52 protein-coding genes and 1 tRNA gene (1 of these 53 only partly in view) are annotated in these 55,899 nt (G+C 65.1%); 28 read left to right on the top strand and 25 right to left on the bottom strand.

Annotated features, from left to right (window positions below; genetic code table 11):
- Positions 1-937, top strand: partial view of a 5-guanidino-2-oxopentanoate decarboxylase gene (locus N7422_RS17275; RefSeq protein WP_279807673.1) — the 3' portion only. The gene continues 701 nt to the left of window position 1, outside the view; only the last 937 of its 1,638 coding nucleotides appear in the window; its start codon lies off the left edge, out of view; its stop codon occupies positions 935-937.
- Between the two features lie 47 nt (positions 938-984).
- Here N7422_RS17275 and N7422_RS17270 read toward each other — a convergent pair whose 3' ends face one another.
- Positions 985-1,905, bottom strand: coding sequence for an AraC family transcriptional regulator (locus tag N7422_RS17270; RefSeq protein WP_279807672.1), 921 nt, complete (start codon positions 1,903-1,905; stop codon positions 985-987).
- A gap of 202 nt (positions 1,906-2,107) precedes the next feature.
- On the opposite strand from N7422_RS17270, the gene N7422_RS17265 reads away from it, so the two are divergent.
- Both N7422_RS17265 and N7422_RS17260 read left to right on the top strand, forming a co-directional pair.
- On the top strand, positions 2,108-2,401 hold the full coding sequence (locus N7422_RS17265; protein ID WP_279807671.1) for an antibiotic biosynthesis monooxygenase: 294 nt from the start codon (positions 2,108-2,110) through the stop codon (positions 2,399-2,401).
- A 42-nt stretch (positions 2,402-2,443) separates the two neighbouring features.
- Positions 2,444-2,677, top strand: coding sequence for a hypothetical protein (locus N7422_RS17260; RefSeq protein ID WP_279807670.1), 234 nt, complete (start codon positions 2,444-2,446; stop codon positions 2,675-2,677).
- Here N7422_RS17260 and N7422_RS17255 read toward each other — a convergent pair whose 3' ends face one another.
- From N7422_RS17255 to bglX, 6 genes are all read right to left on the bottom strand, one after another.
- Positions 2,678-3,283, bottom strand: coding sequence for a flavin reductase family protein (locus tag N7422_RS17255; RefSeq protein ID WP_279807669.1), 606 nt, complete (start codon positions 3,281-3,283; stop codon positions 2,678-2,680). It abuts the gene before it with no gap.
- A gap of 118 nt (positions 3,284-3,401) precedes the next feature.
- Positions 3,402-3,728: a hypothetical protein gene (locus tag N7422_RS17250; protein ID WP_279807668.1), complete on the bottom strand. Its 327-nt coding sequence runs from the start codon at positions 3,726-3,728 to the stop codon at positions 3,402-3,404.
- A gap of 359 nt (positions 3,729-4,087) precedes the next feature.
- Positions 4,088-5,407 carry an MFS transporter gene (locus N7422_RS17245; RefSeq protein ID WP_279807667.1) on the bottom strand — a complete coding sequence of 440 codons (1,320 nt, stop codon included), beginning with the start codon at positions 5,405-5,407 and terminating at the stop codon, positions 4,088-4,090.
- 279 nt (positions 5,408-5,686) lie between these two features.
- On the bottom strand, positions 5,687-7,021 hold the full coding sequence (locus tag N7422_RS17240) for a sigma-54 dependent transcriptional regulator (protein ID WP_279807666.1): 1,335 nt from the start codon (positions 7,019-7,021) through the stop codon (positions 5,687-5,689).
- Complete coding sequence (locus tag N7422_RS17235; RefSeq protein WP_279807665.1) at positions 7,015-8,772, bottom strand: ATP-binding protein; 1,758 nt, start codon at positions 8,770-8,772, stop codon at positions 7,015-7,017. The genes N7422_RS17240 and N7422_RS17235 overlap by 7 nt, the downstream gene beginning before the upstream one ends.
- A 118-nt stretch (positions 8,773-8,890) precedes the next feature.
- Positions 8,891-11,182, bottom strand: coding sequence for a beta-glucosidase BglX (bglX, locus tag N7422_RS17230; protein WP_279807664.1), 2,292 nt, complete (start codon positions 11,180-11,182; stop codon positions 8,891-8,893).
- A gap of 201 nt (positions 11,183-11,383) precedes the next feature.
- On the opposite strand from bglX, the gene N7422_RS17225 reads away from it, so the two are divergent.
- The 4 genes from N7422_RS17225 (at position 11,384) to N7422_RS17210 (ending at position 14,304) form a co-directional block, all read left to right on the top strand.
- A complete protein-coding gene (locus tag N7422_RS17225) occupies positions 11,384-11,992 on the top strand; it encodes a TPM domain-containing protein (protein WP_279807663.1) in 609 nt (202 codons plus the stop codon).
- Positions 11,993-12,162: 170 nt separating this feature from the next.
- Complete coding sequence (locus tag N7422_RS17220) at positions 12,163-13,383, top strand: SAM-dependent methyltransferase (protein WP_279807662.1); 1,221 nt, start codon at positions 12,163-12,165, stop codon at positions 13,381-13,383.
- Positions 13,384-13,537: 154 nt separating this feature from the next.
- Positions 13,538-13,810, top strand: a complete 273-nt coding sequence (locus N7422_RS17215) for a hypothetical protein (RefSeq protein ID WP_279807661.1) — start codon at positions 13,538-13,540, stop codon at positions 13,808-13,810.
- A complete protein-coding gene (locus tag N7422_RS17210) occupies positions 13,810-14,304 on the top strand; it encodes a DNA-binding protein (protein ID WP_279807660.1) in 495 nt (164 codons plus the stop codon). The genes N7422_RS17215 and N7422_RS17210 overlap by 1 nt, the downstream gene beginning before the upstream one ends.
- 33 nt (positions 14,305-14,337) lie before the next feature.
- On the opposite strand, the gene N7422_RS17205 is transcribed toward N7422_RS17210, so the two are convergent.
- From N7422_RS17205 to N7422_RS17190, 4 genes are all read right to left on the bottom strand, one after another.
- Positions 14,338-16,890 carry a TonB-dependent hemoglobin/transferrin/lactoferrin family receptor gene (locus N7422_RS17205; protein WP_279807659.1) on the bottom strand — a complete coding sequence of 851 codons (2,553 nt, stop codon included), beginning with the start codon at positions 16,888-16,890 and terminating at the stop codon, positions 14,338-14,340.
- A 112-nt stretch (positions 16,891-17,002) separates the two neighbouring features.
- Positions 17,003-17,956 (bottom strand): FecR domain-containing protein, encoded by a 954-nt coding sequence (locus tag N7422_RS17200; RefSeq protein ID WP_279807658.1) that lies wholly within the window; start codon positions 17,954-17,956, stop codon positions 17,003-17,005.
- On the bottom strand, positions 17,953-18,486 hold the full coding sequence (locus N7422_RS17195) for an RNA polymerase sigma factor (protein ID WP_279807657.1): 534 nt from the start codon (positions 18,484-18,486) through the stop codon (positions 17,953-17,955). Before N7422_RS17195 ends, N7422_RS17200 begins: the two co-directional genes overlap by 4 nt.
- Positions 18,487-18,562: 76 nt before the next feature.
- A complete protein-coding gene (locus tag N7422_RS17190; protein WP_279807656.1) occupies positions 18,563-19,579 on the bottom strand; it encodes a DUF4917 family protein in 1,017 nt (338 codons plus the stop codon).
- Positions 19,580-19,730: 151 nt separating this feature from the next.
- On the opposite strand from N7422_RS17190, the gene N7422_RS17185 reads away from it, so the two are divergent.
- The 5 genes from N7422_RS17185 (at position 19,731) to N7422_RS17165 (ending at position 26,393) form a co-directional block, all read left to right on the top strand.
- The gene (locus N7422_RS17185; RefSeq protein ID WP_279807739.1) at positions 19,731-20,783 is read left to right on the top strand and encodes a glycerophosphodiester phosphodiesterase family protein; all 1,053 of its coding nucleotides are present in this window, start codon (positions 19,731-19,733) and stop codon (positions 20,781-20,783) included.
- 84 nt (positions 20,784-20,867) lie between these two features.
- Entirely contained in the window at positions 20,868-21,404 is a 537-nt protein-coding gene (locus N7422_RS17180) for an RNA polymerase sigma factor (protein WP_279807655.1), read from the top strand.
- The gene (locus tag N7422_RS17175; RefSeq protein ID WP_279807654.1) at positions 21,397-22,377 is read left to right on the top strand and encodes a FecR domain-containing protein; all 981 of its coding nucleotides are present in this window, start codon (positions 21,397-21,399) and stop codon (positions 22,375-22,377) included. The genes N7422_RS17180 and N7422_RS17175 overlap by 8 nt, the downstream gene beginning before the upstream one ends.
- 52 nt (positions 22,378-22,429) lie before the next feature.
- Complete coding sequence (locus N7422_RS17170; protein ID WP_279807653.1) at positions 22,430-24,793, top strand: TonB-dependent receptor; 2,364 nt, start codon at positions 22,430-22,432, stop codon at positions 24,791-24,793.
- A 34-nt stretch (positions 24,794-24,827) separates the two neighbouring features.
- Positions 24,828-26,393, top strand: a complete 1,566-nt coding sequence (locus tag N7422_RS17165; protein WP_279807652.1) for an alpha/beta hydrolase-fold protein — start codon at positions 24,828-24,830, stop codon at positions 26,391-26,393.
- 98 nt (positions 26,394-26,491) lie between these two features.
- Here the strand turns inward: N7422_RS17165 and N7422_RS17160 are convergent, their stop codons facing one another.
- From N7422_RS17160 to N7422_RS17140, 5 genes are all read right to left on the bottom strand, one after another.
- Positions 26,492-28,192: a SulP family inorganic anion transporter gene (locus tag N7422_RS17160; RefSeq protein ID WP_279807651.1), complete on the bottom strand. Its 1,701-nt coding sequence runs from the start codon at positions 28,190-28,192 to the stop codon at positions 26,492-26,494.
- Between the two features lie 209 nt (positions 28,193-28,401).
- Positions 28,402-28,475, bottom strand: a tRNA-Gly gene (locus tag N7422_RS17155).
- A 116-nt stretch (positions 28,476-28,591) separates the two neighbouring features.
- Positions 28,592-29,476 (bottom strand): alpha/beta hydrolase, encoded by an 885-nt coding sequence (locus tag N7422_RS17150; protein WP_279807650.1) that lies wholly within the window; start codon positions 29,474-29,476, stop codon positions 28,592-28,594.
- A gap of 468 nt (positions 29,477-29,944) precedes the next feature.
- A complete protein-coding gene (locus N7422_RS17145; RefSeq protein ID WP_279807649.1) occupies positions 29,945-30,637 on the bottom strand; it encodes a pseudouridine synthase in 693 nt (230 codons plus the stop codon).
- Positions 30,638-30,668: 31 nt separating this feature from the next.
- The gene (locus tag N7422_RS17140; protein WP_279807648.1) at positions 30,669-30,890 is read right to left on the bottom strand and encodes a cysteine-rich CWC family protein; all 222 of its coding nucleotides are present in this window, start codon (positions 30,888-30,890) and stop codon (positions 30,669-30,671) included.
- 219 nt (positions 30,891-31,109) lie between these two features.
- On the opposite strand from N7422_RS17140, the gene N7422_RS17135 reads away from it, so the two are divergent.
- Positions 31,110-31,547, top strand: coding sequence for a hypothetical protein (locus N7422_RS17135; RefSeq protein ID WP_279807646.1), 438 nt, complete (start codon positions 31,110-31,112; stop codon positions 31,545-31,547).
- An 11-nt stretch (positions 31,548-31,558) separates the two neighbouring features.
- Here N7422_RS17135 and N7422_RS17130 read toward each other — a convergent pair whose 3' ends face one another.
- A complete protein-coding gene (locus tag N7422_RS17130; protein WP_279807645.1) occupies positions 31,559-32,665 on the bottom strand; it encodes an enoyl-CoA hydratase/isomerase family protein in 1,107 nt (368 codons plus the stop codon).
- Between the two features lie 127 nt (positions 32,666-32,792).
- Here N7422_RS17130 and ung point away from each other — a divergent pair, with 127 nt between their 5' ends.
- On the top strand, positions 32,793-33,485 hold the full coding sequence (gene ung, locus N7422_RS17125) for a uracil-DNA glycosylase (protein ID WP_279807644.1): 693 nt from the start codon (positions 32,793-32,795) through the stop codon (positions 33,483-33,485).
- Positions 33,486-33,520: 35 nt separating this feature from the next.
- Here ung and N7422_RS17120 read toward each other — a convergent pair whose 3' ends face one another.
- The 5 genes from N7422_RS17120 to N7422_RS17100 form a co-directional block, all read right to left on the bottom strand.
- A complete protein-coding gene (locus N7422_RS17120; RefSeq protein ID WP_279807643.1) occupies positions 33,521-34,546 on the bottom strand; it encodes an AbrB family transcriptional regulator in 1,026 nt (341 codons plus the stop codon).
- The gene (locus N7422_RS17115; RefSeq protein WP_279807642.1) at positions 34,539-36,053 is read right to left on the bottom strand and encodes a tripartite tricarboxylate transporter permease; all 1,515 of its coding nucleotides are present in this window, start codon (positions 36,051-36,053) and stop codon (positions 34,539-34,541) included. Before N7422_RS17115 ends, N7422_RS17120 begins: the two co-directional genes overlap by 8 nt.
- A gap of 3 nt (positions 36,054-36,056) precedes the next feature.
- The gene (locus N7422_RS17110; RefSeq protein ID WP_279807640.1) at positions 36,057-36,515 is read right to left on the bottom strand and encodes a tripartite tricarboxylate transporter TctB family protein; all 459 of its coding nucleotides are present in this window, start codon (positions 36,513-36,515) and stop codon (positions 36,057-36,059) included.
- 171 nt (positions 36,516-36,686) lie between these two features.
- Positions 36,687-37,667: a tripartite tricarboxylate transporter substrate binding protein gene (locus N7422_RS17105; protein ID WP_279807639.1), complete on the bottom strand. Its 981-nt coding sequence runs from the start codon at positions 37,665-37,667 to the stop codon at positions 36,687-36,689.
- 31 nt (positions 37,668-37,698) lie between these two features.
- Positions 37,699-38,988 carry an OprD family porin gene (locus N7422_RS17100; RefSeq protein ID WP_279807638.1) on the bottom strand — a complete coding sequence of 430 codons (1,290 nt, stop codon included), beginning with the start codon at positions 38,986-38,988 and terminating at the stop codon, positions 37,699-37,701.
- 201 nt (positions 38,989-39,189) lie between these two features.
- Here N7422_RS17100 and N7422_RS17095 point away from each other — a divergent pair, with 201 nt between their 5' ends.
- Positions 39,190-39,861 (top strand): response regulator, encoded by a 672-nt coding sequence (locus N7422_RS17095; protein ID WP_279807637.1) that lies wholly within the window; start codon positions 39,190-39,192, stop codon positions 39,859-39,861.
- Positions 39,854-41,233 (top strand): sensor histidine kinase, encoded by a 1,380-nt coding sequence (locus N7422_RS17090; RefSeq protein WP_279807636.1) that lies wholly within the window; start codon positions 39,854-39,856, stop codon positions 41,231-41,233. Before N7422_RS17095 ends, N7422_RS17090 begins: the two co-directional genes overlap by 8 nt.
- Positions 41,234-41,263: 30 nt before the next feature.
- Here N7422_RS17090 and N7422_RS17085 read toward each other — a convergent pair whose 3' ends face one another.
- Both N7422_RS17085 and N7422_RS17080 read right to left on the bottom strand, forming a co-directional pair.
- A complete protein-coding gene (locus tag N7422_RS17085; protein ID WP_279807635.1) occupies positions 41,264-42,070 on the bottom strand; it encodes an HDOD domain-containing protein in 807 nt (268 codons plus the stop codon).
- A 52-nt stretch (positions 42,071-42,122) separates the two neighbouring features.
- Positions 42,123-43,064 (bottom strand): folate-binding protein YgfZ, encoded by a 942-nt coding sequence (locus N7422_RS17080; RefSeq protein WP_279807634.1) that lies wholly within the window; start codon positions 43,062-43,064, stop codon positions 42,123-42,125.
- A gap of 133 nt (positions 43,065-43,197) precedes the next feature.
- Between N7422_RS17080 and N7422_RS17075 the strand changes: the two genes are divergently transcribed.
- Together N7422_RS17075 and N7422_RS17070 are read left to right on the top strand one after the other, a co-directional pair.
- On the top strand, positions 43,198-43,452 hold the full coding sequence (locus tag N7422_RS17075; RefSeq protein ID WP_023631750.1) for a succinate dehydrogenase assembly factor 2: 255 nt from the start codon (positions 43,198-43,200) through the stop codon (positions 43,450-43,452).
- Positions 43,436-43,888: a protein YgfX gene (locus N7422_RS17070; protein WP_279807633.1), complete on the top strand. Its 453-nt coding sequence runs from the start codon at positions 43,436-43,438 to the stop codon at positions 43,886-43,888. Before N7422_RS17075 ends, N7422_RS17070 begins: the two co-directional genes overlap by 17 nt.
- Here the strand turns inward: N7422_RS17070 and nadB are convergent.
- Complete coding sequence (nadB, locus tag N7422_RS17065) at positions 43,857-45,473, bottom strand: L-aspartate oxidase (RefSeq protein WP_279807632.1); 1,617 nt, start codon at positions 45,471-45,473, stop codon at positions 43,857-43,859. The genes N7422_RS17070 and nadB overlap by 32 nt on opposite strands.
- 436 nt (positions 45,474-45,909) lie before the next feature.
- Between nadB and rpoE the strand changes: the two genes are divergently transcribed.
- The 10 genes from rpoE to pdxJ form a co-directional block, all read left to right on the top strand.
- Positions 45,910-46,491, top strand: coding sequence for an RNA polymerase sigma factor RpoE (gene rpoE, locus N7422_RS17060; protein ID WP_003252049.1), 582 nt, complete (start codon positions 45,910-45,912; stop codon positions 46,489-46,491).
- 31 nt (positions 46,492-46,522) lie between these two features.
- The gene (locus N7422_RS17055; protein WP_279807631.1) at positions 46,523-47,116 is read left to right on the top strand and encodes an RseA family anti-sigma factor; all 594 of its coding nucleotides are present in this window, start codon (positions 46,523-46,525) and stop codon (positions 47,114-47,116) included.
- Positions 47,117-47,124: 8 nt separating this feature from the next.
- Positions 47,125-48,090 (top strand): MucB/RseB C-terminal domain-containing protein, encoded by a 966-nt coding sequence (locus N7422_RS17050; RefSeq protein WP_279807630.1) that lies wholly within the window; start codon positions 47,125-47,127, stop codon positions 48,088-48,090.
- A gap of 170 nt (positions 48,091-48,260) precedes the next feature.
- Complete coding sequence (locus N7422_RS17045; RefSeq protein ID WP_279807629.1) at positions 48,261-49,694, top strand: DegQ family serine endoprotease; 1,434 nt, start codon at positions 48,261-48,263, stop codon at positions 49,692-49,694.
- 241 nt (positions 49,695-49,935) lie between these two features.
- Positions 49,936-51,735: a translation elongation factor 4 gene (gene lepA, locus N7422_RS17040; RefSeq protein WP_279807628.1), complete on the top strand. Its 1,800-nt coding sequence runs from the start codon at positions 49,936-49,938 to the stop codon at positions 51,733-51,735.
- Positions 51,736-51,740: 5 nt separating this feature from the next.
- On the top strand, positions 51,741-52,595 hold the full coding sequence (gene lepB / locus N7422_RS17035; RefSeq protein WP_279807627.1) for a signal peptidase I: 855 nt from the start codon (positions 51,741-51,743) through the stop codon (positions 52,593-52,595).
- Positions 52,596-52,756: 161 nt separating this feature from the next.
- Positions 52,757-53,446 (top strand): ribonuclease III, encoded by a 690-nt coding sequence (rnc, locus tag N7422_RS17030; protein WP_279807626.1) that lies wholly within the window; start codon positions 52,757-52,759, stop codon positions 53,444-53,446.
- On the top strand, positions 53,439-54,341 hold the full coding sequence (era, locus tag N7422_RS17025; RefSeq protein ID WP_166884506.1) for a GTPase Era: 903 nt from the start codon (positions 53,439-53,441) through the stop codon (positions 54,339-54,341). The genes rnc and era overlap by 8 nt, the downstream gene beginning before the upstream one ends.
- A 125-nt stretch (positions 54,342-54,466) precedes the next feature.
- Positions 54,467-55,150 carry a DNA repair protein RecO gene (gene recO / locus N7422_RS17020; protein WP_279807625.1) on the top strand — a complete coding sequence of 228 codons (684 nt, stop codon included), beginning with the start codon at positions 54,467-54,469 and terminating at the stop codon, positions 55,148-55,150.
- A gap of 44 nt (positions 55,151-55,194) precedes the next feature.
- Positions 55,195-55,899 (top strand): pyridoxine 5'-phosphate synthase (pdxJ, locus tag N7422_RS17015; protein WP_279807624.1); only part of this gene is annotated, 705 nt, incomplete at its 3' end.

Raw genomic sequence — 55,899 nt, 5'->3', positions numbered from 1 at the left:
CAACGCCAAAGGCCTGTTGCCTGCGCGCCATCCCCTGCAGATCGGTTCGACCCAGACCCTGCCGGCCACCCGTGCCTTGGTGGCCGAGGCCGATGTAGTGCTGGCCGTCGGCACAGAGCTGGCCGAGACCGACTATGACGTGACGTTCAAAGGTGGTTTCGAGATCCCCGGGAGCCTGCTGCGGATCGACATCGACCCGGACCAGACCGTGCGCAATTACCTGCCGGAACTGGCGCTGGTCGCCGATGCGGAGCAGGCGAGCGAAGCGTTGCTGGTGGCGCTGCAACTGCAGCCGCAACCACGGCGCGACGCCAGCTGGGGGGCTGCCCGCGCCGCGCGCTTGCGCGTGGACAACGCCGCCACCTGGGATCAGCCGACCTTGAGCCAGACGCGTCTGCTGACCGGCATTCTGGAAACATTGCCCAACGCCATCCTGGTGGGCGACTCGACCCAGCCGGTGTACACCGGCAACCTGACCCTGGACATGGCCCAGCCGCGTCGTTGGTTCAACGCCTCAACCGGTTACGGCACGCTGGGCTACGCCTTGCCGGCGGCGATGGGCGCCTGGCTGGGCAGCGCCGAAGTACCTGCGCAGCGCGCGCCGGCGGTGTGCCTGATCGGCGATGGCGGCCTGCAGTTCACCTTGCCGGAGCTGGCCAGCGCGGTGGAAGCCCAGGTGCCGCTGATCGTGCTGCTGTGGAACAACCAGGGGTACGAGGAAATCAAGAAGTACATGGTCAACCGGGCCATCGAGCCGGTGGGCGTGGATATCCATACCCCGGACTTCATCGGCGTGGCGCGGGCGCTGGGGGCCGACGCCGAGGACGTCGGCGATCTCGTCCAATTGCAGGCGGCGCTGGCACGGGCGGTGGAGCGCAAGGGGCCGACCTTGATCCAGGTGGATCAAGGGCAGTGGCAGCAGGCGGTGCAAGGCTGAAGTGCGCGCGAGGGCTATGCCCTCGGTTCGCGGGCACCGCGGGTTGTTCAGCTGGCGCTCGCACGTAGGCGTGCCACGTCGCGTATCGGTGGCGCGCCGTACAACCGGCTGTATTCGCGGCTGAATTGCGATGGGCTTTCATAACCCACCCGATACCCCGCCACCGCTGCCTCCAACCCGTCGTTGAGCATCAATCGCCGGGCTTCCTGCAGGCGCAGTTGCTTCTGGTACTGCAACGGGCTCATGGAGGTCACCGCCTTGAAACGGTGATGCAGGGTCGACGTACTGAGGTTGACCTCGCGCGCCAGGTCCTCGATCCGCAACGGTTCCTGATAATGCTTGTTGAGCCAGGCGATGGCCTGGCAGACCCGGTGGGTCTGGCTGTTGGACAGGGCGATCTCGTACAGGCGCCAGCCTTGCGGGCTGCGCAGCACGCGATACATCAGTTCGCGCCGCACCAGCGGGGCGAGCACGGCGATGTCGCGGGGCGTATCGAGCAGGCGCAACAGGCGCAACAGGGTATCGAGCAACTGCGCATCGCTCCTTTCCACGAACAGCCCACGGCCGGCGGACTGGCTGGGCACCAGCATCGGCCCGCTTTCGGCGATCAGCTGACTGATCTGCGCCGGGTCGATGTCCAGGCGTACACCCAGGCACGGGTTCTCGGGGCTGGCTTCGAGCAGGGCGCCGGTAATGGGCAAGGTTACCGAGACCACCATGTAGTGCAGCGGGTCGTAGGTATACCGTTCGTCGCCGAGGAACAGCGTCTTGCTGCCCTGGGCGAGGATGCACAAGGCCGGTTGCGCCAGTGCGGGAATGCCGCGCACATCTTCCTCGTAGCGGGTCAGGTACAGGTCGTCGATGGCCGACACCGGCCCGTATGGGCCATGGCCATGGCGTTGGATCAGGCCGGCCAGCTCCTGGCGTTGCTGTTCCAGGATCGGGTCGAGGGGGATGGATGGCGTCATGGCGGGTTTCCTCTGCTGACCGGGGCAGCATAGGTTTGGGCAATGACCGGCGCTAGTCGAAAGCTGCAGATCGATTGCCTGATCCTGCCGCACGGCAGGATCAGGCAATCGGTCGGCAGTAATGGCCTAACGTCGCGCGTGGGCGAGCCCCTAACCTTGGCAGCCTGGTTTTCCCGTCCGTAGCGCTTCAAGGAGATCGTTCATGACCCAGCAGCAACCGGTCACACACCTGGCTTTCATCCGCGCCAGCAACGGTCGTTCCGCGGAACTCGGCGTGCGCCTGCGCGACCTGCTCGAGCCGTCGCTGCAAACGCCGGGCTGCCTGAGTTTCAGCGTGCAGCGCTCGCAGGTCGATACCGACCTGTGGCTGCTCAGTGGCAGCTGGCGCGACCAGCAGGCGATGAGCGGCTACTTTGCCTCGCCCACGCTGGCGGTGTTCGGCGAACTGGTGCAGGAACAGGTGGTCAGCAGCCTGGACCTGCATACCTTCGCCTAGCGTGTAGAATGCCGCCCCTCGATCACACAGGCGGAGTGCAGCATGGCACGTAGAGAGTTCCCCCACTTCGAAGCGGTTTCGGCGATGGTCCCGGTGGAAGGCGGCGGCTACAGCGCGGCGATCGCCGTGAAGGCCCTGGGCATGGGCGGCGCGCCGCGATTTCACAAGGTGCTCGACGGGCAGGTGTTCAAGTCGGCGATCGCGGCCGACGAGGCCGCCTGCGCCGAGCTCGAACGCCTGCAGGGCGTGGGCGAGGAAGGCGAGCTGGTCTTCTGATCAGGCCTGCGGGCGGGCCATCTTGAACAGTTCGCCCAGGGCGAAGTAGGCGGCCGGGCCGCCGCCACGCAAGATCGGCTCGGCGGCCGCAGTGTCATAGAGGCCATCCTTGAGCAGGTGTTCGGCAATGTGCACTGCCACCACCTCGCCCAGGATCAGCCAGCTGGGAACCAGCGCCTGGTCGGCGCGCTTGAGCTGGACGATCTGGCTCACCTTGCACTCGAAGCTCACCGGGCTTTCGCCTACCCGCGGCACCTTCACCACGTTCGAGGCGGTGGGGGTGAGGCCGCTCAGCACGAACTCATCGACATCCGCCGCCACGGCGGCGCAGCTCTGGTTCATCTGTTCCGCCAAGGGGCGGGTAGCCAGGTTCCAGACGAATTCACCGGTCTGTTCGATATTGTTCAGGCTGTCTTTGCGCCCGACGCTGCAGAAGCCGACGATCGGCGGAATGTAGTTGAAGGCGTTGAAGAAGCTGTAGGGCGCCAGGTTCAGGCGGCCTTCAAGGTCGTGGCTGGAGATCCAGCCGATGGGGCGCGGGCCGACGATGGCGTTGAACGGGTCATGGGGCAGGCCGTGGCCTTTGGCGGGTTCGTAGTAGTACATCTGCGCAAGGCCGCGAGGCCCTTCCTGGTTGGGAACGAGGCGCCTAGTGTGCCAAGGCTTTGCCCGGCTGCAAATGATCAAGCCCGGCCGAGGCCGGGCTGGTTGCGCGCATCGGTGATCAGCCGATGCGGTGGCCGTTGGTGCGATCGAAACCGTCTTCGGCGAAGCGCTGGGCGCCGGTGCGATCGAAACCATCTTCGGCGAAGCGCTGGGCACCGGTGCGGTCGAAGCCATCTTCGGCGAACCGCTGGCCGCCGGTGCGATCGAATCCGTCTTCGGCGAAGCGTTGGGCGCCGGTGCGATCAAAACCATCTTCCGCGTAGTTGGCCGATTGGCGCTCTACGGCTGCGAAGGTGTGGGCGTTGGTGCGGTCGAAGCCGTCTTCGGCGAAAGCGCCGGTAGCCAGTACCGAGAGGGCGAGAGTGAGGATCAGTTTGTTTTTCATGGTCGTTGCTCCGGGGGGTTGCCGAGGTTGTTGTTTCCTATGGCTCTAATGCTACGCCAATGAATTCGATTAAAAAGCGCAAAAATAAGCGCATAAAAATCCAATTAATCGATATATGTGCGTGCGGTAATCGTTCAGCTGGCGCCCCGCTCGCCGACAGGCTGACGCTCCTGGTTCCTGCATTGGAGGTCGCCTATCGGCGAGGAGGCCATTACAGGGTGTCGGTAGGCAATTAATAGGAAGTTAAGGGGGAGCGACCGTTCGTCCTAAGCACGGCTCTGGAATCCGCTGATGATTTCCCCCAAAAAAAAGGGCGCCCCGCATGCGGGGCGCCCTTTTGCCTGTCAGCGACAGGTGGATCAGTCAGTGGTGATCCGCGAGTGCTGCTTGGTGTCCTTCATGGTCGCGTAGACCAGCAGCGAGCAGGCGATACAGCCGGTGACGTACCAGTAGAAGCCGGTTTCCATGCCGATGCTCTTGAACCACAGGGCCACGTATTCGGCGGTGCCGCCGAAGATCGACACGGTCAGCGCGTATGGCAGGCCGACGCCCAGGGCGCGGATCTCGGTAGGGAACAGCTCGGCCTTGACCACGGCGTTGATCGAGGTATAGCCGCTGACGATGATCAGCGCGGCCATGATCAGGAAGAACGCGCCCCACCAGCTCTGGATGGTGTGCAGGGTGCTGAGGATCGGTACGGTGAACAGCGTACCGAGCACGCCGAAGGCGATCAGGATCGGACGCCGGCCGATCTTGTCGGACAGGCCGCCGATCACCGGCTGCAGGCACATGAACAGGAACAGCGTTGCCGCCGAGATGGTGGTCGAGTCGCTGATGCTCATGCCCACGGTGTTGACCAGGTACTTCTGCATGTAGGTGGTGTAGGTGTAGAAGGCCAGGGTGCCGCCCATGGTCAGGCCGACCACGGTCAGCAGTTCCTTGGGGTGGCGCATCAGGGTGCGCATCAGGCTTTCCTTGGACTTTTCCTTCTTGGTGAAGGAGGCGGTCTCTTCCATGCCGCGGCGCAGGTACAGCGCAACCACCGCGCACAGTGCGCCGATGACGAACGGCACGCGCCAGCCCCAGGCATACAGCTCTTCGGTGGTCAGCACGTTCTGCAGGATGATCAGCACCGCCAGGGCGATGAGCTGGCCGGAGATCAGGGTCACGTACTGGAAGCTGGAGAAGAAGCCACGGCGTTCCTTGCTGGCCATCTCGCTCAGGTAGGTGGCCGAGGTGCCGTATTCACCACCTACCGAAAGGCCCTGCATCAGGCGGGCGATCACCAGCAGGATCGGCGCGGCGACGCCGATGGTCTCGTAGCCTGGGGTCAGGGCGATGACCAGCGAGCCTGCGCACATCAGCAGTACCGAGGCCATCAGCGCGGCCTTGCGGCCCTTGCGGTCGGCGTACAGGCCCATCAGCCAGCCACCGATCGGGCGCATGAGGAAGCCCACGGCGAAGATCGCGGCGGTGTTGAGCAGTTGCGCGGTGGTGTCGCCGGCAGGGAAGAAGGCCTTGGCGAAGTACAGCGAGAACGCGGCGTAGACATACCAGTCGTACCATTCGACCATGTTGCCGATGGAACCACTGAAGATCGATTTGAGGCGGGAGGCGGTGGACTTTTCCGCGGCGGGTGCAACGGCCGCCCCGGTGGGCAGAGTGCTGGCGTTATCCATCAGGGATACCTTCTCGTTGTTTTTGTGGAGCGCGCTCGGGGCGCAGCTTGAGAAGGGTTTTGCAGGAGGTGTGCCAAATGGGTGCCGGGTGATCCATTTGGGGGCGTCTTGCGCCCATCGCTGGCAAGCCAGCTATCACCCAGGCCGTGTCCTGGCTGGGTGGCGAATAAACCTGGGGGCGCTGGCGTGCCAGCGATGGGCTGCAAGGCAGCCCCTTGGATCGAGGGGCGAATGAGCAATCTTCCGCTCATTTGCTTGAATCGATAGGCGGATATCCGCTCATTGGTTTTCGAGAAAATCCTCGCGCGCCAACCCGTGCCGCTGCATTTTTTCGTTCAGGGTGCGCCGCGGCAGCTGCAGCGCCTCCATCACCCCTTTGATCTCGCCCTTGTGCTGGCGCAAGGCAGCGCGCAGACACTGGGCCTCGAAGGCTTCCATCTGCTCGCTCAGGGACTGTGCATCCGGCAGGGTTTCCAACGCCGGGGAGCCCAACCCCAACGCATGGCGCTCGGCGGCATTGGCCAGTTCGCGCACGTTGCCCGGCCAGTCGTGGGCCAATAGCCGGGCAAGCTGCGCACCGCTCACCGGCGGGGCAGTGCGGCCCAGGCGTTCGGCGGCGGCACGGGAAAAGTGCTCGAACAGCAGGGGAATGTCCTCCCGCCGTTCGCGCAGGGGCGCCAGATGCAGTTCGGCAACGTTCAGACGGTAGGCCAGGTCCTCGCGGAAGCGCCCGGCACGGGCCTCCTCCAGCAGGTCGGGCTTGGTCGCGGCGATGATCCGCAGGTCGATGGCGATGCTCTGGTTGGCGCCCAGGCGCTCCAGTTTCTGCTCCTGGATCACCCGCAACAGCTTGGCTTGCTGAGCCAAGGGCATGCTTTCGATCTCGTCGAGGAACACGGTGCCGCCGTTGGCGTACTCCAGCTTGCCGATGCGCTTGCCCTGGGCGCCGGTGAAGGCGCCGCTTTCATGGCCGAACAGCTCGGCTTCGAACAGCGCTTCGGGAATGGCGGCGCAGTTGAGCGCGACGAACGGCTTGTCGGCGCGCGGGCCGAAATCGTGCAGGCAGCGGGCCACGCGCTCCTTGCCGCTGCCGGTTTCGCCCCGGATCAGCACGTTGACCGGCAGGCCCGCCAGGTCGAGCACCTGGCGGCGCAGCTGCTGCAGCCCCTGGGACATGCCCAGCAGGGTGCCTTCCAGTTGCGCCTTGAGATCGGCCTGCTCGTGCAGGCGGCGGTTCTCCAGCACCAGCTGGCGTTTTTCCAGGGCACGGCCGAGGCTGCCCATCAGGTGCTGTGGGGTGAAGGGCTTTTCCAGGAAATCGTAGGCGCCGTTGCGCATCGCTTCGACCGCCATGGGCACATCGCCATGCCCGGTAAGCAGGATCACCGGCAGGTCGGGATCGTCCCGCTGCACGCGCTCGAGCAGTTGCAGGCCGGACAACCCGGGCATGCGTACGTCACTGACGATCACCCCGGGGAAGTTGCGCGGCAACTGGGCCAGGCATTCGTCGGCGCGGGCGAACAGCTGCACGCTGAACCCCGACAGGCTCAGCCACTGTTGCACCGCGGTACGGATGCTGGCTTCGTCATCGACGACGATCACTGAATTCAACATGGGGACTCCAGGTCGCGGGGCAGGGTGAGGCTGAAACGCGCACCGCCCGGCAGGTTCTCGACCTGCAGGCGGCCACCGGCATCGCTGACGATGCCATAGGAGATCGCCAGTCCCAAGCCCAGTCCCTCGCCCACCGGCTTGGTGGTGAAGAACGGGTCGAAGACCTTGGACAGATCGCTTTCCTGGATGCCGCCGCCGGAGTCCAGCACGCTCAGTCGCCATTGTCCGTCATCGGCCTCGATGCGGATCTCCAGGCGTTTGTAGCGCTTGTCGGCCATGGCGTCGAGGGCGTTGCGCAGCAGGTTGATCAGCACCTGCTCGAGGCGGATCGCATCGCCGCGCACCCACGCCGGCCGTGCCAGGTACAGCGCCACTTCCACCTCCTCGGCGCGGATGCGGGCATCGAGCAGGTGCAGGGCCTGGTCGACCACCAGGGCCAGGTCGAGGCGCTCGCGCAAGCCGCCGGGGCTGTTGCGGGCGAAAGTCTTCAGGTGGCCGGTGAGCGCGGCCATGCGTGTGAGCATCTGCTCCAGCGGCTCCAGGGCCTGGCGTGCCTGTTCGTGGCGACCCTGGTCAAGCAGCAGGCGCAGGGTTTCCAGTTGCATGCGCTGGGTGGTCAGGGGCTGGTTGATTTCGTGGGCCAGGGCCGCCGACATCTGCCCCAGCGCCGCCAGCTTGGCCGACTGCACCAGGCCTTCCTGGGCCGTGCGCAGGTCGCGGGTGCGCTCTTCGACCTGGCGCTTGAGTTCTTCGCGGCTGCGCTGGCGCAGGCGGGCCAGGCGCAGGCGCTGGCTGACGAACAGGGCGGCGAACACCAGGCTCAGCCAGATCGCCGAGGCGGCCAGGGCGGCGTTGCGACCGTCCTCGGCGACCTGCGGCTTGCGCAGCAGGTGCAGGGTCCAGCCTTCGGCTTCCAGTGGCAGGCGTTCCCAGAGGTATTCGGCGAGGCCATCCGGGCCTTGCACGCGGGTCAGGTGACTGGTGTCGGTGAAGCGGGTCAGGGCCTGGTGTTGCAAGGGCACCAAGGGCTGCTTGTCGTACTGGCGGGTTTCGGCAAGCTCGGCGCGGTCGGCGCCGGACAAGGGCTGCAACTCGCGGTAGCGCCAACCGTCCTGATTGGCGATGAACGTGATGCCGCGCGCGTCGCTGACCAGCAGGATATCGCTGCCCTGACGCCACTCGCGTTCAAGTTCCGGGAACTCCAGCTTGACCACCATGGCACCGAGGAAGCGGCCGTGCTCGTCGTTTACCGCGCTGGACAGGAAATAGCCCGGCACGCCGCTGGTCACGCCGACCGCGTAGAAGCGCCCGCTGCCCTGGCTGCGGGTCTGCTTGAAGTAGGGGCGAAAGCCGTAGTTGGAGCCGACGTAGGTAGTCGGCAGGCGCCAGTTGCTGGCCGCGATGGCCAGCCCGGTGCGGTCGAGCAGTTCCAGTGTCGAGGAGTTGGCGGCGCCGTTGATGCGTTCGAGCTTGCGGTTCAGGGCGTCCTGTACCGGTTCGGTGACCGGGCCGCGCAGGGCGTCGATCAGCTCCGGGGCCAGCGCCAGCACGGCGGGCAGGGCGCGGTAGCGTTCGATCAGGGTGTGCAGCGCATTGGCGTACAGGCTCAGCTGCTGGCTGGCCCGACGGGCGTCGGTTTCCATCGCCTGGCGCTTGGCCTGTTGCATCGCCCAGCCGGCGCTGAGGACGGTGCCGACCAGGATCAGCAGGACGATCAAGCCCAGGCGCAGGGCGCGAAAGGATGAGGGCATGGGGCGGATCCGGGATCTCGGTTGTCTGTGCCGGCCTCATCGCGGGGCCAGCCCGCGCCTACGGAAATACTTGAAACCCGTGGGCGCGGGCTGGCCCCCGCGATGAGGCCGGACCGGCTTAGCGCAGCTCGAAGCTCTGCTGCTGCACCGTCTGCGAATCGAGGCCGATCTGCACATCGAACTGGCCCGCTTCGGCAACCCGTTGCAGTTGGCCATTGTAGAACTTCAGGTCTTCCTCGCTGATGTCGAAGGTCAAGGTTCGCGCCTCGCCGGCCTTGAGCATCAGCTTCTGGAAGTTCTTCAGTTCCTTCACCGGGCGACTCATCGACGCACTCTCGTCGCGAATATAGAGCTGCACCACGGTCTCGCCGTCACGCTTGCCGGTGTTCTTCACGGTGACCTTGGCCTGCAGGGTGCCGCCGCGCTCGAGCGTCTTGTGCGAAAGCTTCAGCCCGGACAGCTCGAAGTTCGTGTAGCTCAGGCCGTAGCCGAACGGGTACAGCGGGCCATTGGGCTCCTCGAAGTACTGCGAGGTGTAGTTGCCCGGCTTGCCTGGCGTGAACGGGCGGCCGATGCGCATGTTGTTGTAGTACATCGGGATCTGCCCGACCGAGCGCGGGAAGGTGATGGCCAGGCGCCCGGAAGGGTTGTAGTCGCCGAACAGCACGTCGGCGATGGCGTTGCCGCCCTCGGTGCCGCTGAACCAGGTCTCGAGGATGGCATCGGCTTGCTCGCGCTCCCAGGCGATCGACAGCGGGCGGCCGTTCATCAGCACCAGCACCAGGGGCTTGCCGGTAGCCTTGAGCGCCTTGATCAGGTCACGCTGCATCGCCGGAATCTCCAGGGTGGTGCGGCTCGAGGATTCATGGGACATGCCACGGGACTCACCGACCACGGCCACCACCACATCCGACTGCTTCGCCGCCTTGACCGCTTCGTCGATCAGCACGGCGGCCGGGCGCGGGTCGTCGATGATCTCCGGGGCGGCGAAGTTGAGGAAGTTCAGGTAATCGAACATCGCCTTGTCGCCGGTGACGTTGGAGCCCTTGGCGTAGACCACCTGCGCCTTGCCGGCAACGGCGCGGACCAGCCCTTCGCGCACGGTGACCGAGTGTTCCGGGCGACCATCGGCGGCCCAGCTGCCCATCATGTCGATCGGTGCGTCGGCCAGCGGACCGACCAGGGCGATGGTGCCGGCTTTCTTCAGCGGCAGGGTCTGGTCACGGTTCTCCAGCAGCACCAGGCTGCGGCGGGCGACGTCGCGAGCGGCCTCGCGGTGCAGGCGATCGTTGCCGTAGTAGTCCTTGAGGTCGGTCTCGGCCTTGCCGATGCGCACGTACGGGTCCTTGAACAGGCCCATGTCGTACTTGGCGCCGAGCACTTCACGCACGGCCTGGTCCAGTTCGGCCTGGGTGACTTCACCGGACTTGAGCAGGCCCGGTAGCTCTTCGCCGTAGAGCGTGTCGTTCATGCTCATGTCGATGCCGGCCTTGATCGCCAGCTTGGCGGCCTCGCGGCCATCGCGGGCGACGCCATGGCGGATCAGTTCCTGGATGGCGCCGTGGTCGCTGATGGTCACGCCCTTGAAGCCCCACTCCTTGCGCAGCAGGTCGTTCATCAGCCAGGTGTTGGAGGTGGCCGGCACGCCGTTGATCGAGTTCAGCGCCACCATCACCCCACCGGCCCCGGCATCGAGCGCGGCGCGGTAGGGGGGCAGGTAGTCGTTGTACATCTTCGGCAGGCTCATATCGACCGTGTTGTAGTCGCGCCCGCCTTCCACCGCGCCGTACAGGGCGAAGTGCTTGACGATGGCCATGATGCTGTCGGGATTGGCCGGGCTCGAGCCCTGGAACGACCTGACCATCACCTGGCCGATCCGCGAGGTCAGGTAGGTGTCCTCGCCGAAGCCTTCGCTGGTGCGACCCCAACGCGGGTCGCGGGCGATGTCGACCATAGGCGCGAAGGTCATGTCCAGCGAATCGGCGGCGGCTTCGATGGCCGAGGTGCGGCCGACCTTGGCGATGGCATCCATGTCCCAGGTGGCGGCCAGGCCCAGGCTGATCGGGAAGATGGTGCGCTCGCCGTGGATGGTGTCGTAGGCGAAGAACATCGGGATCTTCAGGCGGCTGCGCATGGCAGCGTCCTGCATCGGCCGGTTCTCGGGGGCGGTGCGCGAGTTGAAGGTGCCGCCGATGCGCCCGGCGGCGATTTCTTCGCGGATCTTCTCGCGGGGCATCTCGGGGCCGATGCTGATCAGGCGCAGTTGGCCGATCTTCTCGGCTTCGGTCATCTGGCCGACCAGGTGATCGATGAACGCCTGCTTGTCCTGCAGGGGCGCGGCGGTGGAGGCGGCAAGGGCCGCCTGACTGGCAAGGCCCATGGCCAGGCCCAGCAAAGACAGTTTCATCATCAATTCCGTTGTCGAGTGTATGCGGTTGTGAGAGACGTTTCGTACGTCTGTTGTTGTAACGTCCGCTGGCTGTTTTTCGGACCGTTCTCCAGGATCCGACGCAGGCGCGGATTATGCCTTATATATGGCGCTTGTTGAGATACACTCTCGCCCACCCGAGTGCCGGGATAACAACGACAAGAACGCTCGAGAGACGATGGCATGACCGAATACGAACAGCGGCAGATCGCCGAGGCGATCGCCCGCGCCGAGCGGCGCACCGACGCGGAACTGGTCACGGTGCTGGCCCGCCGCGCCGACGACTTCCCTTACCTGCCCTTGCTCTGGGCCGCTTTGCTGGCCTTGCTGGTACCGGGCGCGCTGCACCTGTGGCTGGGCGGGATCGGGGTCAACGGCCTGCTGCTGGCGCAGATGCTGACCTTCATCGGCCTGTGCCTGGTGCTGCGTCATCCGCGCCTGGCCGTCTGGGTGGTGCCGTCGTTGCTGCGTCGCCGGCGCGCCTCCGGGCTGGCCCGCCAGCAGTTTCTCGAACTCAACCTGCAGCGCACCGCGGGCGCCACCGGGGTGCTGATCTTCGTCAGCGAGGCCGAACGCCATGTCGAAATCCTGGTCGACGAGGGCATCGCCCGGCACCTGCCCGAGCAGGCGCGCGAAGCCATTGTCGCGCGGTTCACTGTCCAGGTACGGCAAGGACGGACATTGCAAGGCTTCGTCGAGTGCATCGAGGCCTGTGGCGAGCTGCTCAGCGAACATGTGCCGCCGACCCACGCCCGCAATGAGCTGCCCAACCGCCTGGTGATTCTCGACTGATCCGCTCCTTCAGGGATCGCGCAAGGCGGCTGGGGTGGGTGGGGCGGTGAAGCGGACACCAAGCGGTCTGGCAGCGGCCCGCCGCCGCAGGGGTTCGCGATGGGCCGACATCGACGTAGAATGCCTCGCATTGCGCAACGCGCTCCCCGCATTCCGAGGCACCCGCTCCCATGTCTTCTTCCTCTTCCGCTCCCACCGCGCCGGATGCGCGTGCCCAGTTCCTGAGCCTGCTGGCCGATGCCCTGGCCGATGGCAGCCTGGGCAAGCTGGTGCTGGCCCGCCACGTCGGCGCCGACCAGAGCTTGCAACGGATCATCGCCAAGCCGGTGCAGCTCAAGGGCCAGGCCTGCCTGCAACTGGTCTACCGTCACCAGACCCGCGACATCACCCGCAACCTGCCGTTGGACCAGGCCCAGGCGCTGGTCGCCGAACTGTTGCCGGAAAGCTTTCGCAACGCCCACCTGTTCACCGCCGCGGGTGAAGTGCAGCTTGGCTTCAGCAAGAAGGGCAAACCGATGTTGCAGCGTCACCTGGCGCAACAGCTCCAGCCTGATGTGGCCGCGACCGGGCACGACCGGCAGAAGAAGCGCTACCTGGAGCTGTCACGGCCGTTCCTTCGCGATCTCGGGGTGACCGATGCGCAAGGTGCGCTGATTCCGTCGATGTCGCGCAAATGGAAGCAGATCAACAAGTTCATCGAAGTCTTCGACCATGCCCTGGCCAGCGCGCCGGTCGCGGCGGATCAGGTGTTGCGGGTGGCCGACTTCGGTTCGGGCAAGGGCTACCTGACCTTCGCCATGCACGATTACCTGCGCGACACCCTTGGACGCGAGGCAAAGGTCACCGGTGTCGAGCTGCGTCCGGACATGGTCGAGCTGTGCAACGCCGCCGCCGCGCGCCTGGAGCATCCGGGCCTGGTGTTCGAATGCGGTGATGTGCGCAGCGTGGTCCCCGACGCCATCGAGGTGATGATCGCCCTGCATGCCTGTGACATCGCCACCGACTATGCCATCCATACCGGCATCCGCTGCAACGCCGCGATCATCATGTGCTCGCCGTGCTGCCACAAGCAGATCCGCCCCCAGTTGCACAGCCCCAGCCTGCTGCAGCCGATGCTGCAGTACGGCCTGCACCTCGGGCAGCAGGCCGAGATGCTCACCGACAGCCTGCGCGCCTTGTACCTGGAAGCCTGCGGCTACGAGACCAAGGTGTTCGAGTTCATCTCGCTGGAGCACACCAACAAGAACAAGATGATTCTGGCGGTCAAGCGTCGACAGCCGCAGGACAATGCGGCCCTGCTGGAGAAGATTGCCGAACTCAAGGCGTTCTACGGCGTGCGCGAGCACTGCCTGGAAACCCTGCTGCAGGCCGATGGGCTGATCGCCGGGTAGGGTTTCCCGATTTGCGATAGGACGCTTCCCAAGCGCTGATCGCGAGGCGGAGTGATGGGATACGAGATCTAGGCTGGGTCGGGATGACGCCCGTCGATATCTCGTGGTTGTCGATTGACAACCTTATTCCCATGTCCATACTGGAGCACAGCTGATGGCCCGCCCCGCACACCCCAACAAGGAAGTCGAGCAGACCCTGACACACGCCGAGGCGCAGGGCTGGAAAGTCGTGGTACGAGGTGGCCATTGCTGGGGGCGCATCTACTGCCCCAACAACGACCGCGAATGCCGTTGCGGCGAGTTCTGCATCACCAGCGTGTGGAGCACGCCGAAAAACCCGGGCAACTTCGCCCGTCAGTTACGGCGGATCGTCGACAACTGCACGTCGACGCGCGGCATCGTCAATCAGTCCGTGGAGCGCAAGTGATGGAGTATGAATTCACCCTCAAGTACCAGTTGACCGACGATGAAGATGTCGATGCGCTGGTCGAACGCCTGGGAGAGAGCGGCTGCGACGACGCCGTGGTCGGTATCGGCCAGCCAGGCCGCCTGGCGTTGGCCTTCGCCCGTGAAGGGGCGACTGCCTGGGAGGCCATGCACAGCGCCCTGGCGGATGTTCGGCGTTTGATACCGCACGCCCGCTTGATCGAGGCCAGCCCTGATCTGGTCGGCCTCAGCGATGTGGCTGAGCTGGTGGGCGTCTCCCGGCAGAACATGCGCAAACTGATGCTCTCTCACCACCGCAGTTTTCCAGTGCCGGTGCATGACGGCAGCCTGTCGCTCTGGCACCTCGCCGACATCCTTTCGTGGATGCAGGCTCGGGGAAACTACAGCATCGCCCAGACCCTGTTGGAACTGGCCCTTGTGGCAATGCAAGTCAATGTCGCCAGGGCACAGGAGCGAGTGACCGGCGGGCGGTGATGCGGTCCCTCGCATCAGTGCCGATTGGCTGCTTCAGAAGAACCGGGTCACGCTGATCTTGGCATTGCGTCCGACGGTATAGGCGTTTTCCCCCGACAGCTCTGGTCTGATCGCCTTGTTGAACAGGTTGTCCACGGTCAGGTTGACCTCGGTTCCCTTCAGGTAGGGCTGTTGCGGTTTCCAGTTGGCGAACAGTCCGTGGATCTCGTACTTCTCGTTGCCGAAGTTGTCGTAGTAACGGTCACCGAGCGCGCTGGCCGGGCCTTCGAAGTACTTGTCGCTGGGCAGGTGGTGGGTCGCGCCGACGAATTGCGCGGTCCAGCCGACGCGGGCGTCCCAGGCCGGAATCTTCACGCCCAGGGTGGTGATCCATTTGGGCGCCGGCACGTCCTTGGCCCACACATCCGGCCCCCACGGGTTGGTGTAGGCACCTTCATGGCGGCCTTCCATCCAGGCGTACGACACCGCACCGAACAGGTAGGTGGAGTCGTAGAACGTCTCGATCTCGAAGCCCTTGTAGACCACGTCGCCGATGTTGCGGTAGTTGCCCATCAGGCCACCGCCACAGGTGTTGGCGATGCTGCCGCCGGTGACCAGCTGTTCCTGGCAGCCGACGCCGGTGGCCTTGAAGATCTCGTCGGTGATCTTGTTGCGAAACAGCGTGGCGCGCACCTGGGCGCTGTCGCCCTGGGTGAACACGTTGGAGAAGTCGCTGATGCTGCCCACGCGCACGCCGGTGATACGTTCAGGGTCGAGGTTGCGGCTGGTGGCGGTGCGGCTGCCCACCCCTTGCACCTCGTACTGCTCGTCCAGCACCGGGGCGCGCCAGGTCTTGCTGTAGTCGGCGAACAGGGCGGTCTGCTCGGTGACTTTCCAGAACAGCGACAGGCGTGGCGACCAGCCACTGTAGGTCTTGTCGCTGTAGTCGTGACCCGCGGCCGGATTGTTGTAGTAGGGCGCCTGGTTGGGCTTGCCTTCGTTGGTGACGTGGTCATAGCGCAGCGAAGGGGTGATGGTCAGGCTGCCCAGGGTGATGGCGTCCTGCAGGTAGTAGCCCTGGCTGTCGACCTGGCCGCTGGGCATGAAGTACGGCTGGTAATGGCCATAGTTGTACTTGGGCACCTCATAGGTCTTGCCGGGCATCCACATCTGCGTGTCGCGATCGTGGCGGCGGACCTGCACGCCCGCGGTCAGCGCGTGTTCCAGCGGCCCGGTGAGGAAGCTGCTGGTGTTCTTCACGTCGAGCATGCGGTCCTTGTACTCGGTGTCCATCTTGCGCCCGCCGGTGGCTGGCTGGAAGAACGCCGTGGCGTCGCGCTCGTCGGTCTGCTTGGTGTCGGATTCGGAATATTTCACCTGCAGGTCGACCCACGGATTCTCGATCGGCTGGTACTTGTAGGTCGCCGACCAGGTGGTGTCGATGGTGGTGCGGTTGGCCAGGAAGCGCTTGAGCGAACCTTCGTAGCCATATTTCTTGATGTCCGCGGCCGACGGCGGAGCCGGGTAGGCGGTGGAGGCGAAGGTGGTCCAGCGTTCGCTCTGCGAGCGTGAGTAGGAGAGCCCCAGGCTGTGTTCGTCGGTGAAGTGGACATTGCCCTTGAGCAGCATGCCATCCAGGTCCAGGGCGCTGTAGGGCACGCGCTTGGGGTTGATCGGCCACTGGTTGTTCGGGTCGGGCAGGTTGTCGGCCATCTTCAGGTTGCCGCCGTCGCGCTTGGTGTAATAGACCAGGCCATCGAAGCGGCCATCATCGCTGCGGCCGAACAGCGCCGAGCTGTAGATCTGCTGGTGGTCGTTGCTGGCATAGCCGTACTTGAGCATGGCGCCGCTGTTGCGGCCTTCCTGCAGCAGGTCGCCGGCGTCCTTGGTCTCCATGTTGACGCTGCCGCCGAAACCGCCGTTGCCGGTCTTCACCGAGTGCGGCCCCTTGTCCACTTCGATGTGCTTGATCAGTTCCGGCTCGATGAAGATCGTGCCTTGCTGGTAGCGTTCGAAGCCGCTCTTGGGGGCGCCGTCGAGGGTCATTGGCACGTCTTCGGCATCGCCCAGGCCCCAGATGTTGATGGTCTGGCCGCCGGGCTTGGAGGAACCGCCCATGTTCACGCCCGGCAGGGTGGCGAGCACGCTGGGGATGTTGTTCGGCTGATAGCGGTCGATCTGTTCCTGGTCGAGGGTCGAGCGCCCGACGTTGCCTGCGTCGACCTGCTGGCCGTCACCGACGATGCTCAAGGCGCCGAGCTGGATGCTGTTGTCGGCGCTCGGGTCGTCCTCGCGCAGGCGCACCACGTAGGTGTTGCCCATGCGCACGACGTTGAAGCGGCTGCCGATCAGCAGCCGGCTGATGGCCGTTTCGGCTTCGAAGTCGCCCTTCAGGGCCGGAGCCTGGGTCGTGCCGAGCAGGGCCTCGTCGAACAGCAGCTGAACCTTGGCCTGCTGGGCCAGCTGGCTCAACGAGCGAGCCAGCGGTTGCGCTGGCAGGTCGAACGGCACGGGAGCGGCTTCGGCGGCCAGGCTCACGGCCAGGCACAGGGCGAGCAAGGTAGGTCGGGCAGGCAGGCAGTGCAACGGACGCAACGCGGACAACATGGATTCCCCCAAACGGCAAAAGGCCGGAAAAAGCCCGCCATCACGCGGCAGGCGAGGAGGAAGACGCGTCTTTGCGAAAAAGCCTCACCTGCGAATGATAAAAATTCTCAAATTATTTTCGGCGCCGCTCGATGCGCAGGCGGCCGTCGGCCAGTAAGGTGGTCTTGACCGGTAGCAAGGCGGGCAGTGCGTTGAGCAGCGCGTCTGGATCGTGCACATCGAGATTGCCGGAGACCTTGTAGCGACCCAGGGCCGGATCGGCCAGCACCACCGGCTGTTGGCGGTAGAGCCCGAGTTCGTCGATCAGGCTGGCCAGCTCGCGATTGCGGAAGCTCACATGGCCCTCGCGCCAATCGGCGACGGACTGCTCGCCCAGTTCCTGGCGGGTCAGGCTGCCTTGGGCCAGGTCGTAGGTGGCGCCCTGCTGGGCGCCGAGCAGCAGCGGGGCGTTTCGCTCGCCGGGCGTTTCGAACGCCACCTGGCCGTGAGCGACGCCAACCACCAGTTCACGGTCGCCACGCCGCAGGTCGAAACCGGTACCGACGACACGCACCCGGCCGCTGCCGGCGTCGACGAACAGCGGGCGTTCCTTGTCGGGCGCGACGTCGATGTATAGCTGGCCATGATCGAGGTGGATCAGCCGGCGTTCGGCGCTGAAATCCAGGCGCAGGCGGGTCTGGCTGTTCACGTACAGCTGGCTGCCGTCGGGCAGTTGCAGGTGCTGCGCTGTCTGGCTGGCGGCAATGCGCTGGCTGACCGTTTCGCTGCCGGCGCCTGGGTTGCCGACCACTATCGCGCACAGCAGCGCCGCCGCTGTCGCCAGGGTCGGACGCCAGCGCGGCGGGCGGCGGACCGGCAGCGGGACCGGGCGGTTGGCTTGCTTGAGCGCCGCCAGGTCGTCCCACAGTTGTTCGAACTGGCGATAGGCGCGCGCGTGCTCCGCTACCTGCATCCATTGGGCGAATGCCTTGCGCTCCTCCCGTGAAGGGGCATTGCGGTTGCGACTGAACCAGCTCGCCGCCTGGGCGTCGATCGGGCGCGGGTCGAGCTCGTCGGTGGGGGTCATGAGGACTGCTCCATGCCGGTGTCACTGTCCAGGCGTTGCTTGCATTGCAGCAGGGCGGCGGCGATGTGCTTCTCGACCATGCTGACGGAAATGTTCATGCGTTCGGCGATCTGGGCCTGGGTCAGGCCTTCGAAACGGTGCAGCATAAGGGCTTCGCGTCGTCGCGGCGAGAGCTCGGCGAGCACTTGGCGCAATTGATTCAGCCGTTGCTGCTGCTGGGCGTGCTCCAGCGGGTCGTTGGCCGGCGCAGGCGGCTCGTCCGGCAAGCTGTCGTCGGCCAGTACCGCATGGCGCACCTTCTGCCGTCGCCAGTGGTCGCTGAGCAGGTTACGCGCCATCTGGAACAGGAACGCTCGGGGCTGCTCCACCTTGGCCCGGTCCCGGTAGCCAAGCCATTGCGCGAACACGTCCTGGGTCATGTCCGCGGCATCGCTGGCATTGTCCATGCGCTTGCGCAGGAAATGCAGGATGTCGGCATAGAAACCGCGACAGGTTTCCTGGGCGGCGGGGTCGGGCTTGGGGCGCTGCATGCACGCTTTCCGGGGTTGGCGAGAGGAAAGGGTGCGGATCTTATCGAGAATTATTTACATTTGCAAAGTGGCACGATCAACGCCGCCGGTTGTGTTCGGCAGGCACGGGAATGGCCAGTTCGGGGAGTCCCAGCGGGTGGCTGGAGGCATCGAAGAAATACAGTGAAGTGCCAGCTACTGCGCTGAAACGATCGGTAAAGTGCTGCTTCTGGTTGATGATTGACGCTTCGCTCAGTGGGCGGATGGCGATGGCCAGGTGACGGGGGCGCGCTTGGCGAATCGCCTCGAGCAGATGCTGGTCGCTGGCGTCCAGGTGCTGGCCGAACAGGCACAGGCCTTCCCGCTCCTGGGCGAGCTGTCCCAGGCTCCAGGACAGGTAGTCGGAGTTGCGCACGGCGCGCAGCTTGTCGTCGCTGCGGCTTTCATTGATGAACAGCGGCACCTCGCCAGGGATGTTGACGGCGAAGCCCTCCAGCAGTTCGGCCTGTTCGGCGCTGCGCTGGCGGGTGCTGCCGTCGGGCAGCTTGAGCAGGTGCATGCCGCCATGCAGGTGCAGGGCACGAATACCTTCTCCTGGCGCACGGCGGACATCGAAGAAGCCCTGTTCGTCGAACAGGCTGGCGAAGCCCTGTGGATCCTCGGCGATGGCCCAGGGCAGGATCAGGTCATAGTTGCTGGTGTAGACCGTGCGGTACTGACGCAACGCCTGGTTGACCGCCCGGCGCGTCTCGACGCTGAACAGCGGCCAGGGCAGATGCACGGCCCGTACCGCGTGGATCAGCGCTTCCTTGATCGAGTAATAGCGGTTCAGTGGCGCGGTGGAGTTGATCGCCAGGGCGGCGTTGGCGCGCACGGTCGTGTTCAGGGTGCTGAGCACGGGCTCGAACAGCTCGCTGCCGAGAGCCTTGAACAACGCCTGGTCGCTCACGCCCAGTGCCTTGTGCCGCACCCGTTGTGCCTCTTCGAACAGCGAAAAGTAGCCGAACGGTTTCCACAGCGCGCGGCTGGCACCATTGCCCAGCAGCAGGGCGGAGCAGGGGTGGCGCTGGTTGAGGTCGGCCCAGGCGGGCAGGTGGGTGTCGAGTGCGGGCATGGAAAATCCGTGGGCTGCGGGGGAAACGCGGGCGACTTTAGCATGTCATGCAGAGTGTGCGAGGCTTGCCGTCCACAGGAACGCGCCGCTGATAGCCATCGCGGGCCAGCCCACTTCTACAAGGAACAGTCGAATGCATACGCCCCTGATCATGGTCCTTGGCCTGAGCACGTTGTTGGCGACCGGCGCCACCTGCGCCGCCAGCAGCCAGGACCTCGCCAGTGCCCAAGGTATCCCGCTCCCTGCCGTGATCGCCCATCGCGGCGCCTCGTACGATGCCCCCGAGTCCACTCGGCCGGCCTACCTGCTGGCCCGCGAACTGGGTGCCGATTACCTGGAAATGGACCTGCAGCGTACCCGCGACGGCGTGCTGGTGGTGGTGCACGACGATGTGCTGGCCCGCACCAGCGATGTCGCCGAACGCTACCCCGAGCGCAAGGACAGCCCGGTCAGTGCGTTCACCCTGGCCGAACTCAAGGCGCTGGACGCCGGCAGCTGGTTCAACAAGGCTTATCCAGAGCGGGCGCGTGAAGCGTTCAAGGCACAGCGGATTCTGACCCTCGACGAGGTGATCGACATCGCCGAAGGTAGCCCCGGGCGCCACCCTGGCCTCTACATCGAGACCAAGCAGCCGGCGCAGTTTCCCGGGATCGAGCAGGACCTGAAAGCCCGGCTCGAGGCACGGGGCTGGCTCGACGAGCCGGGCCGCGTGGTGTTGCAGACATTCGACCGCAACAGCCTCAAGCTGCTGCACGAGGCCATGCCGCAAATACCCAAGATCCTGCTGCTGTGGGTGGCCAAGGGGGCTATCGAACCTGCCTCCGGGCAGGACTTCGCCGAGTCCGGCGAAAGGGACAAGTCCGCCTTCTACGCCCGTCAGCAACCCAAGGACCGTGCCGAGTTCGAACGTTGGCTCGATTACGCCAAGGCGGATGGCGCCATCGGGACCGGACCCTCGGCGACCCGTACCCATCTGGGCGAGCAGAGCTATGCCGACCTGATCCAGCCCTGGATGAACCAGGCCAGCCATGACAAGGGCCTGCTGGTGCATGTGTACACCCTTGACCAGGCAGTGGACTTCGACAAGGCGATGAAAGCCGGCGTGGATGGCATCTTCACCAACCGCGCGGGTGAGCTGATGCGTTTCTACGGCCGTCCAGTGCCGCGCAGCGAAGGCCAGTTGCTGCAGTCGCTCGGCTACTGAGCGTCAAAGATGAGGCTGGCGATGGCTGAATGACATGTGTGAGAATGATAGGGATTCCTATTAACGGCCCTCGCCCGCTTCGCAATGACTTCCCTCTCCACCTGCTGGAGCGCCCGACCGGCCCTCCAGGCTGCCGTCGACGATCTGCTCGCCCACTACAGCGACCTGCGCCGCTATCTCTGCGCCCGCTTGCGCAATCCCGACGACGCGGCCGACATTGCCCAGTCCAGCTTCGCCCAGGCCTATGCCCATGCGCTCAATGCGCCGGTGATCAATGCCCGGGCCTTGCTGTTCCAGGCGGCGCGCAACCTGTGCATCGACCAGTACCGGCGCCGCAGCACCGAGTTGGCGGCGCTGGACGACTGGTTGGTACGGGCCGAGAGGCTCAGCCCCAGCGTCGAGGACATCATGATCGCGCGCGAGCAGCTGCAGCACTTGATCGCCCGTATCGAGCGCATGCCGAAGCTGCGTCGCGAGGTATTCGTGCGCGTGCGCCTGCACGGGCATAGCCATCGTGAGGTGTGCGAGGCACTGGGGCTGTCGGCCAAGTCGGTCGAGCTGCACATCGCCCGGGCGGTCTTCGACCTGTCCGAGCTGCGAATGGCGACCCGTCATGACTGAGCCCACTTCACCGCGCAAGGTACAGCAGGCACTGGTGTACCTGGCGGCCTTGCAGGGCGACGACCCCGAGCGCGTGAACAAGACCGAACGCCTGGCGCGGCGTTGGCGCAACAGAAGCGACGAGCATGAGCGCGCCTGGCAGGAGGCCGAGCAGCGCTGGCAGCTGGTCCATCGCCTGGCCCCGCAGCTGCGCGGCGCCCTGCAGCCGCAGGCCTGCGACCCCGGTCGCCGGCGCTTGCTGCGCCAGGGCGGCGCGCTGGCGCTGCTGCTGGCCACGGGCGGTTGGCTGGGCTGGATGTTCAAGCGCACCGCGCCGTTCCAGCAGGACCTGCAAACCGCGCATGCGCAGGCGCCCCGGGCGCTGGCGCTGCCCGATGGCAGCCAGCTGCTGGTGGCCGCCGAGAGCAACCTGCGTGTGCGCTTCGACCATGGCGAGCGCCAGGTACTGCTGCTGCATGGCAATGTCTTCTTCGATGTCGCCCACGAAATGTGGCGGCCGTTCCTGGTCAGCACCCGCCTTGGGCTGGTGCAGGTGCTGGGCACCGCGTTCACCGTCAGCGACCGCGGTGACCGGGTGCAGGTGGCGGTCTCCAGGGGGCGGGTGCAGGTACGTGACCTGCAGGGGAGGGAGCAGGTGCTCCAGGCGGGCGAGCGCATCTGCCTGGGCGGCGATGGACGCCTGGGCAATCTGCGTGCCGGTGGCCAGTTTGGCCCCGATCTGGCGCACTGGCGGCGCGGCTGGTGGTCGTTCACCGATCAACCGTTGGCCGAGGTGATCGGAGAACTGAACGCTTATGTCGCGCGAGCGGTCAAGGTCGATCCAGGCGCGGCCGACCTGCGCCTGACCGGCAGCTTCCCCAGCGATCGACCGGACGTGCTGCTCGAAGCCTTGCCGCGAATCCTGCCTGTCAGCGTGCTGGAGAAGGGCGGGCAGCCGCTGATCGTGCACGTGCGAAATGCGTTTGAGGGGTAAACCAGCGCTGCCGCGTCATCAGCTGTGAACCCACCTCTCGCAAGGACAGATCATGTCGTTTCTCTCCCTCCGTGCCCCCGGCACCCTGCGGCGCCTGGCCCTGGCCTGTGCCCTTGGCGGCAGCGGCCTGGCCCTGGCCGATAGCCAGCCACTGAACCTGGACCTGCCAGGTCAGTCACTGGAGGCCACGGTCCACGCACTGGCCCATGAGTCGGGCGTGGCCATCGCCGCCGACAGCCGCCTGCTCGCCGGGCGCAGCGCGCCGGCCTTGCAGGGCCGCTACACGGTGCTCCAGGCCCTGCGCCAGTTGCTGGCCGGCAGCGACCTGATGGCCGTGGAGGAGCGGGGCGTGATCATCCTGCGCGGGCCTGCCGAGGCTGGCGCCCTCACGCTGGGCGCGACCACGGTCAACGCCTCGGGTTTCAACAGCGACTTGCCGGAAAGCTACAGCGGCGGCCAGGTGGCCCGTGGCGCGCGCATCGGCATGCTGGGCAACCGTGATCTGATGGACACTCCCTTCAGCGTCACCGCCTACACCGCCAAGACCATCGAGAACCAGCAGAGCGGCACGGTCGGCGCGGTATTGCGCAATGACCCGTCCATCCGCTTCAGCACCGGGGAAGGGCATGCCTACGAGAACTTCATGATTCGGGGCTATGCGCTGGATTCCACCGAGTTGGCGTTGGGTGGCCTGTATGGCCTGGCGCCGGACGGCCATGTGCCGACCGAGTTCCTCGAGCGTGTGGAAGTGCTCAAGGGGCCGGGCGCGCTGCTCAATGGCATGGCGCCGAACGGTGGCGTGGGCGGTGTGGTCAACCTGGTGCCCAAGCGCGCCGGCGACACGCCACTGACCCGCCTGACCACCAGCTATGTGTCCGATGGCTACGTGGCCGAGCATCTCGATGTCGGCCGGCGTTTCGCCGAAGGTCGCTTCGGCATCCGTTTCAATGGCGTCTACGGCAGCGGTGACACCGGGGTCGACGAGCAGTCCAAGGATCGCACCCTGGCCGCCCTTGCCCTGGACTACCGGGGCGACGACTTCAAGCTTGAACTGGACGCCTACGAAAGCCACGAGAAGCTGGAAAACGGCAGCCCGATGATGGCCGGCTTCACCGGCCTCAATCAGGTGACCCGTGCGCCCAAGCCGGACACCAACATCCTCGAGGGCATCCATGCCCGGCAAATCAGCAAGGCCGTGGTGGTGCGCGGTGAGTATCAGCTCGATGACCACTGGAGCGCCTACGCCAGCGTCGGTGGTGCCCGGACCCGTTACGATGGTTTTCTCAATGGCACCCGCGTGGTGGTGGACAAGGCCGACGGCTCGGCCACCGGCGAAACCTACAACCAGGCCGGCTACACCCATAGCCTGTCCAGCGAGGCGGGGTTGCGCGGCGACTTCATGACGGGCCCGGTCAGCCATCAGTTGGTGCTCAGCACCACCTTGCTGCACCAGGACATCGGCCGTGCGCCCACGGTCACCGGCCCCAAGTACCCCACCAACATCTACCAGCCAGGCAAGGCGGTCATCGCCGGCAACCATGGCAGCAGCACCAAGACCGGCGACAACACCCTGTCGAGCTTCGCCGTGGCCGATACCCTGGGGTTCCTTGACGAGCGCGTGCTGCTGACCCTCGGCGTCCGCTCCCAGCGTGTCCGTCAGAAGATGAGCAGCCCCGCGTACGACGAGCGCAAGCTGACTCCGGCCGTGGGTATCGTGCTCAAGCCCTGGGATGCGCCGGTATCGCTGTACGCCAACTACATCGAGGGCTTGACCCAGGGTGGCATGGTGACGGACGTGAGGGCGGCCAACTACCGCGAACAGTTCGCGCCCTATGTCGCCAAGCAGATGGAGGCCGGGGTGAAGTGGGACCTGGGCGACTTCACCCATACCCTGGCGCTGTTCCAGATCGAGAAACCCAGCATGATCTACGACAAGCCCAGCAACCGTTACACCGATGACGGCGAGCAGCGCAACCGTGGCGTTGAGTGGACGATGTTCGGCGAGGTCGTCCCCAGCGTGCGCCTGCTCGGCGGTGTCACCTACACCCGTGCCGTGCTGAGCAAGACCGCCGGCGGCAGCCTGGACGGCAACACCGCCCGCGGCGTGCCGGCCTGGTCGGCCAACCTCGGCGCCGAGTGGGACCTGCCCTGGGTCGAGGGCCTGACCCTGACCGCCCTGGGCATCCACAGCAGTTCCCAGTACCTCGACTCGGCCAACCAGCTGAAGATCCCGCAGTGGACCCGTTACGACCTGGGCGCCCGTTATGCGACCAAGGTGCTGAGCAAGGACGTGACCCTGCGCGCGAGCCTGGAGAACGTCGAGAACCGCGCCTACTGGGCCGGGGTGTTCAACGACGGCTACGCGACGGTCAGCGAGCCGCGCACGCTCAAGCTTTCCGCCAGTGTCGACTTCTGAGGTGCTCATGCAGCGATTCAAACGATTGGCTGGCATGGGACTGCTCGCCGTACTCTGTTCGAGCGCGGCCGCAGGCGCCGATCTGGAGGTGGGGAGGGTGGTCGATGGCCAGGTCGGCGACACCGGCCAACCGGTCTGGCACCTGGCGCTCAAGGCCGGTGACCTGGTGCGCGGGCGCGTCGATGGCGATGTCAGCCTGCGCCTGCTGGATGCCGAAGGGCGGCCTTTGCGCCTGCTGGTCGACGGCCTGGACCAGCCCCGAGAGTTTCTGTTCGTGGCCGCGCAGGAGGGGCGTTACGGGGTGCGCGCCGAGTCGCTGGCGATCCGTCCTGCAGAGCATTTCAGCCTGCGCCTGGAGCAGGTGGTGCCGATTGGCGAGCAACGCCGTACCTCCGCCCCGCTGGCCAGTCCCACCCTGCGTGCGCTGCAACGGCAGTTGGCGACAGGGGGCGATACCAGAGCGTTCTGGAAGGCCCGTGCCAGAGAGGGGACGCCGTTGGTGGAAGCCATCCCGGGGCAGCCCGGGCAACGGCTGGTGACCTTTCTCTGGCGGGGCGCGCAGGACAATGTGCGGTTGTTCGGCGCTCCGTCGGGCAACCACGAGCCATTGTCCCGCCTGGGTACGAGCGATGTCTGGTACGGCAGTTTCGAGGTGCCCGCGGCCACTCGGCTGAGTTATCAGATGGCGCCGGACGTGCCGGTGTCGGATGACCGTCGGGTGATCCTTGCCAGCACCCGCCGCGATCCGCTCAACCCGAACACCTTCGCTGACGGTAGTGGCGATCCCTGGCTGTCGCGCTCGCGCCTGGAATTGCCGGACGCGGCATCTCAGCCCTGGGTCGCCGAGCGAGCAGGCGTGCCCCGTGGCAGCCTGGAGCGCAAACGCCTGGCCAGCCAATTGCTCGGCAATGAACGCGACATCTATCTCTACCGCCCGGTGGGCTGGCGCCCAGGCAAGGCCGATCAGGCCTTGCTGGTGCTGTTCGATGCCCATGCCTATACCCGCCAGGTGCCAACGCCGACCCTGCTCGACAACTTGATCGCCGATGGCCTGATCCCGCCCACCGCGGCGCTCATCATCGCCAATCCCAGCAGCCAGAGCCGTGAGCGGGAGCTGCCGCCCAATCCGTTGTTTGCCCGGTTCATGGCCGAGGAATTGATGCCCTGGGCCAGTGGTCAAGGCGTGTCGGCGCCCGCTTCGCGCACGGTGGTCGCAGGCTCGAGCTATGGGGGGCTGGCGTCGGCCTATATGGGGCTCAGTCACCCGGAGCTGTTCGGCAACGTGTTGAGCATGTCCGGCTCCTACTGGTGGCCGATGTCCGGCGCCGAGCCCGGCTGGTTGACCCGCGAGTACGTCAAGGCACCGCGCCAGCCGCTGCGGTTCTACCTGCAGGCGGGGCTGTTCGAAGGGCCGAGGATCCTCGACACCAACCGCCATCTGCGCGATGTGCTGCTGGCCAAGGGGTATCGAGTGGAGCAGGTGGAGTTCCCCGCCGGCCATGACTACCTGCAGTGGCGGGGTAGTCTGCCCTGCGGTTTGATCAGCTTGATCGGACAGGGCACTCAGGCTGTCGCGCGGGCGTGTGTACCGCAGGGTTGAGAGGCGTTGGGTTCAGCGTGGGAGTGCCTTCAGGACATGCTCAGGGTCGTTGTGGCTGCCACATCATTCCCTTCCGGCGCTGCTGTAGGTCTCCCCTTTTACTTGTTCATGACCTCTTGGCTGCTTCTGTTGCGCCACACCCTGTACGCCCGGATCCCTGCCCGCACCGAGCCGAACAGCAGCTTCTCTTCCATCTCGCGCGCCATCCCCGAGCGCACCAGCATGCGCAGGAAAGTGCCGCGGGCGCGGGCGATGGCGAAGTGGATGCCCTGGGCGGCGAGGGTATCGCGCACCTCGCGCAAGGCGGCGATGCCGCTGACGTCGATACTGGTCACCGCCTCGGCATCGAACAGCACCGCCTTTGGCTGGGCCTCGCCTTGCACGGCGTCGAGCAGGCGCATCTTGAAGTAGTCGGCGTTGAAGAACAGGATCGCATCGTCGAAGCGGTACACCACCAGGCCCGGCACGGTGCGGGCGTCCTTGTGCTGGCGCACGTCCACCTGGCCTTCGATGCCGGGCACCCAGCCGAGCACGGCGTCGGTGGGCTGGTAGATGCTGTAGAGCAGGCGCAGGATGGCCAGGGTCACGGCAAACACGATCCCCGGCAACACGCCCAGTCCGAGCACGCCGACCGTGGTCAGCAGGCACAGCCAGAACTCGAAGCGGCTGAGTGTGCGGATGGTCTTGAGCGATTTGACGTCGATCAGCCCCCAACCGGCCATCAGCAGCACCGCGCCCAGCGCGGCCTGGGGAATCCAGGCCATGGGCGCGGTGAAGAACAGCAGGATCAGGGCGATCACCAGCGCGGCGATGATGCCCACCAGCTGGCTCTTGCCGCCGACCATGTCGTTGACCGCGGTGCGCGAGTCGGCGCCGCTGATGGCGAAGCCTTGGGAGATGCCGGCGGCCAGGTTGCTCACGCCCAGGGCGACGAACTCATGGTTGGCGTTGATCGCATAGCCGTGGCGGGCGGCGAAGCTGCGGGCGGTGAGCATGGCGCTGCAGAAACTGATGGTGGCGATGCCCAGGGCGTCGCGCAGCAGGCTCTTGGTTTCCGCCAGGCTGCTTTGCGGCCAGGCCAGCTCCGGGATACCTGCCGGGACCGGGCCGAGGATCGCCACGCCGTAACGGTCCAGGCCGAACAGCCCGGCCAGGGCGGTGAACACCAGCACCACCACCAGCGCTGCCGGTAGCCGTGGATAGCGGCGCGGGAGCCAGATCAGCAAGCCCAGGCCGACCAGGCCGATGGCCAGCGTCAGCCAGTGGATCTCGCCCAGGCGCTGGAGGAAGTTGATCAGGCTGAGGATGAAACCATCGCCCTCGATCCTGAAACCCACGACCTTGGACAGCTGCCCGGCGATCAGGCTCAGGCCGATACCGTTGAGGTAGCCGATCAGGATCGGCCTGGAGAAGAAGCTGGCGATGAAGCCGGCCCGCGCCACCCCGGCGGCGATCAGCATTGCGCCTACCAGCACTGTGACGATCACCGACAGTTCGGCGATGCGTTGTGGGTCGCCCATGGCCAGTGGCGCCACGGCACCAGCGATCATGGCGCAGGTGGCGGCGTCGGGGCCGACCATCAGCTGGCGCGAGCTGCCGACCAGGGCATAGACGATCATCGGCAGCACGCAGGCGTACAGACCGTACTGCGGCGGCAGGCCGACGATCTGCGCATAGGCGATGGCGATGGGAATCTGGATCGCGGCCACCGACAGGCCGGCCTGCAGGTCAGCGTGGAACCACTCGCGGCGATAGTGCAACAGGTTGGCCAGGCCCGGTAGCCAGCGGGAGAGAAACATGCACAGTCCTTTGGAAATGTTTCAGAAAGCTTAGGTGCTTATGCGCCGGAACCGCTTGGCTTGCAAGCGCAAAAGGCGTCGGGCATTCAAGCCAATCGGGCAAGGGACGGCCATGGGCCAGATCAATGAAGGGACAGAAACGAAAAAAGGAGCCGAGGCTCCTTTTGACAGCGATGACGTCGCTGGGACGCCATGCGGGGAATGCGATGTGGAGCGGGTAGAGGGAATCGAACCCTCGTCGGAAGCTTGGGAAGCTACTGTTCTACCATTAAACTATACCCGCGTCGGCGCCCGACTTTTTACCAGAAGCCCTCACGAATGAGAAGCCCAGAGCCATAAAAAAGCCTGTCGGCGGCCCATAGCCTGCGGGTAATGAAGGGCTACAGGTCGCCGATGCGCTCAGATGGCCAGTGCATGCTGCCCCTGTTCGTGTGCGTAGCGTTGACGGGACTCGCGCACAGCCGGCTTGAGGAAACCGAGCATGGCGCTGCGGGTATCCTCGCAGGCGCTCTTGTGTTCCATGTCGAGGAAATGGCCGGCGTCGCGGATCACGCTGAAATGGCTGCGCCCCACATGCCGGCTGAACTGCCGGGCATCCTCGACGGTGGTGTACTCGTCGCGGTCACCATTGATGAACAGCACCGGAATATCGATGTTGCGCGCGGCCTTCAACGCTCTCTCCAGGTCATGGTCGAGCACTTGGTTGATGTGGAAGTGCATCTGCGCGTACTCGTGGCTGTCCAGGCTGCTGACGTGCCGATAATTGAAGCGCTTGAACAGCGACGGCAGGTATTTGCCGATGGTGTCGTTGACCAGGTTGCCCACCTGGTAGCGGTCGCAGGCGGCCAGGTACCGGCAACCGCGCTCCAGGTAGTCGCGCATCGGTTCGTTGATCACCGGCGAGAAAGAGCTGACGATCGCTTTCTTCACCAACTGCGGCTGGTGCGCCAGCGCCAGCAGGGTGCAGGCGCCGCCCCAGGAGAACGACATCACGTGGTCGGCACGGAAGTGCTCGATCAGCTCGAGCAGGATGTGCGCCTCGGTCTCCTTGGTCAGCAGCCGTTCCTGGCGGTTGTGGGGTTTCGACTTGCCGGCATATGGCTGGTCGTACAACACCACGTTGAACTGCGGGTGCAGGCTGCGCACCGTCTGTGCAAAGGACGCCGTGGTGGCCAGCGAGCCATTGATCAGGATGATCGTCTTCTCGGCGCCCTGCGCGCGATGGAACTCCGTGTAAACCCGGTACTGCCCTTGGATATCAAGTACAGCGATTTCTGGCCTCATGTCATCGACTCCTGGCGCAAAAAGGGTATTCGCGTCACCTGGTGGTTCGCCTGGACGATTCGCGTGTACGACGCCGAATCGACCGCAGAGGCCATCAGGGTGCACGTGCTTTATGACAGGTAGGCATTCGCCTGGAAGTGAAACCGGTGGGCCCTGGTGTCGATCCTTGACGCATTCGTCGACGGTATTGTTGTTGCGGGCGATTTGCCGTGCTCCCGCGCATCGAGGGGCGGGATGGCCGGCAAAGGGCGTCTGGGACGGCGATGTGACTTAGCGGTCACATGCAGACTGACGATTCGATTCAAGCAGTGCGGTTCGGATCGCGCAAGTGCCGTTCGGGGAAAAATGTGACTCGGGGCGCTCGGCGGTCGTGTGGGGGCTTCGGTTGTCCTGATCCGGCCCATTCGCGGTAACCCGTTCCCACAGGTGTTCTCAGGGAAGCTGTGTGGGCTTTACCCGCGAATGGGCTCAGACCGTGGCGATTTCCGCGGCCGAGAGCGCCCTGAACTCACCCGGTGCCAACCCTGGATCCAGTTGGATGGGGCCCATGCGCTCCCGATGCAGTCCCACCACCTTGTTCTGGAAATGGCCGAACATCCGCTTCACCTGGTGATAGCGTCCTTCGATGATCGCCAGGCGTGCCTCCCGGGGACCAAGGATATCCAGTCGGGCGGGCAGGGTGGTGAGGTCTTCGAAGGCGAAGTAGAAGCCTTCGCGAAACTTGTCGACATAATGTGCGCCGATCTCGTCCTCGGTCCGCACGTGGTAGATCTTCGGCAGCTTGGTTTGCGGCTGGGTCAGGCGTCGCGACCACTGACCGTCGTTGGTCAGGATCATCAGGCCGGTGGTGTTGTAATCCAGGCGCCCGGCGATATGCAGATCATCGCGCAGGTCTTCGGGCAGCAGGTCGAGTACCGTGCGGTGCTGTGGGTCGCTGGTGGCGCTGACGCAGCCGGTGGGTTTGTGCAGCATCAGGTAACGGGCGGGGCGGCCGGCCTGCACCACCTGACCGTCCACCTCGACCCGGCTGAATTCACGCACCTCGTGCAGCGGGTCCCCAGTCGCGACGCCATCCACGCGCACGCGCCTGCTGGCCAGTAGCAGACGTACTTGCTGGCGGTTGTAGCAGGGCAGGTTGCCGAGGAATCGGTCGAGGCGCATGGCGGCAGATCGTGGGGAAACGGCGCGCAGTCTAGCGGATCGCGGCGGTCGACGCTGCCTTGAGCTGCGCGTCCACTTGCGCGCAGCGCGGGCATAGACAGGCCTTGTCGCGCAGCTCGCTGGGCAGCGCTTCGAGCACGGCCGGGTCGATGCTCACGCTGAAGCACCAGCAGCCTTGTGTGGCGCTGCGTGGGTCGGCCAGGCCGCATTGGTTGAGGGCGCCACAGGCGGGGCAGCGTCGAGTGTCAGGCATGGTCGATTCCGGGCGTCAGGGAGCAGACGCAGTCATGGGCGGCAGAGTATATCGGAGCGAGACGCCCGCCCGCCGCTGGGCAAGACGACCTGTTTCAATATGTTGCAGAAATGGCACCGAACCCTGCCTTGGCGGTCTTATCCAGTGTCGACGAACGCATCGCTGTCGACGTCCGCCAGCGCCGCTGTGACGGACATCCTTGCGGTCCAGGAGGCCGCCATGTACCCACGAATCCTGTTGATCGTCCTGCTCGGGCTTCTGACGGCCGGCTGCGCGCCGTATTACGCAAGCGGCGGCTACTACCGCAGCGACTACTACACCGCCGATCGCTATGTGTACCCCGGTTACTACCGCTACGACCGCTACCACGTGGCGCCGCAGCCGCGTTACTACTACCAGCCTGCCCCGCGCTACTACCGCCCGGCACCAGGCCCGCACTACCGGCCTTACCCTGCCCCTGGCGTGCAACCGCACTGGCAGGGCAACCCGCGTTACGACTATGGCAATCGCCAGCGCTATGACTACGGGCGCGACCGGGATCGTAACGATTACCGCAATGATGGTCGGCGCACAGATCGTTGGCATTCCAACGGCCCAGGCACTCGTGAGCAGCGACCCGGTGGCGGTTGGCGTGGGGATCGCAACTGGCAGCGTTGAGTGTTCGGGCTTCATTCCAGGTCTGCCAGCGGGTGCCGTCCTTCCCATGCCTTCGAAAAGTGCGCCGCCACGACCGCGTCTGGCACTTGCGCCACATCCGGCCAGTGCCAGTGCGGCGCATTGTCCTTGTCCAGCAACCTGGCCCGTACGCCTTCACTGAATTCTGGGTGACGGCAGCAATTCAGGCTCATGGTGTATTCCATCTGGAACACCTGCGCCAGCGACAGATAGCGCGCGCGGCGGATCTGCTCCCACACCAGGTGCGCGGTCAATGGGCAGCCTTCATGCAGACGCTGGCCGGCTGCCGCCAGGAGCGGGTCGGCGTGCCGGGCCAGACCTGTCAGCGCGCGCCAGGCGGCCACCGGGTCGGCCACATCGAGCACTTCGTCGATCACCGTCCGGCGTGCCAACCACTGACCTTCGGGCATTTGGGCGCAGGCCCTGTGCTGCTCGGCCTTGAGCAGGCTGTTGAGCTGCAGGGCCGTTTGCTCCTGCCAGTTCATTTGCAGCAGTTCCTCGATCAGGGCCTCTTGCTGGTGTTCGCCCAGAAAGCGATCAGCCAGGCCGAGATCCAGTGCGTCGCGGGCATTGATCGGAGCCCCGGTCAACCCCAGGAACAGCCCGAGCTTGCCTGGCAGGCGGGCGAGGAACCAGCTGGCGCCGACATCGGGGTACAGGCCGATGCTGATCTCGGGCATGGCCAGGCGGCTGCTGGGCGTGACGATACGCACGCACGCGCCTTGCAACAGCCCCATGCCACCGCCCAGCACGTGCCCATGGCCCCAGCAAAGGAGGGGTTTGGGGTAGGTGTGCAGACGATGATCGAGGCGGTACTCGCTGGCGAAGAAGCTGGCGGCCAGCGTTGGCACGCTGCCCGGGTGCTCGCGGCAGGCCTGGACCAACGCCCTGACGTCGCCACCGGCACAGAAGGCCTTAGATCCATTGCCGCGCAGCAGCACGCAGACGATGCCAGGATCACTGGCCCAGCTGCGCAGGCGCTCGTCGAGCACTTCGATCATGGGCAGCGTCAGGGCATTGAGTGCCTTGGGCGCATCCAGCGTGGCGATACCGATGCGGGCGCCGTCGGCGCCGGTGAATACCTCGCATTGAATGGACATGGCTACCTCGTGCAGGTCATCCCACCAGTATGGACCGCGCTGGCGAAGCTGCCGGTCGTCGGTCGGATCGATTGACAAGCTGCCAAGGCTTTCCTAGTGTCGCGCCACTTTGCTATTGGATGCCCCCATGACCGACGACGATCGCATCAAACTCGAACCCAGCTGGAAAGCCGCGCTGCGCGCCGAGTTCGACCAGCCCTACATGCACCAGCTGCGTGAGTTCCTGCGTGCGGAATATGCCGCGGGCAAGGAGATCTATCCGCCTGGACCGCTGATCTTCAACGCCTTGAATTCGACACCGCTGGAGCAGGTCAAGGTGGTCATCCTCGGCCAGGATCCGTACCACGGCCCGGGGCAGGCCCATGGCCTGTGCTTCTCGGTGCAGCCAGGCATCCCCACGCCGCCGTCGCTGGTCAATATCTACAAGGAACTGCAGCGCGACCTGAACCTGCCCATCCCCAACCACGGTTACTTGCAGAGCTGGGCCGAGCAAGGGGTGCTGCTGCTCAACACCACCATGACCGTGGAGCGCGCCAATGCCGCGTCCCATGCCAAGCGCGGCTGGGAGTTCTTCACCGACCGGATCATCCAGGTCGTCAGCGAGCAGTGCCCGAACGTGGTGTTCCTGCTGTGGGGAGCGCATGCGCAAAGCAAGCAGAAGCTGATCGACGCCAGCAAGCACCTGGTGCTCAAATCGGTACACCCGTCACCACTGTCGGCTTACCGCGGGTTCTTTGGCTGCGGGCATTTCAGCCGTACCAACGGCTTCCTGGAGCAACGCGGGATGGCGCCGATCGATTGGGCGTTGCCGCCGTTGTAATCCGAGAACAGAGGGCCGCTTTGCGGCCCCGTGATTCAGGGCCTTGCCCAGCGCCGGAACAACGGCTCGGCCAGAAACAGCACGAACAACAACCGCATCACTTGCAATGCCGTCACCAGCGGCACGGACAGTTGCAGGGTCTCCGCCGTCAGGCTCATCTCGGCGATGCCCCCGGGCATCATCCCCAGCGTCAGCGAGCGCAGGTCCAGGTGCGTCAGCAGGCTCAACGCCCAGGCCGCGCCCGCGGCGATCAGCATGCACAGCGCCGTGGCCAGCAGGGTACGCCCGAGGAACGACGGCGCCCGGCGGAAGAAGGCGCGGTTGAAGTGACAGGCCAGGCCGCTGCCGATCAACCACTGGCCGATCTGGCTGGCACCGTTGGGCAGGCCGATCTGCAGATTTCCCGCCAGGCTCACGCTGGCGGCCACCAGCAAGGGGCCGAACAGCCACGGATTGGGCTGGCGCAGACGCTGCCAGAGCAGCGCGGCCAGAACGCCCAGTGGCGCGATCAATGCCAGCCAGGCCCCACTGACGCTGCCTTGGTGATTCAATGGCACGCCATCGCCCACCAGCAGCTTGAACAGCGCCGGCACGCACAGCACCACCGCCAGCACCCGCAGGCTCTGTGCCGCGGCCACCTGGCTGAGCACCGCGCCATTGCGCGCGCCGAGGTTGACCATCTCCCCCGAACCGCCCGGCATGCTGGCGAAGAACGCCGTGGCGCGGTCTTCACCGGTACGTCGCAACAGCCACACGCTGATCACGCTGGAGAGGGTGGTGAACAACGCGCCGAAGAAGATCAGCGCGAAGTGGCTGGCCACCTGCTCGATCACCGCCGGGGTGAAGTGCAGGCCGATGCCGATGCCGATGATCCACTGCCCGCACTTGCGGCCGTTGGGGATCTCGCTGAGCTGCCACGGCGTCAGGCAGCGCACCAGGATGATCGCCAGCAGCGAGCCGACCATCCACGGCAAGGGCCAGCCGACCTGGCTGGCGGCGAAACCGCCAGCGAGACCGACCAGCCCGGTGGCCCAGAACAGCGGCAACGACCGATCAGGCATCGGCCATGGCCCGGCGTTGCAGGGCGCGTTTGCGCCAGCTGCGCAGCAGCGGCAGGCTCAGCATGCAGAACACCAGGACCCACACACCCATGCTGATCGGGCTCGACCAGAGGATGCCCAGTTCACCGTTGGAGATCGACAGCGCGCGACGCAGGTTCTGCTCCATCAGCCCGCCGAGGATGAAGCCCAGCAAGATCGGCGACAGTGGGAAGTCCAGCTTGCGCAGGATGTAGCCCATGATGCCGATGCCGACCATCAGGAACAGATCGAAGGTGGTGGCATGCACCGCATACACGCCGATCGCGGTGATGATCGCGATCACCGGCACCAGCGCCCAGTTCGGCACGGCGAGGATGCGGGTGAACACACGGATCATCGGCACGTTGAGGATGATCAGCATGATGTTGGCGATGAACAGCGAGGCGATCAGGCCCCAGACGATGTCCGGCTGTTGTTCGAACAGCAACGGGCCGGGGGTGATGTTGTACAGGGTCAGCGCACCGATCATCACCGCTGTGGTACCCGAACCTGGCACGCCGAGGGTCAGCATCGGCACCAGGGCGCCGCAGCAGGAGGCTCCGATGGCGGTTTCCGGCGCGGCCAGGCCACGGGCGTCGCCCTTGCCGAACTTGCCTTTGTCACCGGCAATGCGTTTTTCGGTCATGTAGGCCACGGCACTGGCCAGGGTCGCGCCGGCGCCCGGCAGCACGCCCATGAAGAAGCCCAGCAGGCCGCAACGGATGTTCACGAAGAATACCGAGGCCGCTTCCTTGAGGTTGAACAGCATGCGCCCGGTGGCCTTGACCGCCACGTGGCCGTGATGGGTCTTTTCCAGCAGCAGGAGGATTTCGCTGATGGAGAACAGGCCCAGCACCAGCACCACGAACTGGATACCGTCGGCCAGGTGCACGCTGTCGCCGGTGAAGCGATACACACCGCTGTTGGCGTCGATGCCGACCGCCGACAGGAACAGGCCGATCAACGCGGCGATGAAGGTCTTCAAGGGTTTGTCACCGGCCATGCCGCCGAGGGCGACGATGGCGAACACCATCAGCACGAAGTATTCCGCCGGGCCGAAGGCGATCGCCCATTTCGCCAGCAGCGGGGCGAACAGCACCATGCCGCAGGTGGCGATGAAGGCGCCGATGAACGAACTCCAGGCCGACAGCGACAGGGCCACGCCGGCCAGGCCGCTGCGGGCCATGGGGTAGCCGTCCAGGGTGGTCATCACGGTGGAGGCTTCGCCGGGGATGTTCAGCAGGATCGAGCTGATGCGCCCGCCGTATTCGCAGCCCAGGTATACGGCCGCCAGCAGGATCAGCGCCGACTCCGGCGGCAGGCCGAGGGCGAAGGCGATGGGGATCAGCAGGGCCACGCCGTTGATCGGGCCCAGGCCCGGCAGCAGGCCGACCACGGTGCCTATCAGGGTGCCGGTGAGGGCGGTGACCAGGTTGTACGGGCTCAGGGCGACGCCGAAGCCCTGGCCCAGGTAGCTCAAGGTATCCATGTGTCAGTTCTCCAGTACGTCGAGCAGGCCAAGGGGCAGCGGTACGTCCATCACGCGGTCGAACAGCCAGTAGAGGAACAGGCTCATGCCCACCACCACGATGACGCTGTGCAGCCAGCGGCCGCCGTACAGGCGAGCCATGGGCACGCCGACCAGGATGGCGCTGAGGATGAAGCCCAGGGCTTCGAAGGTGCTGGCGAAAACCACCAGCAGGCCGACGCACGCCGTGATCTTGATCAGGGTTTCGCGGTCCAGCTCCGGCTCGTCGTCCTTGCGCACGATGGGCGTGGGGCGGATCGCCAGGTACAGCAGGCCCAGGCTCATGAGGCCGAGCATCAGCAGTGGGTAGGCGCGCGGGCCCACCGGTTCATAGGAGAAGGCGGCCTGGTAGGGCCAGGCCATCACGGCCAGCGCGGCGCACAGCGCCAGCAGGGCCAGGGCGAAGAGGCGTTGCAGGATCATGGAAGAATCCTCATGGTTCATCGGCATGACGCGGCCCCTGTAGGAGCGGCCTTGTGTCGCGAAAGGGCTGCAACGCAGCCCCGGCAATTCACGCTGCGAAGCTGAAATCCTGGGGCCGCTGCGCAGCCCTTTCGCGACACAAGGCCGCTCCTACAGGGAGTCGTCGGAGGCTTACTGGATCAGCCCGAATTCCCGGGCCAGCGCCTTGTAGTCCGCCACCTGTTTCTTCACGTAGCCGTCCAGCTCCTCGCCGGTCATGGCGAACGGGAACAGCTCGCGCTGGTCACGCAGCTTGGCGAAGTCCTCGGAAGCGAGCATCTTGTCGAACGAGCCCTTCCACCAGGCGTAGTCCTCGTCGCTGACCTTCGGCCCCAGGTAGAAACCGCGCACCACCGGCCAGACGATGTCGTAGCCCTGCTCCTTGGCGGTGGGAATGTCCTTCATCTCTGGCTCGTCCAGGCGGTTCTCGGAGAACACCGCGAGGATGCGCATGTTGCCGCTCTGGATGTGCGGCATGGAGTCGGAGATATCGGTGGAGCCGACCTGGATGTGCCCGCCGAGCAACGCAGTGGCGATCTCGCCGCCGCCTTCCAGGGCCACGTAGCGCAGGTCGCGGGGGTTGATGCCGGCGGCCTTGGCGATCAGCGCGGTCTGCATCCAGTCCTGGCTGCCGACGGTGCCGCCGGAGCCGATCACCACCTTGCTCGGATCTTTCTTCAGGGCCGCGACCAGGTCATCGAGGGTCTTGTAGGGCGAATCGTTCTTCACCGCGATGGCGCCATAGCTGGTGCCGACCGCCGCCACCCATTTCACCGCGTTCTCGTCGAAGCGGCCGAACTTGCCCTGGGCCAGGTTGAGCAGCGAACCGCTGGACCAGGCCACCAGCGTGCCGGCATCGCCTGGGCGCTGGGCGACCACGGCGTTGTAGGCCACCGCGCCGACGCCGCCGGGCATGTAGGTCACGCGCATCGGTTTGCTGAGGATCTTCTCCTGCACCAGGGCGCTCTGCACCAGCTTGCAGGTCAGGTCGAAACCGCCGCCGGGCGAGGCCGGGGCGATGCATTCGGGACGTTTCGGTTCGGCGGCCAGGGCATTGCCGGCCAGCAGCAGGCAACCGGTGGCCAGGGCGAGGCGGCGCAGTGAAGAGGTCATCGTCTATCTCCGTGAGCGTTGTTGTTATGGGTTACCACAGAGCCACGCTGTAGCTCACCAGCAGCCGCACCTCGTCCGCGTCGCGGGCGAAGTTGGAGCGGAAGGTGGCGTTGCGCAGGCGCACGGCGACGTTCTTCAACGGGCCGCTTTGTACCACGTACTTCAGTTCGGTGTTGCGTTCCCACTCCTTGCCCTCGCCACCGGCCGCGCGGCTGACGTTGTCGCCGCTGATGTAGCGGGTCATGAAGGTCAGGCCGGGAATGCCGAGGACGGCGAAGTTGTAGTCGTAGCGCGCTTGCCAGGAGCGCTCGTCGGCGCCGGCGAAGTCGTTGATCTGGACGAAGTTGACCAGGTAGGGGTCGGCCCCGTCGATGTAGGGGAAGGCGCTGTCGCCAGACAGCTGCTGCCAGGCGCCGCTGACCTTGTGGCCGCCCAGGGTGTAGCTGAGCATGCCGTTGAAGGTGGTGTTGTCGATCTTGCCGGCCTTGGCCGCGCCCGCATCGTCGCTGATCGCCAGGCGCAGGTCGGCGCCGAAGGTGCCCGGGCCCCAGGGCTGGGTGGCGACCATGCCGATGAAGTGCTGGCGGTAGATGTCGTCAAGCTGGGCGAAGTGGTAGCTGCCGGTGATGCGGTCGGTGAACTGGTAGTCCAGGCCGCCCATGTCGAAGTTGTCGGCGCTGAAGGAACCGCCGAATCGGCCGTTCTTGTTGTTCAGGGCCAGGTCTTCCCAGTTGGTGTCGTTGCGGTCCTTGGCCTTTTCCAGGCGTGCGCCGGTGAAGGTCAGGCCCTTGATCTCCTTCGAGGTGACCAGGCCGCCTTCGAAGGTCTGCGGCAGGATGCGCCCGTCGTTGGGCTGCAGGGTGGGCAGTTCGGGGATCAGCGTGCCGATCTTCAGTTCGGTCTGCGAGACCTTGACCTTGCCGGTCAGGCCGAGCTTGGAGTATTCGTCGGCGGCCTTGCCGTTGTCGTGGGTCGGCAGCAGGCCGGTGTCGGTGCGATCCTTGCTGGAGTCGAGCTTGACGCCGAGCATGCCCAGCGCGTCCAGGCCGAAGCCGACGGTGCCTTCGGTGTAGCCGGACTCGAAATTGAGCATGAAACCCTGGGCCCATTCGTCGCGCTTGGATTGCTGCGCGCTGGTGCCGTCGCGGAAATCGCGGTTGAAGTACATGTTGCGGGTTTCGAAGGTGGCCGTGCTGTCTTCGAAGAAGGCGGCCTGGCTCATGGGCGCGACACCGGCAAGGGCGACGGCACTGGCGAGGGCGGAAGGTCGGGCGGCGAAGGAACGGGTAGGCGTGAACGCCTGCGGCTGCGTGGACAGCATCGTCGGTGACTCCATTTATTGTTCTTATTCGATTTGCACCTTGCTGGTGCTTTTTGCGGCGCGCGGGGCGACCGTGGTGCGATGCTAGGCAACCAACCTTTCGCTAACCTTTCAGCGTGAAAGGTTTGCCGCGAGGGCTTCACAGCACCCGCCACGGCGGTACACTCCGCGCAAAAAGCCCACCCGAGCAGGGAGAATCCGATGCGTGTGCTGCTGGTCGAAGACCATCTGCAACTGGCCGAAAGCGTGGCCCAGGCCCTCAAGAGCCAGGGCCTGACCGTGGATGTGCTGCACGACGGCGTGGCCGCCGACCTGGCGCTGGCCAGCGAGGACTACGCCGTGGCGGTGCTGGATGTCGGCCTGCCGCGCCTGGACGGCTTCGAGGTGCTGGCGCGTCTGCGCGGACGTGGCAAGACCCTGCCGGTACTGATGCTCACCGCGCGCAGCGATGTGAAGGACCGGGTCCACGGCCTGAACCTGGGCGCCGACGACTATCTGGCCAAGCCCTTCGAGCTGACCGAGCTGGAAGCCCGGGTCAAGGCCCTGCTGCGTCGCAGCGTGCTCGGCGGCGAGCGCCAGCAGCGCTGCGGGCCGCTGGTTTACGACCTGGATACCCGGCGCTTCACCCTGAACGACGACCCGCTCACCTTGACCCAGCGCGAGCAGAGCGTGCTCGAGGCCCTGATCGCCCGGCCGGGGCGGGTGATGAGCAAGGAGCAGCTGGCCGCCCAGGTGTTCGGCCTGGACGAGGAAGCCAGCCCCGACGCCATCGAGATCTATGTCCACCGCCTGCGCAAGAAACTCGATGGTCACCCGGTGTACATCGTCACTTTCCGTGGCCTGGGCTACCTGCTCGAGCATCGTGATGCGTGACAATGTCAGCCTGCGCGGGCGCCTGCTGGGCAACCTGGCGCTGTTGCTGGTGGTGCTGATGCTGGCCAGCGGCCTGAGCGCCTACTGGAATGGCCGCGAAGCCGCCGACACCGCCTACGACCGCACGCTGCTGGCCTCGGCGCGGACCATCGCCGCCGGGCTGTCCCAGCGTGACGGCACGCTCAGCGCCGACGTGCCTTACGTGGCCCTGGACACCTTCGCCTACGACAGCGCCGGGCGCATCTACTACCAGGTCCTGGACATCCACCAGAAGCTGATCTCCGGCTACGAGAACCTGCCGCCACCGCCGCTTGGCACGCCGCGCACCGACGACTACCCGGCCCTGGCGCGCTTCTACAACGCCACCTACCTGGGCCAGGACGTGCGTGTGGTCAGCCTGCTCAAGGCGGTCAGCGAGCCGAACATGAACGGCATGGCCGAGATCCGCGTGGCCGAGACCGAGGAGGCTCGGGTGCGCATGGCCCGCGGGCTGATGGCCGATACCCTGCTGCGCCTGGGCATGCTGGCGCTCGGTGCGCTGGTGATGGTGTGGTTCGCCGTCAGCGCCGCGCTGCGCCCGCTGGAGCGCCTGCGCACGGCGGTGGAGGAGCGCCAGCCGGATGATTTGCGTGCCTTGCCGGTGGTCCAGGTGCAGCGCGAGCTGGGGCCGCTGGTGCGGGCACTCAACCACTTCACCGAACGCTTGCGCGGGCAGTTCGAGCGCCAGGCGCAATTCATCGCCGATGCCGCCCACGAGCTGCGCACGCCGTTGGCGGCGCTCAAGGCACGGGTCGAGCTGGGTCTGCGCTCGAAAGCGCCAGATGAATGGCGCAAGACCCTGGAAGCGGCGGCCCAGGGTACGGACCGGCTCACGCATCTGGCCAACCAGCTGCTGTCGCTGGCGCGGGTGGAGAACGGCGCCCGCGCCATCGCCGAAGGCGGGGCCCAGCGCCTGGACTTGAGCCAACTGGCCCGCGAACTGGGCATGGCCATGGCGCCCCTGGCCCACGCCCGTGGCGTGGCCCTGGCGCTGGAGGCCGAGGCGCCGGTGTGGCTCAAGGGCGAGCCGACCTTGCTCAATGAGTTGCTCAGCAATCTGGTGGATAACGCCCTGGCCCACACCCCGCCCGGGGGCGACGTGATCCTGCGGGTGCTGGCGCCGGCCGTGCTTGAAGTCGAGGACGACGGCCCGGGGATTCCACAGGACGAGCGTGAACGGGTGTTCGAGCGATTCTATCGGCGCAGTGCCCAAGGTAGCGGGTTGGGGCTGGCGATCGTTGGCGAGATCTGCCGGGCGCACCTGGCACAGATCAGCCTGCACGACGGTGAGCGGGGGGGGCTGAAGGTGCGGGTGAGCTTTATCGCGGATTGATCGGCGTTATCGCGGGGCAAGCCCATCCACTCAGCGCAGCATGCTCCGCGCATCGAGCAATTCGCCGATATCCAGCTCGGTGCCATAGGGCAATCCCAGGTGCCGGTAGGCCGGCAGGGCCGCCAGCGGCCGGCTGCGGCCGCGCTGGCTGATGCAGCGGGCGATCTGCACGACATCGATATAGTCGATCCTGTCGGTCCGCCGATCCAGGTCCTGGACCTGGCCGGGCAGGTTGACCAGTTGCTCGGGGAATTCCCAGGCACTGAGGATCTTGTCGCCCAGCACCGGCTGGATCTGTTCGATCACGTAGTGCAGGCACACCGGGTCGGACAGCAGTTCGTTGTGTTCCTCGGCATAGATCAGCACCGGCAGGGCACCGATCTGGTGGACCAGGCCGCCGAGGGTGGCCTGGTCGGGCTTGAGCTGGGTGTAGCGACGGCATAGCTCATAGCTGATACCTGCGACTTCCAGGCTGTTGGCCCAGATATCCCGCAGTTTCTGCTCAACCGCCGGTGATCGGGCATGGAAGATCTGCTCGATCACCAGGCCGATGGCGAGGTTGCAGCTGTAGTTGATGCCCAGGCGGGTGATGGCGGTGTGCAGGTCGGTGACCTCGACGGCCGCGCGCAGCAACGGGCTGTTGACCACCTTGATCAGGCGGGCCGACAACGCGGCGTCGCGGCCGATCACCTTGCTCAGGGCGGCGACACTGATCTCGCTGTCCTCGGCGGCTTCGCGGATGCTCAGGGCAACTTCCGGGAGGGTCGGCAGGACCAGGTCGTCCTTGTCGATGGCGGCGAGCAATTGCGCTTGGACCATCTCGGCCAGCTTGTTCATGGACTTCTCTACGGCAGTGGTGCGGCCCTGCCATGGCGGCGGGGCGGGTTGGTCAGCGCTGGATTTCCCGGTCGCGGTCCAGTTCGTAAGGCAGGTCGAGCAATGCCAGGCGTGGGCCTTCCAGGCTGCCCAGGTGCAGGTTGTCATCCGCTACCGCTTCGGCACTGAGCACGGCCAGCAGTTCCACGCCGCTGCCGGTGCCGGCCGCCAGCACCACTTCGCCGACCGACGAACCGTGGGTGGGCGAGAAGATCTCGGCGCCCGGTGCCGGCACTTCGGCCTGGTCGAGTGCCAGGCGGTACTGGCGGCGCTTGAGCTTGCCCAGGTACTGCATGCGCGCGACGATTTCCTGGCCGGTGTAGCAGCCCTTCTTGAAGCTCACGCCATCGACGGCCTGCAGGTTGATCATCTGCGGGATGAACAGTTCGCGGGTCGGGCCCATGACCTGGCCGATGCCGGCACGCACCTGGCCGAGCAGCCAGTCGTTGAGCGAGCCTTCGGGCAGCACGTCGGCGAGCTCGTCGCGCACGCTGGCGGCCTGGTCGGCAGGCGCCCAGAGCTCCACGCGGTTCGCCGACACGGCGATGGCGATCAGGCCTTCATGACGAACGGTCGCACCGGCCACGGCCGGGACACTCAGGCCCAGCGCCTGCAGTGCGGCATCGCCGTGCTGCAGGCCGAAGCGCGCCCAGGCGGCGCTGTCGTCGCTCAGGGTGGCCTTGGAGAACACCGCGTATTTCTTCAGGTCGGCCAGCTGTGCCTCGAGCAGCTCGCTGGCCATGGCCAGCAGGTAGCCGTTGCCTTCAGGCAGGATGCGGAAGCTCGACTGCATGCGGCCCTTGACCATGCAGCGGGCGCCGAGGCTCGCGTGCTCCTCGTCGAGGTAGTTGATGTTGCAGGTCAGCTGGCCTTGCAGGAACTTGCCGGCGTCGGAGCCGCGGACGGCGAGGATGCCCTCATGGGAGAGGGGACAGAAGAAAGCGGTATCGGCCATGGGTCATCGCGGTAGCTAGAGACTGGCGGCCATCATAGAACGCCGGTAACAAAATAGGTAGGTGACTAGACCAACGCCTTGTGCCGCTTCGTTCGCCGCACGGTATACTGCGCGACCACTCGAGGAGGGCCCCATGGTCGAACAAACTGAACTCAACCGGCTTTTCTGGCACAGCCGCCGCGGCATGCTGGAACTGGATGTGCTGCTGGTGCCATTCACCCAGGAAGTCTATCCGAGCCTGAGCGAAGCGGACCGTGAGCTGTATCGCCGGCTGCTGACCTGCGAAGACCAGGACATGTTCGGCTGGTTCATGGAGCGCACCGAATCGGAGGACCCCGAGCTGCAACGCATGGTCCGCATCATCCTGGACCGTGTCCAGCCCAAATGATGTCTTCGAGTGCCGTTGGCAGGGCTCGTGCCTGCTGCTGACGGCCTACCTCGCCAGCCTGGCGCTGGCGATGATCGGCCTTGCCGCCGTCGCATTGCCCATCTGGCTGCGTTGCCTGCTGCTGTTCGCATGCCTTGCCCACGCCTGCTGGGTCATACCCCATCGAATCCTGCTGAGCGCTCCCCAGGCCATGACCGGGCTGCGGCGCGACGCCCGTGGCTGGTGTGTGTACAGCCGCGCGGGGGGATGGCAGCCGGCAACGCTCTGCCGTGACAGCATCGCCTTGCCGGGCATCGTGGTATTGCGTTTCGTGACCAAGGGGCGCTGGTTGAGCCAGAGCCAGTGCATCCCCGGGGACGCACTGGCGCATGAGCAGCACCGGCGCTTGCGCGTGCGGCTGAAGTTCAGCCGGCGAAGGTGGGCGGCTGCAGGATAGTGTCGTGGGCTTGGGGCAGCATCGCCGGATAGTCGAGGGTGTAGTGCAAGCCGCGGCTTTCCTTGCGCTGCATCGCCGAGCGGATCATCAGCTCGGCGACCTGGGCCAGATTGCGCAGCTCGATCAGATCGCGGCTGACCTTGTAGTTGCTGTAGAACTCATCGATCTCATCCAGCAGCATGCGCACCCGGTGCTCGGCGCGTTGCAGGCGCTTGCTGGTACGCACGATACCCACGTAGTCCCACATGAATCGCCGCAATTCGTCCCAGTTGTGCGCGATGATCACGTCTTCGTCCGAATCGGTGACCTGGCTGGCATCCCAGCAGGGCAGGGCGCGAGGCATGCTCACTTGCTCGAGGTGCGCTTGGATGTCGGCGGCGGCGGCACGGCCATAGACGAAGCACTCGAGCAACGAGTTGCTGGCCATGCGGTTGGCGCCGTGCAGGCCGGTGAAGCTGGTTTCGCCGATGGCGTAGAGGCCCGGAACGTCGGTATGGCCACGGTCGTCGACCACCACGCCGCCACAGGTATAGTGCGCCGCCGGCACCACCGGGATGGGCTGGCGGGTGATGTCGATGCCAAAGCTCAGGCAGCGCTCGTAGACCGTCGGGAAGTGGCTCTTGATGAACTCGGCGGGCTTGTGGCTGATGTCCAGGTACACGCAGTCCACGCCCAGGCGCTTCATCTCGTGGTCGATGGCGCGGGCGACGATGTCCCGGGGCGCCAATTCCTCGCGCGGGTCGAAGCGCGGCATGAAGCGCTCGCCGTTGGGCAGGCGCAACAGCGCGCCTTCGCCGCGCAGGGCTTCGGTGACGAGGAAACTCTTGGCCTGCGGATGGTACAGGCAGGTCGGGTGGAACTGGTTGAACTCCAGGTTGGCCACCCGGCAGCCGGCCCGCCAGGCCATGGCGATGCCATCGCCACAGGCGCCGTCGGGGTTGCTGGTATAGAGGTAGACCTTGGCCGCGCCGCCGGTGGCCAGCACGGTGAAGCGCGCGCCGAAGGTGTCGACTTCGCCTGTGTTGCGGTCGAGCACGTAGGCGCCCAGGCAGCGATCGCCACCCAGGCCCAGGCGTCGTTCGGTGATCAGATCGACCGCCACGCGCTGCTCGAGCAGCTCGATGTTCGGCCGCTGGCGGGCGCGCTCGAGCAGGGTGGTGAAGATCGCCGCGCCGGTGGCATCGGCGGCATGAATGATGCGCCGATGGCTGTGGCCGCCTTCGCGGGTGAGGTGGAATTCGAAGCCGCCGTCGTCGACGCTGTAATGCTCGTCGCGGGTGAACGGCACGCCTTGTTCGATCAGCCACTGGATGGCTTCGCGGCTGTGCTCGACGGTGAAGCGCACGGCGTCCTCGTGGCACAGGCCGCCACCGGCGTTCAGCGTGTCCTCGACATGGGACTGCACGGTATCGGTGTCGTCGAGCACCGCGGCGACGCCGCCCTGGGCCCAGAAAGTCGAGCCATTGGCCAGGTCGCCCTTGCTCAGCACGGCGATGCGCAGGTGGCTGGGGAGGTTCAGTGCCAGGCTGAGACCGGCGGCACCACTGCCGATCACCAGGACATCATGTTGGAATTGTTGGCTCATGTCGGGACACTAGTAATCTTTGAGGGGGGCACGGCACAATAGTCAGGCGCCGATGGCATTGTGAAACTATCGTGAATCCTGGCCGGGATGCCTTTATAGCAGCCCCAGGTGCCTGATTTCCAATGGCGCTTGAGCGTTGGCGGCGATCTTCTTGGGAACTTTCCGACGGCCCCGGAAATCTCATGAAGGCTGCCCGTACGCCATATTTTGCCGCGGCGACGCAGGGCGGCAGCTCTATCTTGGGCTGGCACCTGTGTAATGAAACCAGATTATCGACGCAGCCGGCCGTGTCCGCGCTGCGTCTTTCGTGCGAGCCGACCAAGGGCCGCAGGAAACTTGCTTGGAGGGGAGAACTTTTGCGCAAAGCCCGAGTCTATGGTTGCAAGCCTGAACGATGGCTGTCGCAACGCTCCTTCGAGTTCACTGAGGAGTGTTCATGCTAACCCAGGAAGAGGATCAGCAGCTTGTCGAGCGCGTGCAGCGCGGCGACAGGCGAGCGTTCGATCTGTTGGTGCTGAAGTATCAGCACAAGATTCTCGGGTTGATCGTGCGTTTCGTACACGACACCCATGAGGCGCAGGACGTGGCGCAGGAAGCCTTCATCAAGGCTTACCGGGCGCTCGGGAATTTTCGCGGTGACAGTGCTTTCTATACCTGGCTGTACCGCATCGCCATCAACACGGCGAAGAACTACCTGGTGTCCCGTGGAAGACGGCCACCAGACAGCGATGTGAGCTCCGAGGATGCGGAGTTTTATGACGGCGATCATGGTCTCAAGGATCTCGAGTCCCCAGAGCGCTCGTTGTTGCGGGATGAAATCGAAGGCACTGTCCATCGCACCATCCAGCAACTGCCCGAAGATTTGCGCACGGCACTGACACTGCGCGAGTTCGACGGTCTGAGTTACGAAGACATTGCCAGTGTCATGCAATGTCCGGTGGGTACCGTGCGCTCTCGAATCTTCCGCGCTCGGGAGGCCATAGACAAAGCCCTGCAGCCTCTGTTGCAGGAAACCTGAGACAGCGGCGACAGCCAAGAGAGGAACCGCCATGAGTCGTGAAGCTTTGCAGGAATCGCTGTCCGCGGTGATGGATAACGAAGCGGACGAACTGGAATTGCGTCGCGTGCTTAACGCCGTCGACGATGCCGAAACCCGTGCCACCTGGTCGCGCTACCAGGTCGCTCGCGCAGCCATGCACAAGGAGTTGCTGCTGCCCAAGTTGGATATCGCCTCGGCGGTCTGCGCGGCGCTGGCCGACGAAGCCGTGCCGACCAAGGTCAAGCAAGGGCCGTGGCGCAGCATTGGCCGCCTGGCCGTGGCTGCCTCGGTTACTGTTGCCGTGCTGGCCGGTGTGCGTTTCTACAACCAGGACGAGATCACCGGCGCCGAGCTGGCCGCCCAGCAACCTGCACAGCAGGGACTGAGCATGCCGCAGGCACAGGGTCCGGCCGTTCTGGCAGGCTACAGTGAAAGCAGCGAACAACCGACCGGCCCGATGGCCAACGGTGTGCTGCAGAATCAGGCCGGCTGGGATCAGCGCCTGCCAGGTTACCTGCGTCAGCATGCCCAGGAGTCCGCGCTCAAGGGCAACGAGACCGCGCTGCCATACGCCCGTGCCGCCAGCCTGGAAACCGCTAAGTAAGGAGGATCATGCGCGCGCTACCTCTCCTGTCGCTGCTGCTTGGCAGCAGCCTGACGGTGCAGGCCCTGGCGGCCAACTCTTCGCCCGAGGCGAGCGAGTGGCTGAACAAGCTGGCACGGGCTGAACAAGAGCAGAGTTACCAAGGCTCTTTCGTCTACGAACGTAACGGCAGCTTTTCCACCCACGATATCTGGCATCGCGTCCAGGACGGCAAGGTCAGCGAGCGTCTGCTTCAGCTCGATGGCTCGGCCCAGGAAATCGTGCGTGTCGATGGCAAGGTGCAATGCGTCAGTGGCGCCTTGATCAGCGGCGTGGGCACGCCACCGGATTCCGCGCCGCGTATGCTCGATCCCTTGAAACTGATGAGCTGGTACGACCTGAGCGTGGCAGGCAAGTCACGCGTCGCCGGGCGCGACGCGGTGATCGTGACGCTCAGCCCCCGCGATCAGCACCGCTATGCCTTCGAATTACACCTGGATCGCCGTACCGGGCTGCCTCTGCGCTCGTTGATGCTCAACGACAAGGGGCAATTGCTCGAGCGTTTCCAGATGACCCGCCTCGACACCGACGACTTGCCGAGCGACAGCGATCTCAGCGCCAGCGCCGCGTGCAAGCCGGTCGAGCAGGTGGCCTCCAGCGCCGCGGAAACCGTCGCTGGTTGGCGTTCGGACTGGCTGCCGCCAGGTTTCGAGCTGGTCAACAGTTCGGTGCGTCGCGACCCTGCACGCAAAAGTACGGTCAGCAGCCTGATGTACGACGATGGCCTGGCGCGGTTCTCGGTGTTTCTGGAGCCTATCGGCAGCGATGTCGGCGCCGATACCCGTGCCCAGCTCGGCCCGACTGTTGCGGTATCGCGCCGCCTCACCACGCCCACGGGCAAGGTGATGGTCACCGTGGTTGGCGAGATTCCCCTGGGGACCGCCGAGCGTGTCGCCCTGTCGATGCGGGCCCAGGATGTCCAGGCGCGGCAATGAGGTTTGGCCGCTTTCTGACAGCTTCTGTTACACAGAGCTGACATGAAATTAAAGCATTGTCATTTGCAATCCAGCCGCAAATTTTCTATAGGTCAGGCTTCTCGGAGTCTGGCCTTTCCTGCTTCTGCAGGGGTCCTACTGCTAACTACGCTCGTTGTGACGGGAGCCGTATGTCAATACCACGCTTGAAAACCTATCTCTCGATGTTCGCCGCCGTGCTCATGCTCGGCCAGGTGCTCACCGCCCAGGCCGAGGAAGCCCTGCCGGACTTCACCACCCTGGTCGAGCAGGCCTCGCCGGCGGTCGTCAACATCAGTACCAAGCAGAAGCTGCCGGACCGCCGCATCGCCGCCGGGCAGATGCCTGACCTGGAAGGCCTGCCGCCGATGTTCCGCGAGTTCTTCGAGCGCAACATGCCGCAGCAGCCGCGTTCGCCTCGTGGCGACCGCCAGCGTGAGGCCCAGTCGCTGGGCTCGGGCTTCATCATTTCCAGCGATGGTTACGTGCTGACCAACAATCATGTGGTCGCCGATGCCGACGAGATCATCGTCCGTCTGTCCGACCGCAGCGAGCTGCAGGCCAAGCTGGTCGGCACCGACCCACGCACCGACGTGGCCCTGCTCAAGGTTGAAGGCAAGAACCTGCCGACCGTCAAGCTGGGCGATTCCGAGAAATTGAAGGTCGGTGAATGGGTGCTGGCCATCGGCTCGCCATTCGGCTTCGACCACTCGGTGACCAAAGGCATCGTCAGTGCCAAGGGGCGTACCCTGCCGAATGACACCTACGTGCCGTTCATCCAGACCGACGTGGCGATCAACCCCGGCAACTCCGGTGGCCCGCTGTTCAACATGAAAGGCGAGGTGGTGGGCATCAACTCGCAGATCTTCACCCGCTCCGGCGGTTTCATGGGCTTGTCGTTCGCCATTCCGATCGACGTGGCGCTGGACGTTTCCAACCAGCTGAAGAAAGACGGCAAGGTCAGCCGCGGCTGGCTGGGCGTGGTGATCCAGGAGGTCAACAAGGACCTGGCCGAGTCCTTCGGCCTGGACAAGCCGGCCGGCGCGCTGGTGGCCCAGGTTCTGGAAGAGGGCCCGGCGGCCAAGGGCGGCCTGCAGGTCGGTGATGTGATCCTGAGCATGAACGGCCAGCCGATCGTCATGTCCGCCGACCTGCCGCACCTGGTCGGTAGCCTCAAGGATGGCGACAAGGCCAAGCTGGAGATCATCCGCAACGGCAAGCGCCAGAACCTGGATGTCACCATTGGTGCCCTGCCGGACGACGACGCCGATATCGGCACTGGTGCCCAGGGCGGCGCCGAACGCAGCAGCAATCGCCTTGGCGTTTCGGTGACCGACCTGTCCGCCGAGCAGAAGAAGTCCCTGGAGCTCAAGGGCGGCGTGGTCATCAAGGAAGTCCAGGACGGCCCGGCAGCCATGATCGGCCTGCGTCCGGGCGATGTCATCAGCCACCTGAACAACCAGGCGATCGCCTCGGCCAAGCAGTTCACCGAGATCGCCAAGGAGCTGCCGAAGAACCGTTCGGTGTCCATGCGCGTATTGCGTCAGGGTCGCGCCAGCTTCATTACCTTCAAGCTGGCTGAATAAGCTGAGCGTGGCGTAGGAAAAGGGCAGCTTCGGCTGCCTTTTTCATGGGCCGGCAGGCTGAAAGGGCCTGCGTGGGAGCGGGCTTGCCCTGTTGCGGGGCAAGTCGCAGCGGCGAACCGCCGTCCCACAAGGGTTGTATACAGGCCGATAGAGGAATCTCCCATATCCCTGCGGCTTGAGGTACAATTCCCGGCTATTTTTCGGCGGGCGTCCGGCTCGCAGCCTTTTCGAGTGTTGACCCGTGAGTGATTTGAGTCATATCCGCAATTTCTCCATCATCGCCCACATCGACCATGGCAAGTCGACGCTGGCCGACCGTTTCATCCAGATGTGCGGTGGCCTGACAGCGCGCGAAATGGAAGCCCAGGTCCTTGATTCCATGGACCTGGAGCGTGAACGCGGTATCACCATCAAGGCCCACAGCGTCACGCTGCACTACAAGGCGCAGGATGGTAAGACCTACCAGCTGAACTTCATCGACACCCCCGGCCACGTCGACTTCACCTATGAAGTTTCGCGCTCGCTGGCGGCGTGCGAAGGTGCGCTGCTGGTGGTCGACGCCGGTCAAGGTGTGGAGGCCCAGTCCGTGGCCAACTGCTACACCGCCATCGAGCAGGGCCTGGAAGTCATGCCCGTGCTGAACAAGATGGACCTGCCCCAGGCTGACCCGGACCGCGTCAAGGACGAGATCGAGAAGATCATCGGCATCGACGCCACCGACGCCGTGGCCTGCAGTGCCAAGAGCGGCATGGGCGTCGACGAGGTGCTCGAGCGCCTGGTACAGACCATCCCCGCGCCGGAAGGCGAAATCGACGCTCCGCTGCAGGCGTTGATCATCGACTCCTGGTTCGACAACTACCTGGGCGTGGTCTCGCTGGTGCGTGTGCGCCAGGGCCGCGTCAAGAAAGGCGACAAGATCCTGGTCAAGTCCACCGGCAAGGTGCACCTGGTCGACAGCGTCGGCGTGTTCACCCCCAAACACACCCAGACCGCCGACCTGAAGGCCGGTGAAGTCGGCTTCATCATTGCCAGCATCAAGGACATTCACGGTGCGCCAGTGGGTGACACCCTGACCCTGTCCAACACGCCTGAAGTCGAAGTGCTGCCAGGCTTCAAGAAGATTCAGCCACAGGTCTACGCGGGCCTGTTCCCGGTCAGCTCCGACGACTTCGAGGACTTCCGCGACGCCCTGCAGAAGCTGACGCTGAACGACTCGTCGCTGCAGTACATGCCGGAAAGTTCCGACGCCCTGGGCTTTGGTTTCCGTTGCGGCTTCCTCGGCATGCTGCACATGGAGATCATCCAGGAGCGCCTGGAGCGCGAATACGACCTGGACCTGATCACCACCGCGCCAAGCGTGATCTACGAGCTCGAGCTCAAGACCGGCGAAGTCATCACCGTCGACAACCCGTCGAAGCTGCCGGACGTCTCGGCCGTCAACGATTTCCGCGAGCCGATCGTCACCGCCACCATCCTCGTGCCGCAAGAGCACCTGGGCAACGTCATCACCCTGTGCATCGAGAAGCGTGGCGTGCAGCGCGACATGCAGTTCCTCGGCAGCCAGGTGCAGGTGCGTTACGACCTGCCGATGAACGAAGTGGTGCTGGACTTCTTCGACCGCCTCAAGTCCACCAGCCGCGGCTACGCTTCGCTGGACTATCATTTCGATCGCTACCAGTCGGCCAACCTGGTCAAACTGGACGTGCTGATCAACGGCGACAAGGTCGATGCCCTGGCATTGATCGTGCACCGCGACAACGCGGCCTACAAAGGTCGCGCGTTGACCGAGAAGATGAAGGAGCTGATCCCTCGGCAGATGTTCGACGTGGCGATCCAGGCAGCCATCGGCGGCCAGATCATTGCGCGGACGACCGTCAAGGCGCTCAGAAAGAACGTACTGGCCAAGTGCTACGGCGGCGACGTCAGCCGTAAGAAGAAGCTGCTGGAGAAGCAGAAGGCCGGTAAGAAACGCATGAAACAGGTCGGCAACGTGGAGATCCCACAAGAAGCCTTCCTCGCCGTGCTCAGGTTGGATAGCTAGGTCCTATGTCGCTAAATTTCCCGCTGTTGCTTGTCATCGCCGTCGCCGTCTGTGGCTTGTTGGGTTTGATCGACCTGCTGTTCCTGGCCCCGCGCCGGCGAGCGGCGATCGCCAATTACCAGGGCAGCGTCACCCAGCCCGAAATGGCCGTGGTCGAACGCCTGAACAAGGAACCCTTGCTGGTCGAGTACGGCAAGTCGTTCTTCCCAGTGCTGTTCATCGTGCTGGTGCTGCGTTCGTTCCTGGTTGAACCGTTCCAGATCCCGTCGGGGTCGATGAAGCCGACGCTGGAAGTGGGCGACTTCATCCTGGTGAACAAGTTCTCCTATGGCATTCGCCTGCCGGTGATCGACAAGAAGGTCATCGAAGTGGGTGATCCGCAGCGCGGGGATGTGATGGTGTTCCGCTACCCGAGCGATCCGAACGTCAACTACATCAAACGGGTGGTCGGGCTGCCGGGCGACCTGATTCGCTACACCAGCGACAAGCGCCTGTACGTCAACGGCCAGGCGGTTGCCGAGCAACTGGTCGGCAGCGAGCCGGGCACGCTGGGCAGCGCCGAGCTGTACAAGGAGAAACTCGGCGAGGCCGAGCACCTGATCCGCAAGGAAATGACCCGCTATCGCATGCCGCCGGACCAGCAATGGACCGTGCCGGCCGGTCATTACTTCATGATGGGTGACAACCGCGACAACTCCAACGACAGCCGTTTCTGGGATGATCCGAACATTCCCAAGGAGCTGCAGGGCATGGTTCCGGACCGCAACATCGTCGGCAAGGCTTTCGCGGTATGGATGAGCTGGCCGGAGCCGAAGCTGAGTCATTTGCCGAACCTGTCGCGGGTCGGTCTGATCCATTGAGTATCGACGGCGCTGTCCACGGACGGCGCCGATTGCATTTCTGACATAGGCTGTGTTCTCAGGGAGCGAGGGCTTTCGTCGTTATCGGCGACGGACCACAGTCAAACCGTCTTTCAGGATGTTGATTTGAACAACGCGTTGAACATTGCCGGGGTGGCCGCATGAGTGCTTCCCTTGGCCGCCTGGAGCGCAAGCTCGGCTACACCTTCAAGAACCAGGACCAGATGCTGCTGGCCCTGACCCATCGCAGCTATGCCGGGCGCAACAACGAGCGCCTGGAATTCCTTGGCGATGCCATCCTCAACTTCGTGGTCGGCGAAGCGCTGTTCGAGCGCTTCCCGCAGGCCCGCGAAGGCCAGTTGTCGCGTCTGCGCGCACGTCTGGTCAAAGGCGAGACACTGGCCCGACTGGCCCGTGGTTTCGATCTGGGCGAGTACCTGCGCCTGGGCTCGGGTGAACTCAAGAGCGGTGGTTTCCGCCGCGAGTCGATTCTGGCCGACGCCCTGGAGGCGTTGATCGGCGCCATCTACCTGGACGCCGACATGCAGACCGCGCGCGAGCGTATCCTCGCCTGGCTGACCGACGAGTTCGATGGCCTGACCCTGGTCGACACCAACAAGGACCCCAAGACTCGCCTGCAGGAATTCCTGCAATCGCGTGCCTGTGAATTGCCGCGTTACGAAGTGGTGGATATCCAGGGCGAACCGCACTGCCGGACCTTCTTCGTCGAATGCGAAGTGGTGCTGCTGAACAACAAGAGCCGTGGCCAGGGCGTGAGTCGGCGTATCGCCGAACAGGTCGCCGCCGCCGCCGCATTGATCGCCCTGGGCGTGGAGAATGGCAATGACTGAGAACACTTCGACCCGCTGCGGCTACGTGGCCATCGTTGGCCGCCCCAACGTCGGCAAGTCCACGCTGCTCAACCACATCCTCGGCCAGAAGCTGGCGATCACCTCGCGCAAGCCGCAGACCACCCGCCACAACATGCTCGGGATCAAGACCGAGGGTGACGTGCAGGCGATCTACGTCGACACGCCCGGTATGCACAAAGCCAACGACAAGGCGCTCAACCGCTACATGAACCGCAACGCCTCGGCGGCCCTGAAGGACGTCGACGTGGTGATCTTCGTGGTCGACCGCACCCGTTGGACGGACGAAGACCAACTGGTGCTCGAGCGCGTGCAGTACGTGACCGGCCCGGTGATCCTGGCGGTGAACAAGACCGACCGCATGGACGAGAAAGCCGAGCTGATTCCGCATCTGCAATGGTTGCAACAGCAGCTGCCGAACGCTGAGATCGTGCCGATCTCCGCCCAGCAGGGGCACAACCTGGAGTCGCTGGAGGCCCTGATCGCCAAGCATCTGCCGGAAAACGAGCATTTCTTCCCGGAAGACCAGATCACCGACCGCAGCAGCCGTTTCCTCGCCGCCGAACTGGTGCGCGAGAAGATCATGCGCCAGCTGGGCGCGGAGCTGCCGTACCAGATCACCGTGGAAATCGAAGAGTTCAAGCAGCAGGGCCATGTGCTGCACATCCATGCGTTGATCCTGGTCGAGCGTGACGGGCAGAAGAAGATCATCATCGGCGACAAGGGCGAACGCATCAAACGCATTGGCTCCGATGCGCGCAAGGACATGGAGACCCTGTTCGACGCCAAGGTCATGCTCAACCTCTGGGTCAAGGTCAAAGGCGGTTGGTCGGACGACGAGCGCGCCCTGCGGTCGTTGGGTTACGGCGACCTGTAACCGCTCCTGACGCGATCGGCGTTTCCTGTGGGAGCGGGTTTATCCGCGAAGGCGATGGTGGGTTCACTGACGCTTTCGCGGGTGAACCCGCTCCCACAGGCGTTCATGGCCTTTGGAGAGAGCAGATGGACCAACCCACCCCGCAACCCGCCTACGTGCTGCACAGCCGCGCCTACAAGGAAACCAGCGCGCTGGTGGACTTCCTCACCCCCCAGGGGCGGGTGCGCGCGGTGCTGCGCCGGGCGCGGGGCAAGGGCGGCAGCTTGGTGCGCCCGTTCGTGCCGCTGGAAGTGGAACTGCGCGGGCGTGGCGAGCTGAAGAATGTCGGTCGCCTGGACACCCTGGGCATTGCCGCCTGGTTGCATGGCGATGCGTTGTTCAGCGGGCTCTACCTCAACGAACTGCTGATGCGCCTGCTACCGGCCGAGGCACCGCACCCAGCCTTGTTCGAGCATTACACCCTGACCCTGCAGGCACTGGCAGCGGGACGTCCGCTGGAGCCGTTGCTGCGCTCGTTCGAATGGCGCCTGCTGGATGAGCTGGGCTACGCCTTCGCCCTGGACCATGACGCCAACGGCGTCCCGGTCGTTGCCGATGGCCTCTATCGTCTGCAGGTGGATGCTGGCCTGGAGCGCGTCGAGCTGTTCCAGCCAGGGCTGTTCAAGGGCAGCGAACTGTTGGCCCTGGCCCAGGCCGACTGGGAGGCGCCCGGTGCCCTGCTCGCCGCCAAGCGCCTGATGCGTCAGGCCCTCGCCGTGCACCTGGGGCCCAAGCCACTGGTCAGCCGGGAACTGTTTCGCAAGCGCTGATCTGCACGTATGCTGTCGGGCTCAACCCTCAGGAGTGCCCCTTCGTGACTCACAGCAACCGCATGCTTCTCGGTGTCAACATCGACCACGTGGCGACCCTGCGCCAGGCCCGGGGCACCCGTTACCCGGACCCGGTCAAGGCCGCGTTGGACGCCGAGGAAGCGGGTGCCGACGGCATCACCGTGCACTTGCGCGAAGACCGTCGGCACATCCAGGAGCGCGACGTGCTGCTGCTCAAGGACGTGCTGCAGACCCGCATGAACTTCGAGATGGGCGTCACCGAAGAGATGATGGCCTTCGCCGAGAAGATCCGCCCGGCGCATATCTGCCTGGTGCCGGAAACCCGCCAGGAACTGACTACCGAAGGCGGCCTGGACGTGGCAGGCCAGGAGGCGCGGATCAAGGCCGCCGTCGAGCGCCTGTCGCGCACCGGCGCCGAAGTGTCGCTGTTCATCGATGCCGACGCGCGGCAGATCGAAGCCTCGCGGCGTGTCGGGGCCCCGGCCGTCGAGCTGCACACCGGCCGTTATGCCGACGCCGAAACGCCCACCGAAGTGGCCGAAGAGCTCAAGCGTATCGTCGATGGCGTGGCATTTGGCGTCGGCCAGGGGCTGATCGTCAATGCTGGCCACGGCTTGCACTACCACAATGTCGAGGCGGTTGCGGCGATCAAGGGCATCAATGAGCTGAACATCGGTCACGCGCTGGTGGCCCATGCGCTGTTCGTCGGCTTCAAGGCAGCGGTGGCG

Origin of the sequence: Pseudomonas sp. GD04091 (assembly GCF_029836165.1) — a bacterium.
In the GTDB taxonomy this organism is placed as follows: Bacteria; Pseudomonadota; Gammaproteobacteria; order Pseudomonadales; family Pseudomonadaceae; genus Aquipseudomonas.
The sequence above is the reverse complement of the archived record's forward strand: the minus strand, read 5'-3'. Positions and strand labels throughout refer to the sequence as shown.

Excerpts from the sequence above, each read along its gene's own strand:
- N7422_RS17270 (WP_279807672.1), bottom strand. The coding sequence starts at position 1,905 with ATGACGCCATCCATCCCCCTCGACCCGATCCTGGAACAGCAACGCCAG.
- N7422_RS17265 (WP_279807671.1), top strand. The coding sequence starts at position 2,108 with ATGACCCAGCAGCAACCGGTCACACACCTGGCTTTCATCCGCGCCAGC.
- N7422_RS17260 (WP_279807670.1), top strand. The coding sequence starts at position 2,444 with ATGGCACGTAGAGAGTTCCCCCACTTCGAAGCGGTTTCGGCGATGGTC.
- N7422_RS17255 (WP_279807669.1), bottom strand. The coding sequence starts at position 3,283 with ATGTACTACTACGAACCCGCCAAAGGCCACGGCCTGCCCCATGACCCG.
- N7422_RS17250 (WP_279807668.1), bottom strand. The coding sequence starts at position 3,728 with ATGAAAAACAAACTGATCCTCACTCTCGCCCTCTCGGTACTGGCTACC.
- N7422_RS17245 (WP_279807667.1), bottom strand. The coding sequence starts at position 5,407 with ATGGATAACGCCAGCACTCTGCCCACCGGGGCGGCCGTTGCACCCGCC.
- N7422_RS17240 (WP_279807666.1), bottom strand. The coding sequence starts at position 7,021 with ATGTTGAATTCAGTGATCGTCGTCGATGACGAAGCCAGCATCCGTACC.
- N7422_RS17235 (WP_279807665.1), bottom strand. The coding sequence starts at position 8,772 with ATGCCCTCATCCTTTCGCGCCCTGCGCCTGGGCTTGATCGTCCTGCTG.
- bglX (WP_279807664.1), bottom strand. The coding sequence starts at position 11,182 with ATGATGAAACTGTCTTTGCTGGGCCTGGCCATGGGCCTTGCCAGTCAG.
- N7422_RS17225 (WP_279807663.1), top strand. The coding sequence starts at position 11,384 with ATGACCGAATACGAACAGCGGCAGATCGCCGAGGCGATCGCCCGCGCC.
- N7422_RS17220 (WP_279807662.1), top strand. The coding sequence starts at position 12,163 with ATGTCTTCTTCCTCTTCCGCTCCCACCGCGCCGGATGCGCGTGCCCAG.
- N7422_RS17215 (WP_279807661.1), top strand. The coding sequence starts at position 13,538 with ATGGCCCGCCCCGCACACCCCAACAAGGAAGTCGAGCAGACCCTGACA.
- N7422_RS17210 (WP_279807660.1), top strand. The coding sequence starts at position 13,810 with ATGGAGTATGAATTCACCCTCAAGTACCAGTTGACCGACGATGAAGAT.
- N7422_RS17205 (WP_279807659.1), bottom strand. The coding sequence starts at position 16,890 with ATGTTGTCCGCGTTGCGTCCGTTGCACTGCCTGCCTGCCCGACCTACC.
- N7422_RS17200 (WP_279807658.1), bottom strand. The coding sequence starts at position 17,956 with ATGACCCCCACCGACGAGCTCGACCCGCGCCCGATCGACGCCCAGGCG.
- N7422_RS17195 (WP_279807657.1), bottom strand. The coding sequence starts at position 18,486 with ATGCAGCGCCCCAAGCCCGACCCCGCCGCCCAGGAAACCTGTCGCGGT.
- N7422_RS17190 (WP_279807656.1), bottom strand. The coding sequence starts at position 19,579 with ATGCCCGCACTCGACACCCACCTGCCCGCCTGGGCCGACCTCAACCAG.
- N7422_RS17185 (WP_279807739.1), top strand. The coding sequence starts at position 19,731 with ATGGTCCTTGGCCTGAGCACGTTGTTGGCGACCGGCGCCACCTGCGCC.
- N7422_RS17180 (WP_279807655.1), top strand. The coding sequence starts at position 20,868 with ATGACTTCCCTCTCCACCTGCTGGAGCGCCCGACCGGCCCTCCAGGCT.
- N7422_RS17175 (WP_279807654.1), top strand. The coding sequence starts at position 21,397 with ATGACTGAGCCCACTTCACCGCGCAAGGTACAGCAGGCACTGGTGTAC.
- N7422_RS17170 (WP_279807653.1), top strand. The coding sequence starts at position 22,430 with ATGTCGTTTCTCTCCCTCCGTGCCCCCGGCACCCTGCGGCGCCTGGCC.
- N7422_RS17165 (WP_279807652.1), top strand. The coding sequence starts at position 24,828 with ATGGGACTGCTCGCCGTACTCTGTTCGAGCGCGGCCGCAGGCGCCGAT.
- N7422_RS17160 (WP_279807651.1), bottom strand. The coding sequence starts at position 28,192 with ATGTTTCTCTCCCGCTGGCTACCGGGCCTGGCCAACCTGTTGCACTAT.
- N7422_RS17150 (WP_279807650.1), bottom strand. The coding sequence starts at position 29,476 with ATGAGGCCAGAAATCGCTGTACTTGATATCCAAGGGCAGTACCGGGTT.
- N7422_RS17145 (WP_279807649.1), bottom strand. The coding sequence starts at position 30,637 with ATGCGCCTCGACCGATTCCTCGGCAACCTGCCCTGCTACAACCGCCAG.
- N7422_RS17140 (WP_279807648.1), bottom strand. The coding sequence starts at position 30,890 with ATGCCTGACACTCGACGCTGCCCCGCCTGTGGCGCCCTCAACCAATGC.
- N7422_RS17135 (WP_279807646.1), top strand. The coding sequence starts at position 31,110 with ATGTACCCACGAATCCTGTTGATCGTCCTGCTCGGGCTTCTGACGGCC.
- N7422_RS17130 (WP_279807645.1), bottom strand. The coding sequence starts at position 32,665 with ATGTCCATTCAATGCGAGGTATTCACCGGCGCCGACGGCGCCCGCATC.
- ung (WP_279807644.1), top strand. The coding sequence starts at position 32,793 with ATGACCGACGACGATCGCATCAAACTCGAACCCAGCTGGAAAGCCGCG.
- N7422_RS17120 (WP_279807643.1), bottom strand. The coding sequence starts at position 34,546 with ATGCCTGATCGGTCGTTGCCGCTGTTCTGGGCCACCGGGCTGGTCGGT.
- N7422_RS17115 (WP_279807642.1), bottom strand. The coding sequence starts at position 36,053 with ATGGATACCTTGAGCTACCTGGGCCAGGGCTTCGGCGTCGCCCTGAGC.
- N7422_RS17110 (WP_279807640.1), bottom strand. The coding sequence starts at position 36,515 with ATGATCCTGCAACGCCTCTTCGCCCTGGCCCTGCTGGCGCTGTGCGCC.
- N7422_RS17105 (WP_279807639.1), bottom strand. The coding sequence starts at position 37,667 with ATGACCTCTTCACTGCGCCGCCTCGCCCTGGCCACCGGTTGCCTGCTG.
- N7422_RS17100 (WP_279807638.1), bottom strand. The coding sequence starts at position 38,988 with ATGCTGTCCACGCAGCCGCAGGCGTTCACGCCTACCCGTTCCTTCGCC.
- N7422_RS17095 (WP_279807637.1), top strand. The coding sequence starts at position 39,190 with ATGCGTGTGCTGCTGGTCGAAGACCATCTGCAACTGGCCGAAAGCGTG.
- N7422_RS17090 (WP_279807636.1), top strand. The coding sequence starts at position 39,854 with ATGCGTGACAATGTCAGCCTGCGCGGGCGCCTGCTGGGCAACCTGGCG.
- N7422_RS17085 (WP_279807635.1), bottom strand. The coding sequence starts at position 42,070 with ATGAACAAGCTGGCCGAGATGGTCCAAGCGCAATTGCTCGCCGCCATC.
- N7422_RS17080 (WP_279807634.1), bottom strand. The coding sequence starts at position 43,064 with ATGGCCGATACCGCTTTCTTCTGTCCCCTCTCCCATGAGGGCATCCTC.
- N7422_RS17075 (WP_023631750.1), top strand. The coding sequence starts at position 43,198 with ATGGTCGAACAAACTGAACTCAACCGGCTTTTCTGGCACAGCCGCCGC.
- nadB (WP_279807632.1), bottom strand. The coding sequence starts at position 45,473 with ATGAGCCAACAATTCCAACATGATGTCCTGGTGATCGGCAGTGGTGCC.
- rpoE (WP_003252049.1), top strand. The coding sequence starts at position 45,910 with ATGCTAACCCAGGAAGAGGATCAGCAGCTTGTCGAGCGCGTGCAGCGC.
- N7422_RS17055 (WP_279807631.1), top strand. The coding sequence starts at position 46,523 with ATGAGTCGTGAAGCTTTGCAGGAATCGCTGTCCGCGGTGATGGATAAC.
- N7422_RS17050 (WP_279807630.1), top strand. The coding sequence starts at position 47,125 with ATGCGCGCGCTACCTCTCCTGTCGCTGCTGCTTGGCAGCAGCCTGACG.
- N7422_RS17045 (WP_279807629.1), top strand. The coding sequence starts at position 48,261 with ATGTCAATACCACGCTTGAAAACCTATCTCTCGATGTTCGCCGCCGTG.
- lepB (WP_279807627.1), top strand. The coding sequence starts at position 51,741 with ATGTCGCTAAATTTCCCGCTGTTGCTTGTCATCGCCGTCGCCGTCTGT.
- rnc (WP_279807626.1), top strand. The coding sequence starts at position 52,757 with ATGAGTGCTTCCCTTGGCCGCCTGGAGCGCAAGCTCGGCTACACCTTC.
- era (WP_166884506.1), top strand. The coding sequence starts at position 53,439 with ATGACTGAGAACACTTCGACCCGCTGCGGCTACGTGGCCATCGTTGGC.
- recO (WP_279807625.1), top strand. The coding sequence starts at position 54,467 with ATGGACCAACCCACCCCGCAACCCGCCTACGTGCTGCACAGCCGCGCC.